The organism is Prevotella lacticifex, assembly GCF_019973375.1.
GTDB lineage: Bacteria > Bacteroidota > Bacteroidia > Bacteroidales > Bacteroidaceae > Prevotella > Prevotella lacticifex.
This window is the reverse complement of record NZ_BPTV01000001.1, coordinates 288358-346028: the sequence shown is the minus strand read 5'-3', so window position 1 is coordinate 346028 and position 57671 is coordinate 288358. Positions and strand designations below refer to the sequence as shown.

General features: G+C 50.0%; 40 protein-coding genes and 2 pseudogenes (2 of these 42 only partly in view). 20 read left to right on the top strand and 22 right to left on the bottom strand.

Annotation, left to right across the window (positions count from 1 at the left end; translation table 11 throughout):
* The 4 genes from LDN30_RS01330 to LDN30_RS01315 all read right to left on the bottom strand — a co-directional run.
* Positions 1–1198, bottom strand: the 5' portion of a protein-coding gene (locus LDN30_RS01330) for a DUF3943 domain-containing protein (RefSeq protein ID WP_223926804.1). 1424 nt of this gene lie to the left of the window's left edge; the window shows 1198 of its 2622 coding nt (coding positions 1–1198); its start codon is at positions 1196–1198; its stop codon lies beyond the left edge, outside the window.
* 441 nt (positions 1199–1639) lie between these two features.
* Positions 1640–2395, bottom strand: coding sequence for a succinate dehydrogenase/fumarate reductase iron-sulfur subunit (locus LDN30_RS01325; protein WP_223926803.1), 756 nt, complete (start codon positions 2393–2395; stop codon positions 1640–1642).
* Between the two features lie 47 nt (positions 2396–2442).
* Positions 2443–4392, bottom strand: a complete 1950-nt coding sequence (locus tag LDN30_RS01320; RefSeq protein ID WP_223928512.1) for a fumarate reductase/succinate dehydrogenase flavoprotein subunit — start codon at positions 4390–4392, stop codon at positions 2443–2445.
* A 95-nt stretch (positions 4393–4487) separates the two neighbouring features.
* Positions 4488–5174 carry a succinate dehydrogenase/fumarate reductase cytochrome b subunit gene (locus LDN30_RS01315; protein ID WP_223928511.1) on the bottom strand — a complete coding sequence of 229 codons (687 nt, stop codon included), beginning with the start codon at positions 5172–5174 and terminating at the stop codon, positions 4488–4490.
* Positions 5175–5418: 244 nt separating this feature from the next.
* Between LDN30_RS01315 and mnmG the strand changes: the two genes are divergently transcribed.
* The 6 genes from mnmG to deoC all read left to right on the top strand — a co-directional run bounded on the left by mnmG (position 5419) and on the right by deoC (position 13297).
* Positions 5419–7296, top strand: coding sequence for a tRNA uridine-5-carboxymethylaminomethyl(34) synthesis enzyme MnmG (mnmG, locus tag LDN30_RS01310; protein ID WP_223928510.1), 1878 nt, complete (start codon positions 5419–5421; stop codon positions 7294–7296).
* A gap of 323 nt (positions 7297–7619) precedes the next feature.
* Positions 7620–8153, top strand: coding sequence for an adenine phosphoribosyltransferase (locus LDN30_RS01305; protein WP_223928509.1), 534 nt, complete (start codon positions 7620–7622; stop codon positions 8151–8153).
* Positions 8154–8462: 309 nt separating this feature from the next.
* Positions 8463–10343, top strand: coding sequence for an excinuclease ABC subunit UvrC (gene uvrC, locus LDN30_RS01300; protein ID WP_223928508.1), 1881 nt, complete (start codon positions 8463–8465; stop codon positions 10341–10343).
* Positions 10344–11420: 1077 nt separating this feature from the next.
* The gene (gene dtd / locus LDN30_RS01295) at positions 11421–11873 is read left to right on the top strand and encodes a D-aminoacyl-tRNA deacylase (protein WP_223928507.1); all 453 of its coding nucleotides are present in this window, start codon (positions 11421–11423) and stop codon (positions 11871–11873) included.
* An 86-nt stretch (positions 11874–11959) separates the two neighbouring features.
* Complete coding sequence (locus LDN30_RS01290; protein ID WP_223926796.1) at positions 11960–12286, top strand: nucleotide pyrophosphohydrolase; 327 nt, start codon at positions 11960–11962, stop codon at positions 12284–12286.
* Positions 12287–12334: 48 nt separating this feature from the next.
* The gene (gene deoC, locus LDN30_RS01285; RefSeq protein ID WP_223928506.1) at positions 12335–13297 is read left to right on the top strand and encodes a deoxyribose-phosphate aldolase; all 963 of its coding nucleotides are present in this window, start codon (positions 12335–12337) and stop codon (positions 13295–13297) included.
* A gap of 218 nt (positions 13298–13515) precedes the next feature.
* On the opposite strand, the gene LDN30_RS01280 is transcribed toward deoC, so the two are convergent.
* On the bottom strand, positions 13516–14496 hold the full coding sequence (locus LDN30_RS01280) for a polyprenyl synthetase family protein (RefSeq protein ID WP_223928505.1): 981 nt from the start codon (positions 14494–14496) through the stop codon (positions 13516–13518).
* Between the two features lie 87 nt (positions 14497–14583).
* On the opposite strand from LDN30_RS01280, the gene polA reads away from it, so the two are divergent.
* The 3 genes from polA to lgt all read left to right on the top strand — a co-directional run bounded on the left by polA (position 14584) and on the right by lgt (position 19374).
* Entirely contained in the window at positions 14584–17349 is a 2766-nt protein-coding gene (polA, locus tag LDN30_RS01275; RefSeq protein WP_223928504.1) for a DNA polymerase I, read from the top strand.
* An 88-nt stretch (positions 17350–17437) separates the two neighbouring features.
* Positions 17438–18541 carry a redox-regulated ATPase YchF gene (ychF, locus tag LDN30_RS01270; RefSeq protein ID WP_223926792.1) on the top strand — a complete coding sequence of 368 codons (1104 nt, stop codon included), beginning with the start codon at positions 17438–17440 and terminating at the stop codon, positions 18539–18541.
* Positions 18541–19374, top strand: a complete 834-nt coding sequence (gene lgt, locus LDN30_RS01265; RefSeq protein WP_223926791.1) for a prolipoprotein diacylglyceryl transferase — start codon at positions 18541–18543, stop codon at positions 19372–19374. Before ychF ends, lgt begins: the two co-directional genes overlap by 1 nt.
* A 150-nt stretch (positions 19375–19524) precedes the next feature.
* Here lgt and mutS read toward each other — a convergent pair whose 3' ends face one another.
* Positions 19525–22200 carry a DNA mismatch repair protein MutS gene (gene mutS, locus LDN30_RS01260; RefSeq protein WP_223926790.1) on the bottom strand — a complete coding sequence of 892 codons (2676 nt, stop codon included), beginning with the start codon at positions 22198–22200 and terminating at the stop codon, positions 19525–19527.
* 889 nt (positions 22201–23089) lie between these two features.
* On the opposite strand from mutS, the gene LDN30_RS01255 reads away from it, so the two are divergent.
* Complete coding sequence (locus tag LDN30_RS01255; RefSeq protein WP_223926789.1) at positions 23090–25396, top strand: right-handed parallel beta-helix repeat-containing protein; 2307 nt, start codon at positions 23090–23092, stop codon at positions 25394–25396.
* Positions 25397–25540: 144 nt separating this feature from the next.
* Here LDN30_RS01255 and porZ read toward each other — a convergent pair whose 3' ends face one another.
* The 4 genes from porZ to leuS form a co-directional block, all read right to left on the bottom strand.
* Positions 25541–27574 (bottom strand): type IX secretion system anionic LPS delivery protein PorZ, encoded by a 2034-nt coding sequence (gene porZ, locus LDN30_RS01250; protein WP_223926788.1) that lies wholly within the window; start codon positions 27572–27574, stop codon positions 25541–25543.
* A 45-nt stretch (positions 27575–27619) separates the two neighbouring features.
* Positions 27620–28210: a non-canonical purine NTP diphosphatase gene (locus LDN30_RS01245; protein WP_223926787.1), complete on the bottom strand. Its 591-nt coding sequence runs from the start codon at positions 28208–28210 to the stop codon at positions 27620–27622.
* On the bottom strand, positions 28207–29142 hold the full coding sequence (locus tag LDN30_RS01240; RefSeq protein WP_223926786.1) for a YitT family protein: 936 nt from the start codon (positions 29140–29142) through the stop codon (positions 28207–28209). Before LDN30_RS01240 ends, LDN30_RS01245 begins: the two co-directional genes overlap by 4 nt.
* Positions 29143–29225: 83 nt before the next feature.
* Positions 29226–32081, bottom strand: a complete 2856-nt coding sequence (leuS, locus tag LDN30_RS01235) for a leucine--tRNA ligase (protein WP_223928503.1) — start codon at positions 32079–32081, stop codon at positions 29226–29228.
* Positions 32082–32195: 114 nt separating this feature from the next.
* Between leuS and LDN30_RS01230 the strand changes: the two genes are divergently transcribed.
* The 3 genes and pseudogenes from LDN30_RS01230 to LDN30_RS01220 all read left to right on the top strand — a co-directional run.
* Positions 32196–32576: a hypothetical protein gene (locus tag LDN30_RS01230; RefSeq protein ID WP_223928502.1), complete on the top strand. Its 381-nt coding sequence runs from the start codon at positions 32196–32198 to the stop codon at positions 32574–32576.
* 28 nt (positions 32577–32604) lie between these two features.
* A complete protein-coding gene (gene nadA / locus LDN30_RS01225) occupies positions 32605–33600 on the top strand; it encodes a quinolinate synthase NadA (protein WP_223928501.1) in 996 nt (331 codons plus the stop codon).
* A 205-nt stretch (positions 33601–33805) separates the two neighbouring features.
* Positions 33806–34660: pseudogene (locus LDN30_RS01220) on the top strand (IS1634 family transposase); the annotation flags it as partial.
* 35 nt (positions 34661–34695) lie between these two features.
* Here the strand turns inward: LDN30_RS01220 and LDN30_RS01215 are convergent.
* The gene (locus LDN30_RS01215; protein ID WP_223928499.1) at positions 34696–36471 is read right to left on the bottom strand and encodes an IS1634 family transposase; all 1776 of its coding nucleotides are present in this window, start codon (positions 36469–36471) and stop codon (positions 34696–34698) included.
* Between the two features lie 113 nt (positions 36472–36584).
* Here LDN30_RS01215 and LDN30_RS01210 point away from each other — a divergent pair.
* Positions 36585–37286 (top strand): annotated as a pseudogene (locus LDN30_RS01210) (IS1634 family transposase); the annotation flags it as partial.
* 768 nt (positions 37287–38054) lie between these two features.
* Here LDN30_RS01210 and LDN30_RS01205 read toward each other — a convergent pair.
* On the bottom strand, positions 38055–38417 hold the full coding sequence (locus LDN30_RS01205; protein WP_223926782.1) for a hypothetical protein: 363 nt from the start codon (positions 38415–38417) through the stop codon (positions 38055–38057).
* Positions 38418–38704: 287 nt separating this feature from the next.
* A complete protein-coding gene (locus tag LDN30_RS01200; RefSeq protein WP_223926781.1) occupies positions 38705–40030 on the bottom strand; it encodes an ATP-binding protein in 1326 nt (441 codons plus the stop codon).
* 348 nt (positions 40031–40378) lie between these two features.
* Between LDN30_RS01200 and LDN30_RS01195 the strand changes: the two genes are divergently transcribed.
* Positions 40379–41548, top strand: coding sequence for a tetratricopeptide repeat protein (locus LDN30_RS01195; protein ID WP_223928497.1), 1170 nt, complete (start codon positions 40379–40381; stop codon positions 41546–41548).
* A gap of 227 nt (positions 41549–41775) precedes the next feature.
* Here LDN30_RS01195 and LDN30_RS01190 read toward each other — a convergent pair whose 3' ends face one another.
* The 3 genes from LDN30_RS01190 to LDN30_RS01180 all read right to left on the bottom strand — a co-directional run bounded on the left by LDN30_RS01190 (position 41776) and on the right by LDN30_RS01180 (position 44456).
* Positions 41776–42207 (bottom strand): Hsp20/alpha crystallin family protein, encoded by a 432-nt coding sequence (locus tag LDN30_RS01190; RefSeq protein ID WP_223926779.1) that lies wholly within the window; start codon positions 42205–42207, stop codon positions 41776–41778.
* A 224-nt stretch (positions 42208–42431) separates the two neighbouring features.
* Positions 42432–43241 (bottom strand): rhamnulose-1-phosphate aldolase, encoded by an 810-nt coding sequence (gene rhaD, locus LDN30_RS01185; protein WP_223926778.1) that lies wholly within the window; start codon positions 43239–43241, stop codon positions 42432–42434.
* Between the two features lie 336 nt (positions 43242–43577).
* Positions 43578–44456: an AraC family transcriptional regulator gene (locus LDN30_RS01180; RefSeq protein ID WP_223928496.1), complete on the bottom strand. Its 879-nt coding sequence runs from the start codon at positions 44454–44456 to the stop codon at positions 43578–43580.
* 270 nt (positions 44457–44726) lie between these two features.
* Here LDN30_RS01180 and LDN30_RS01175 point away from each other — a divergent pair, with 270 nt between their 5' ends.
* The 3 genes from LDN30_RS01175 to LDN30_RS01165 all read left to right on the top strand — a co-directional run bounded on the left by LDN30_RS01175 (position 44727) and on the right by LDN30_RS01165 (position 48729).
* Positions 44727–46232, top strand: coding sequence for a rhamnulokinase (locus LDN30_RS01175; RefSeq protein ID WP_223928495.1), 1506 nt, complete (start codon positions 44727–44729; stop codon positions 46230–46232).
* A 146-nt stretch (positions 46233–46378) separates the two neighbouring features.
* Complete coding sequence (locus LDN30_RS01170; protein WP_223928494.1) at positions 46379–47632, top strand: L-rhamnose isomerase; 1254 nt, start codon at positions 46379–46381, stop codon at positions 47630–47632.
* 62 nt (positions 47633–47694) lie between these two features.
* Entirely contained in the window at positions 47695–48729 is a 1035-nt protein-coding gene (locus LDN30_RS01165) for an L-rhamnose/proton symporter RhaT (protein ID WP_223928493.1), read from the top strand.
* Between the two features lie 150 nt (positions 48730–48879).
* On the opposite strand, the gene LDN30_RS01160 is transcribed toward LDN30_RS01165, so the two are convergent.
* From LDN30_RS01160 to LDN30_RS01135, 6 genes are all read right to left on the bottom strand, one after another.
* Positions 48880–49686 (bottom strand): DUF3108 domain-containing protein, encoded by an 807-nt coding sequence (locus LDN30_RS01160; RefSeq protein WP_223928492.1) that lies wholly within the window; start codon positions 49684–49686, stop codon positions 48880–48882.
* A 29-nt stretch (positions 49687–49715) separates the two neighbouring features.
* Positions 49716–51704 (bottom strand): Ig-like domain-containing protein, encoded by a 1989-nt coding sequence (locus LDN30_RS01155; protein WP_223928491.1) that lies wholly within the window; start codon positions 51702–51704, stop codon positions 49716–49718.
* A gap of 54 nt (positions 51705–51758) precedes the next feature.
* A complete protein-coding gene (locus LDN30_RS01150; protein ID WP_223928490.1) occupies positions 51759–53294 on the bottom strand; it encodes a GH3 auxin-responsive promoter family protein in 1536 nt (511 codons plus the stop codon).
* 552 nt (positions 53295–53846) lie between these two features.
* Entirely contained in the window at positions 53847–54902 is a 1056-nt protein-coding gene (rnc, locus tag LDN30_RS01145; protein ID WP_223928489.1) for a ribonuclease III, read from the bottom strand.
* Complete coding sequence (gene fabF, locus LDN30_RS01140) at positions 54892–56154, bottom strand: beta-ketoacyl-ACP synthase II (protein WP_223926769.1); 1263 nt, start codon at positions 56152–56154, stop codon at positions 54892–54894. The genes rnc and fabF overlap by 11 nt, the downstream gene beginning before the upstream one ends.
* Positions 56155–56291: 137 nt before the next feature.
* A complete protein-coding gene (locus LDN30_RS01135; RefSeq protein ID WP_223926768.1) occupies positions 56292–56528 on the bottom strand; it encodes an acyl carrier protein in 237 nt (78 codons plus the stop codon).
* A gap of 323 nt (positions 56529–56851) precedes the next feature.
* Between LDN30_RS01135 and LDN30_RS01130 the strand changes: the two genes are divergently transcribed.
* Positions 56852–57454, top strand: a complete 603-nt coding sequence (locus LDN30_RS01130; RefSeq protein WP_223928488.1) for a DUF4254 domain-containing protein — start codon at positions 56852–56854, stop codon at positions 57452–57454.
* A 47-nt stretch (positions 57455–57501) separates the two neighbouring features.
* Positions 57502–57671, top strand: partial view of a glycosyltransferase family 9 protein gene (locus tag LDN30_RS01125; RefSeq protein ID WP_223929408.1) — the beginning only. It continues 835 nt past the right edge of the window; 170 of the gene's 1005 nt are visible here — the first part of the coding sequence; its start codon is at positions 57502–57504; its stop codon lies beyond the right edge, outside the window.

Here is a 57671-nt window from a genome sequence, read left to right as displayed (position 1 = left end):
TTGCTTCAAACTGCCGGTCGGTCATTCCCTTCCGCCTTGCCAGTGCCTCCAGACCGCTAACGTCGTTGCGCAACGGCCGGAGGTCGAAGGTCAGACCGGCTTCTACGATAGGCTTACTGTTGAAGCGGCGGTGGTGGTTGTACCATCGTGTCTGTCCGTAGCCTCCCGAGACGAACGCACCGAGATACTTGTTTATCTGCCAGTCGGCGTTGATGCGCCATTCGAGCGAGTACATACGCTCAGGGCGCGTAGCGGTCTCGTCCTGGAAAGTTTCTATATGTGAGTAGCCGATATCCCCACTGAGCGAGAACTTCGGCGAGAGATTAAAATACTGTCCTATACGATAGCCGATACCACCGGAATAGTTTTTCACACCGAAACCGGAGTAAAAGGAGTTCAAACCGACGATATAGTATGTACTGCGGTTGCGGAACCTCACACCCACAGACAGCTTGTTGTAGTTGCCGCTGTACGCCATGAGCTGTATGCGCGTACGTGGATTGATATTGATAAGACCGAGATGACGGCTGTCATTCTCATTAGTCATATTAAGGATGCCTATCTGATAGCCCTTAGGACTGCGGTCGGTGACATTGATGATGCCAAGCTGGAATCCGCAGAGGGTGTCGGCGTAGTTGTATGTACCGAACTGGAATCCACGCTGGTCGCCCGAATTGATGTTCAGCATTCCCACCTGCACGCCACCGCGCATACCCTTTGTGACATTCGTCAGAGCGGCAATCTGCACACCGTAGAGAGGATGAGCCGAGAGATTCGACAGCATTCCCACCTGCAGTCCGTGCTGATAGCCAGCGACATTGAAACTGCCAAGTTGCAGCCCTTTGAACATTCCCACCGTAAGATTAGTTCCTAAGGCCGCCTGCACACCACTCACACTGCCCAAATGGCCGTTGAAGATTCCACCGATACTAACCCCCGACATACGCTGCGAGGTTCCCGACTTGAACAATCCCAACTGGAGACCACGGAGCGTATCGACAGCCGTCCACAATCCTACGTTCACCGATGCCACACTCAGAGAGTCACTCTCACGCCGTTGACCGCCGAAAGCCAGATTCTTATAGAAATGCCGTGGGATAGCAGTCTTTACGAAAGCACTGTCGGACCCTGTTTCCTGACAATAACCAAAAGAGGTGGACAGAAATAGTATGATGATAAAAAGCAGTCGTCTCTTCATGGGAAAACAAAGATGAATCAGAATGGAATAATAACTGTAGCGAAACGGTTCGTTTTACCGCAATATTAAAAACTAACTGCAAATATACAAAACTTTTTGAGCGATTTCAAGTTTTTTGGCAATTATTCTTCTATCACGGCCAAAATTTTCGGAATTAATGACAATTTGCGACAAATGGAACAGCAACGGCAAAGAAAAGGATTTCCACTTTAGTGAACGACCAGATGCAATGCCATCAGATTATACTCAAAAACGATGGTATAGCTTTCAATCCTCAAGTAAGACAAAATCTCCAACCAAGATATATACACCAAGAAACAGCTCATCCAACCACCGGGCTGACATTCCCGCGTACCGCCATAAGTCGCTATAATCGTGAAAAAGTCCGCCGGAGGTTATTCCGACGGACTTTTAGAGAAGTATTAATCGTGTGATAGAATATTAGTCAGCAAGCTTTGCCTTGATGAACTCACGGTTCAGACGAGCGATATTGGCTATCGACTCATTCTTCGGGCACTCAGCCTCACAAGCGCGGGTGTTGGTGCAGTTACCGAATCCGAGCTCCTCCATCTTCATGACCATAGCCTTGGCACGCTTTGCAGCCTCCGGACGACCCTGTGGGAGGAGTGCCAGCTGGCTGACCTTCGACGATACGAAGAGCATTGCCGAGCCATTCTTACATGCAGCTACGCATGCTCCGCAGCCAATACATGTAGCGCAGTCCATAGCCTCGTCGGCAGCATCCTTAGGGATGAGGATAGCGTTGGCGTCCTGAGCCTGTCCTGTGCGCACCGATGTATAACCGCCGGCAGCGATAATCTTGTCGAAAGCTGAGCGGTCGACCATGCAGTCGCGGATGACAGGGAAGGCTGCCGAGCGCCACGGCTCGACGGTGATGACGTCGCCGTCGTGGAAACGGCGCATGTAGAGCTGGCAGGTAGTAGCACCCTGAGCCGGTCCGTGTGGATGACCGTTGATATAGAGTGAGCACATACCGCAGATTCCCTCACGGCAGTCATGGTCGAAGACGAAAGGCTCCTTGCCGTCCTCGATGAGCTGCTCGTTGAGGATGTCCAACATTTCGAGGAAAGAAGTATCACCGGGGATGTCCTTCATCTCGAAGGTGTCAAAATGGCCTTTCTCGTTAGGACCCTTCTGACGCCAGACTTTAAGTGTGAAACTTATATTTGTATCCATTGCTGTATTAGTTTATAATTTATAGTTTTAAAGTCCTGAGGTGCCAATTACTTCTTGTAGTTACGTACCTGAACCTTAATATACTGGTAGTCAAGAGGTTCCTTGAGCAGCGTTGGAGCTACTTCGTCAGAGCCCTGGTACTGCCAACAAGCAACGTACATGAAATTCTCGTCGTCACGCTTAGCCTCGCCTTCCTCGGTCTGGCTCTCCTCGCGGAAGTGTCCGCCGCAGCTCTCCTTACGCTCCAGGGCATCGTAGGCGATAAGCTCACCCATGGTGATGAAGTCGCGGAGGTGGATAGCCTTGTCGAGTTCGACGTTCAGACCCTCCTTGTCGCCAGGGATGCGGACGTGCTCGTTGAACTCCTTACGGATGTCCTTCAGCATGGCGAGGGCCTTCTTCAGACCGGCCTCGTTACGTGCCATACCTACATAGTCCCACATGATGTGGTAGAGCTTCTTGTGGATGTGGTCTACGCTCTCGTCGCCCTTGATATTGTATATGCGGTCGATCTCGGCCTGGACAGCCTTCTCAGCAGCGTCGAACTCAGGAGCCTTTGTGTCGATGTGCGGCACCTGAATCTGGTCGGAGAGGTAGTTCTGCATAGTATAAGGAATGACGAAGTAACCGTCGGAGAGTCCCTGCATCAGTGCCGATGCACCGAGGCGGTTAGCACCGTGGTCGGAGAAGTTACACTCGCCGAGGGCGAAGAGACCCTTGATGGATGTCTGAAGCTCATAGTCTACCCACAGACCACCCATGGTGTAGTGGATAGCCGGGAATATCATCATAGGATTCTCGTGCGGGTCGACATCGGTAATCTCCTGATACATATCGAAGAGGTTACCGTAACGCTCGTCGACACGCTTGCGGCCGAGGCGCTGGAAAGCCTCGGAGAAGTCGAGGAACACAGCCAGACCGGTGTTGTTCACACCATATCCGGCATCGGTGCGCTCCTTGGCGGCACGCGAAGCAACGTCACGCGGGACGAGGTTTCCGAATGCCGGATAGCGGCGCTCCAGATAGTAGTCACGGTCCTCCTCAGGAATGTCACGTCCTTTAATCTCTCCGCGCTGCAGTTTTTTAGCATCCTCGAGGTTCTTCGGTACCCAAATGCGGCCGTCGTTACGGAGCGACTCCGACATAAGAGTCAGCTTCGACTGCTTGTCGCCATGGACAGGAATACAGGTTGGGTGAATCTGGACGAAACATGGATTAGCAAAGTAAGCACCCTTGCGGTAAGCCTGGACGGCAGCTGTGCAGTTACAGCCCATAGCGTTTGTCGACAGGAAGTAGGTGTTGCCGTAACCGCCGGTAGCCAGACAGACAGCGTGTGCGCCGTAGCGCTCGAGCTTTCCGGTGACGAGGTTCTTGGCGATGACACCACGGCAGCGGCCGTCGATGACGACGATATCCTCTACCTCTGTGCGGGTGTGGAGCTCTACGGTGCCGTTGTTAACCTCTTTCATCAGTGAGGAGTAAGCACCGAGGAGCAGCTGCTGACCGGTCTGACCCTTAGCGTAGAACGTACGGCAGACCTGCACACCACCGAAGGAGCGGTTGGCGAGCATACCGCCATACTCACGGGCGAAAGGCACACCCTGTGCCACGCACTGGTCGATGATGTTTGCGCTGACCTCAGCCAGACGGTAGACGTTAGCCTCGCGGGCACGATAGTCACCACCCTTGATAGTATCGTAGAACAGACGGTAAACGGAGTCGCCGTCGTTCTGATAGTTCTTGGCGGCGTTGATACCACCCTGAGCTGCGATAGAGTGGGCACGGCGAGGCGAGTCCTGGATACAGAAGTTGATAACATGGAATCCCATCTCACCAAGAGAAGCTGCTGCCGATGCACCGGCCAGACCGGTACCTACGACGATGATGTCGAGCTTACGCTTGTTGGCCGGGTTGACAAGTTTCTGATGAGCCTTGTAGTTGGTCCATTTCTCGGCAAGAGGGCCTTCAGGAATTCTTGAATCTATTTGATTAGCCATAATCTTTCTTAATTAATAGTTTAAAGTTTTTTGAGCCTGCCATTCCTCTGGTAATGACATATTATAATGTATCGACCGGAACGGCACCTCGCTGTTTACAGTGCTGAGCTGTAGCTTGGCGCAAATCCAAGCCAGAAGGAAAGGATAAGGAACGCGAACACGCCCATAAGCACTGTCACGTAGACAATACCTATCATCTGCCAACGCTTGAGCCATATCTTACCGCTGAAGCCCAAAGTCTGCATAGCACTCCAGAAACCATGAGAGAGATGGAACCAGATAGCGCAAAGCCATACAAGGTAGAGGATAGAGAATACCGGATTGGCAAATGTGTCCTGAATCCAGGCAAAGCCGTCAGCAGGATCGTGAGCCACGCTGACACCGGCAAGCTCGGCGAACATCATGTGACCCCAGAAATTGTAAAGGTGCAGGAAAAGGCCTATAAGAATGATAAGACCAAGAACGAGCATGTTCTGCGATGCCCACGACACCTCAGGACGACGGTCGGTGACCGCATAACGCTCGTCACCGCGCGCACGCCGGTTCTGGGCAGTAAGAATAAAGGCATACACGATATGGCATACGGCGAGGAAAGCCAGGCCGAGGGTGCCAAGAACAGCATACCAATTAGAACCTAAGAACTCGCACACTGTGTTGTATGCACTGGCCGAGAAAAAGGCAGCGACATTCATACAACAGTGGAAGGTCAAAAATAGAATAAGGCAGATACCCGTTACGGACATCACAACCTTTCTACCAATAGGTGAATTGATTAACCACATAAATTGTTGAATTTTATTAAAAATAATTTGTTAGAATTTATTAATCTGCTTGAATGTCAGAGACTTTCACACTAATATCCTTTCGAACCAGTCACGGCCCACAATGAATAGTTGTCGATAAAATACTTACATGTAGGTATTCACAGCGCAAAATTAATACTTTAAAATGATAATTCAAAGTCTTTACGTTTAAATTTTCCAAAATATTTGCTACTTTTGCGACCGTTAAAACAGGAGACTACAAATGAATTTCAATTATGACGTATTAGTTATCGGAGGCGGCCACGCCGGTTGTGAGGCCGCCACGGCCTCCGCCAACATCGGTGCGAAGACGTGTCTGATAACGATGGACATGAACAAGATAGGGCAGATGAGCTGCAATCCGGCCGTCGGCGGAATAGCCAAGGGACAGATTGTACGCGAGATCGACGCCCTCGGCGGACAGATGGGCCTTGTTACCGATGCCACCGCCATCCAGTTCCGTATGCTCAACCGCTCGAAGGGACCGGCAGTATGGAGTCCGAGGGCACAGTGCGACCGCGGAAAGTTCATCTGGCAGTGGCGACATGTCCTCGACAACACCCCGAACCTCGACATCTTCCAGGACCAGGCCGACGAACTCCTCGTCGACAGCACCACGAAGATGGTCGTCGGAGTGAGAACAATATGGGGCGTGGAATTCCACGCCAAGGCCGTCGTCGTCACCGCCGGCACCTTCCTCAACGGCCTCATGCACATCGGCCGACGGAAAGTTGAGGGCGGACGCTGCGCCGAACCCGCCGTCCACAACTTCGCTGAGAGTATCGAGCGGTGGGGAGTGAGAAAGGGACGGATGAAAACCGGCACTCCGGTGCGCATCGACAAGCGCTCGGTTCACTTCGAGGATATGGAGGAACAGCCCGGCGAGAACGACTATCATCAGTTCTCGTTCTTCGGTCCTCACCGCCAGCTGCCACAGCTGCCGTGCTGGACGTGCAACACCAATGAGGAGGTGCACGCCATACTCCGCGCCGACATAGCCAACTCACCGCTCTTCAACGGGCAGATACAGAGTACCGGACCACGCTACTGTCCGTCGATAGAGACAAAACTCGTAACCTTCCCTGACAGGAAGAGTCATCCGCTCTTTCTCGAACCCGAGGGCACCGATACGAACGAGATGTACCTCAACGGATTCTCGTCGAGTATGCCGTGGGAGACGCAACTCGAGGCAATCCATCACATTCCGGCACTCCGAGACGCAAAAATCTACCGCCCGGGATATGCCATCGAATACGATTATTTCGACCCGACACAGCTCAAGCACTCGTTGGAATCGAAGATGATTGGCGGTCTTTTCCTCGCCGGACAAGTCAACGGCACCACGGGTTACGAGGAAGCCGGGGGCCAGGGAACGGCTGCCGGCATCAACGCCGCCCTGCTCTGCGGTGGCAGCGACCCGTTCATCATGCACCGCGACGAGAGCTATATCGGCGTACTCATCGACGACCTCACCACGAAGGGCGTCGACGAACCATACCGTATGTTCACCTCGAGGGCCGAATACCGCATACTGCTCCGCCAGGACGATGCCGACGACCGGCTGACGGAGAAATCGTACAAAATAGGTCTCGCAACCCGCGAGCGCTACGACTGGTGGAAGGAGAAGCGCGAGAACATCGATAGAATAGTCGACTTCTGTATGACAACACCGGTGAAGCCGAAAACCGTCAACGGATTTCTCGAGAGTATCGGCACTGCACCCATCAAGGGAACGGTGAAGATTGCCGACCTCATAGCACGGCCGCAGGTAAACTTCAAGAACCTTGCCGACCAGATTCCGGAACTGAAAGAAATTCTGAATTCACCGAAAAACCGCGTCGACGAGATCGACGAAGGTGCAGAGATAAAAATGAAATATAAAGGTTATATAGACCGCGAACGAGTCTTCGCCGACAAGATGCACCGTCTTGAGGATATAAAGATCAAGGGCCGTTTCAACTACTCCGAAATCCACGACCTCTCGACGGAGTGCCGTCAGAAGCTCGAACGCATTCAGCCCGAAACCATCGCTCAGGCGTCACGAATTCCTGGAGTCTCGCCGAGCGATATCAACGTGCTCCTCGTCCTCCTCGGACGATAGTCCTCTACCCCACTCCACGCCTCTCAGACAATCCCCGGCGGCGTGGAGAAGGGCTAAAGTTTCACGTGAAACAAAATCCGTCTAACCGTATGATAAAGAAAGATTTAGATTCCGACTAAAGTAATACTTGAACAACGAAAAAAACACGGTTCTATCGTGAAACTGAGACGAAAGAAACGACAAACGGGCTCCCGTTGGACTCATAAGGCAACGGACGAAAAACGGACTGGCAGAGAATAAATAAAGGAGTCTGTAGAAAGAAGAAAAAGAACGAACTTCGAGATAAAACAAAACATAAACAATTAATAAAAACAACAAAGCAAATGAACAAACAATTACTGTTGGACCACCTGCGGTGCATACCCGACTGGCCAATCAAAGGAGTTAATTTCAGGGACATCACTACCCTATTCAAGAACCCTGAATGCCTAAGAGAAATCGCCGATTCCATGGTAGATCTCTACAAGGATAAAGGTATCACGAAGATCGTTGGAATTGAAAGCCGCGGCTTCGTAATGTCGTCGGCAGTGGCAATGAAACTCGACGCTGGTGTCGTCCTTTGCCGCAAGCCCGGAAAACTGCCCTGTAAGACGGTACAGCAAAGTTACGTCAAGGAGTATGGCATGGACACAATAGAAATTCATGCCGATGCCATCGACGAAAACGATGTTATCCTCCTCCACGACGACCTGCTCGCTACTGGTGGCACGATGGATGCAGCGTGCAAACTCGTAAAGAAGTTCCATCCTAAGAAGATATACTGCAACTTCATCATCGAGCTCGAAACGGAATTTCCGAATGCACGAAAGGTTTTCGAGGACCAGGGCATAGAGGTAACTTCGCTGCTTAAATTCTAAATCCCAGAAAGAGGAAAGAACAAGCAGAAAGCTACAAGAATAATACTAAAACTGAATATTAACAAGCCTGCCCTACCGCTGCTCTACAATTCTCTTTCGGCACAAACAGAAAAAGAATAATAGCCGCAGACTGAACTGCGAGAGCAACAACGGCCAACCCACAGCCACGAGACACAACGACCACACGGATCGCTGAAGATGCAGAGACGGCAGAGGGAGGACAGGCTGACAACCAAGGCAGGAAACGGGCTAAAGTTTCACGTGAAACTTTTTGCCCGAAAACTGCTTTAAACAAAGGAGTTAGGAGAAATGACACGAGAAGAAAATGAAGAGCGTCTGGCCTACTTGAAGAACATTGTACTGAACCTTCCACACAAGCCGGGAACGTATCAGTACTACGACGAGCGACGGAAACCGGGAGCCGAGGCACCCGACCAGAGCCATATAATATATGTAGGAAAAGCCAAGGACCTGAAGAATCGTGTATCGTCATACTTCCACAAGGAGGTCGACAGATACAAGACGAAAGTGCTCGTGTCGAAGATTCAGGACATCTCCTACTCCGTCGTAAACACCGAGGAGGACGCTCTGCTCATCGAGAACCAGCTCATAAAACAGTATAAACCTAAGTACAACGTACTGCTTAAGGACGGAAAGACGTATCCGAGCATCTGCGTAACGAAGGAGTTCTATCCGCGCATATTCAAGACAAGGACGATAAACAAGCGCTTCGGAAACTTCTATGGCCCCTACAGCCATATAAGTTCGATGTACGCAATACTCGAAATAATAAAAAAAGTGTTCAAACCGCGCACCTGCCGGCTTCCGTTGTCGCCGGAGAGAATAGCCAAAGGCGAATTCAAACCGTGCCTCGAATACCATATACACAACTGTGGAGCGCCCTGCATCGACAAGCAATCGTACGACGAATACCAGGAAAATATACGTCAGGCACGCGAAATTCTAAAGGGAAATACGAGGGATGTGGAGCAATATCTGCGCTCAAAAATGATGGAATATGCCGGAAAACTGGAGTTTGAGAAGGCCGAAGAATACAAGCAGCGCATCCACGCACTGGATAATTTTGCGGCAAAGAGCGAAATCGTAAGCCACACCATCACAGATGTCGACGTGTTTACTATCGTCGACGACGATGCACGAAAGAACGCTTATATCAACTATATTCACGTCAAGAACGGTGCCATAAACCAGAGTTTCACCTACGAATACAAGCGGAAACTCGACGAAACCGACGAGGAACTGCTTAACGACGCCATCCCGGAGATTAGACAGCGCTTCGGGAGTACGGCAAAGGAGATAATTGTGCCCTTCGAACTCGACTTTAAAATCAAAGACGCGGAGTTTTTCATCCCACAGCGCGGCGATAAGCATCACCTCTTGGAACTGTCGGAGATGAACGCCAAACAGTATAAATTCGACCGTCTGAAGCAGGCTGAAAAGCTCAATCCGGAGCAGAAACAGACCCGTCTGATGAAGGAACTCCAGGACAAACTGCGACTGCCAAAACTGCCTTATCAGATAGAATGTTTCGATAACTCGAACATCTCCGGCACTGATGCAGTGGCAGGATGCATCGTCTACAAAGGTATGAAACCCTCGCGAAAAGACTACCGTAAATACAACATCAAGACCGTTACGGGCCCCGACGACTATGCATCGATGCAGGAGGTCGTCAGACGCCGCTACAGCCGCATGATTGAGGAGCACACTGCCCTACCCGACCTCATCATCACTGATGGCGGCAAAGGCCAAATGGACGTCGTCAGAGAGGTTGTAGAAGACGAACTGCACCTTAATATTCCTATCGCCGGACTGGCAAAGGACGACCGCCACAGGACGAATGAGCTACTCTACGGGTTTCCGCCGGTGGTCATAGGACTGAAGACCGACAGCGAGCTTTTCCACGTTCTGACGCAGATTCAGGACGAGGTGCACCGCTATGCCATCACCTTCCACCGCGACAAGCGGTCGAAACACCAGTTGCACAGTGAGCTCGACGATATCAAGGGTATCGGTCCCAAGACTAAGGACCTGCTAATATCGAAGTTTAAGAGTGTCAAGCGCATCAGCGAATCAGACATCGCACAGCTAACTGAAACCATCGGACAGGCCAAGGCAAAGATAGTTTTCGACCATTTTCATGGCAGCGAGAAGGAAGAAAAAAAGTAGAACTTCGGCAATTAATAGATTATTTTTGGTAGAGATATGAATTAAATTTGTCGTAGAAGGAGTGAAGAAATGAGAAGCCATTCAGTGGGATTTATGGGGGTGAATGAGTGAATAAGGTGAATGGTAGAAATGGGCGCACTGGATATTTTCCGTGGAATAAGAGTGAGAGAATATATAAATCTTTATACTGTCATTATCGCTTTGGCATTTTCAAAGGGAAAGGGAACAGAAAATCATGGCCAGGCTTATGCTCCCCAAAGAGCAATGGGTCTAAAGCTATGGGGTAGTCTTGCGAGCAAGCTCGCTGCCTACCCCATAGCTTTAGCCCCACACCTTTGGTGTCAAGCCTGCCCATGACGAAAATCGCTAACGCGTAAAATTGCCCCTTGGGCATAAAATCCTGCGGCCGAAAAGATAGTCCATAGCGTCTTGAAAGTCAGCAATGCTACTTAGGCTCTGTTGAGCGGCACAGTATTTTATGCGCCTTGGCGCTATTTTATGCCAAGGCAATTTTCGTCATAGGCTGGCTTTAACCCTGTTAGGGGTGGTGTGGAAGTAATGGGGCAGACTGCGAGCTTGCTCGCAAAGGCTGCCACATCACTTCCACACCATAGCTCCATCGGGAGCTTAAGCCAGCCTATGACTATTTTCTTTGAGTTATGGACCTCTCTAACCAATTAAGAACATATCGGCCACGGGAAATATCAAGTGTGCATAAGAATGTAAATAATTTATCAAACAAATAAAGTTAGAATCTCAAAGTTAACCGACGCTATAACCATCTAATAATCAACACATTACAAAGAGGCCGATTTGACTTTCTAAAACGGGCCGTTTGGGAGGCTAAAACGGACCGTTTGACAATGCGAAATGGACCGTTTCAGAATGCAAAACGGGCCGTTTTAGAAATAGGGATGGTCGACTGTAAAGATAAATGACAATTATTCTGTGCTGATTGTAAAGTAAAATTACAGGATAAAGAGAACAAGGAGGTTACTACGCAAGGACTAATCTGAAAGAAAACTAAAAACAATCTATAAATTTGGAATAGTCGAAAAGAATCGCTAAATTTGCATTATGAGAATAGTAATACAACGCGTTTCCAGAGCATCGGTGACCATCGCCGACCATGTTAAGAGCAAGATAGGTAAGGGATACCTCATCCTCCTCGGCATCGAAGCCGCCGACACCACCGACGACATCGACTGGCTCGTGAAGAAAATCATCGGTCTGAGGGTCTTCGACGACGAGAATGGGGTCATGAACCTAAGCATTATGGAAACCGGCGGCGACATTATCGTTGTCAGCCAGTTCACACTAATGGCAAGCTACAAGAAAGGCAACCGACCGAGTTGGATACGTGCCGCCAAGCACGACATCTCTATCCCACTCTACAACGAGTTTGTAAGCCGACTCTCTACCGCCCTCGGTAAGCCCGTAGGAACGGGAGAATTCGGTGCCGACATGAAGGTGGAACTCATCAACGACGGACCCGTGACGATATGTATGGACACTAAAAACAAAGAATAAGAACCCTTAGGCCGCGCGGAATAGCGCGAAATATAAGTTACGAAGAATAGTTTTTTAGACTAAAAACAACGGAAAGAATTTGGATTATGACTATTGACGAAGCACAGAAAGCCGTCGACGAATGGATAAAGAAGTACGGTGTGCGCTACTTCTCCGAACTGACGAACATGGCTTGTCTCACTGAGGAGGTCGGCGAACTGGCCCGCGTGATGGCCCGCAAGTACGGCGACCAGAGCTTTAAAGCCGGTGAAAAGGACAATATCGGCGAGGAGATGGCAGATGTTCTATGGGTGCTCATCTGTCTTGCCAACCAGACCGGTGTTAACCTCACTGACGAACTAAAGAAGAGTTTCGAGAAGAAGACACGACGGGACTCTCAACGACATATCAACAACGAAAAATTAAAGGCCTGAAGGCCGTGCTGCGCCAGCCGCAGGTCGGAAGGAAAAAACAACAACATTATGGGAATAATAAAGAAAACTGTCGACAACGACATCAAACAGCAGGCAGAGAAGACAAAGAAAGATGCCGCTGAGTATGGACCGAGCAAGTATGAGCAGGCGTTCAAAAAGTACGATCTCAACGTCGATGAAAAGGCCGTCGACGAGGCAGTGAAGAAAATAATTGCCGAGAAAGTGCCCGAGAACGACAATGTAGAGGTAAAAAAGTTCCTCCTCGGCAGTGTAGAGCTGACATCGCTGCACACCACCGACACCGACGAGAGCATCCTCGCCATGACGGAGAAGGTGAATAAATTTGACAATGAATACCCTGCCCTGCCCCATGTGGCGGCTATCTGCGTATACCCACGCTTCACAGAACTGGTGGCTCAGAGCCTCGAGGTCGACGGTGTGGAGATAACGAACGTCACGGGCAATTTCCCATCGTCGCAGAGCCGTATGGAGGTGAAGGTTGCCGAGACGCAGCTCGCCATCGCCGACGGTGCCACAAACATCGACATCGTCATGCCAGTTGGAAAATTCCTCAGCGAGGATTATGAAGGTGTGGCCGACGATATTAACGAACTCAAGGAGGTCTGCGGCGACGTGCCGATGAAGGTTATCCTCGAGACTTGTGACCTTGGCAGTCTGTCGAACGTTAAAAAAGCCGCGATTTTATCGATGTATGCCGGTGCCGACTACATCAAGACGAGCACGGGAAAGGAGAAGGCCGGTGCCACTCCTGAGGGCGTATACGTAATGTGTCAGGCCATCAAGGAGTACTACGACGAGACGGGCATACAGATAGGTATCAAGCCCGCCGGCGGCATCAACACCGTCATGGACGCTGTTGTCCTCTACACAATCGTCAAGGAGGTTCTCGGCGAGAAGTGGCTGACAAACTATTGGTTCCGTCTTGGCACCAGCCGTCTGACGAATCTTCTGCTCAGCGAGATCACCGGTAAGGAGACAAAGTGGTTCTAAACCCACGATACAATGGTCGGCAACGACCAAAAGATGCTTTCGGAATCCAGGAAAAACAATAGGATTAAGAAAGAAAAATAAATTAAAAATAGCCAGAATGGGAATTTTCTTCTCACTCTGGCTATTTTTATTTTCTTTAGGATGAAAGGGTGCGAGGGTAATGATAAGGAGTCTGTAAGCTGATGACTGCGGGTCAAGAGAACCACCTCACTACCCTATTATTTGTCGCGCTTGATAACGAAGTCGAGGTAAGCGTGGAGCGATTTCCTTATGGCTTCATCGCTGACATCATTATTCAGGAACTCCTCGGCCTTTGCGTGGAACTCCCACATGCGCTTGTCGGCATATTCGATACCACCGTTGCTGATGGTGAAATCGACCAAAGTCTTGATTTCGTCCGATGAAATCGTATGATTTTTCACCTTGTGGGCCAGTTCGAGCATGGCCTTGTCGCCGGTGTGACGGAGCGCATAGATGACCGGAAGGGTGAGCTTTCCCTCGGTCATATCGTTGCCAGTGGGCTTTCCTATCTCCTTTTCATCATTGTAATAATCGAAGATATCGTCACGAATTTGGAAGATAATACCCAACTGACGGCCAAAGAGCTTAGCACGCTCCACCTCCTCATCGGAGGCCCCTGCCGACAGAGCTCCGATGGCAGAGCATGCCTCGAAGAGCGCTGCGGTCTTGTTCTTTATTATGTTATAATAGGTTTCCTCCGATATTTCCTCATTGTCGATACTCGAGAGTTGGAGAATCTCGCCATCCGACAAGGTGCGGCCGAGTTCGGCAAGATATCTTACAATCTTCTCGGAGTGGGTATACGACACGTTCAGCAGAGCCGTCGAGAGGATATAATCACCCACGAGGACGGCTACTTTGTTGTCGTACAACGCGTTAACACTCTCCTGGCCACGACGTTCCCTGCTCTCATCGACAACGTCGTCGTGGACGAGCGAGGCTGTATGCAAGAGCTCCAAGCCTACCGCCGCATGCTGGGTGACATCGGTGACAGAACCATAATTGCGAGCCATAAGAAGGATAAGAATAGGACGCATACGCTTCCCGGCACGCTGACGAATATGATCAAGAGCCTGCTGCAACAGTCCGTTCTCATGCTCAAGACTATGGTTGAACATTCGGATAAAATCGGACAATTCGGCAGTTATCGGCTCCCGTATAATAGACAGATAATCCATGTGATTCTTTAATTCGATACAAAATTAATGAAAATCATCGGATAATCCGCAGGAATTTAGTAATTTTACAGACAAATTACATTTGATATGGCAAAACTATTTCTGCTTGATGCTTACGCACTCATTTATCGCTCATATTACGCCTTCATCAAAAGTCCAAGAATAAACTCAAAAGGACTGAATACATCGGCAATTATGGGATTCTGCAACACGCTCCACGAGGTGCTCACAAAGGAACATCCCGAATATATTGCCGTGGCCTTCGACCATGGCAAGACCTTCCGTCACGAGGCCTTCCCGGCTTACAAAGCCCAGCGCGAAGCTACACCGGAGGACATCAAACTGTCGGTGCCGATAATAAAGAATATTCTTGAAGCCTACCACATACCTATCCTTCAGGTCGATGGATACGAGGCCGACGACATCATCGGAACGGTAGCCACGAAGGCTGGTGCCGAAGGTATAGAGACGTATATGCTGACGCCCGACAAGGACTATGGTCAGCTCGTGAAGCCGAACGTCTACATGTACCGGCCGCGACACGGCGGTGGCTACGACAAAATCGGTGAAAGTGAGATTGAGGAAAAATACAGTATCACTTCCCCATCGCAGGTCATCGACCTCTTGGCGCTTATGGGCGACTCGGCCGACAACTTCCCGGGGTGCCCGGGTGTGGGCGAGAAGACAGCCGCAAAACTCATCAACGAGTTTGGCAGTGTCGACAATCTGCTTGCCAACACCGACAAACTGAAAGGAAAGATGAAGGAGAAGGTGGAGGCAGCCGTCGACGATATAAAGATGAGCTACTTCCTCGCGACCATCAAGACGGATGTGCCGATGGGCGACCTCACCCTCGACGAACTGAAGGTTGAGCAACCCGATACCGAAAAACTCGACAAAATCTTCACCGAACTCGAGTTTAAGACGCTGAAGAACAAGTTTCTTAATAAGACTTCAGAAAAGAAAAAGAACGTTAATTCAGAGCCCGATTTATTTTCAGCATTTGCAAACAAGGGCACAGAAGAGCCAGAAAACGCGAATTTTGAGAGCCTTAAAACGATAGCTCACAACTACCAACTCGTTGAAAATGAGGAGGAAGCGAAGAAACTTTGTGACTATTTATTGACAAATAAAATAGTCAGTTTAGACACGGAAACGACATCCACCCACCCCATCGATGCCGAATTGGTGGGTTTAAGCTTCTCAGTGAAAGAAAACGAAGCCTTTTATGTGGCTGTTCCGGCAGACTTTAAAAAAGCTCTAACAATAGTAAACATATTTAAAAAGGTCTACGAGAACACTGAAATCCTAAAGGTAGGACAGAACATAAAGTACGATATGGAGGTTCTGCACAATTATGGCATTAATGTGCAAGGGCCCATGTTCGACACTATGATAGCCCACTACCTCATCGATCCGGAGCTTCAGCACAACATGGACTATATGGCTGAGACGATCCTCCACTACCGGACCATACACATCGAGGAACTCATCGGTCCTAAGGGTAGGAACCAAAAGAACATGCGCGACCTCGATCCAAAGGACGTATATGAATATGCTGCTGAGGATGCCGACATCACACTGAAGTTGAAGAACGCCCTCGAACCGCGTCTGAAGGATGTCAACGCTGAGAAACTCTTCTGGGATATGGAGATGCCACTGGTTCCCGTGCTCGCCGATATGGAGACTACAGGAGTGTGCCTCGATACTGACTCACTAAAGGAAACGTCAACATTATTCACAAAGAGAATGAAAGCGTTAGAGAAGGAGATATTCGAGGAGGCCGGCGAAGAATTCAATATCTCAAGTCCTAAGCAGGTGGGTGAAATTCTCTTCGGGAAGATGAAACTCGTAGACAAGCCCAAAAAGACGCGCACGGGGCAGTACGTCACATCGGAGGAAGTGCTGCAGCAGTTGCGCAGTAAGGCCAAAATAGTTGCTAACATCTTGGACTATAGAGGATTGAAAAAACTCCTCGGCACTTATGTCGATGCCCTCCCGAAACTTATCAACCCCCGTACCGGCCATATCCACACATCGTTCAACCAGACGATAACGGCCACGGGACGACTCTCGAGCTCCGACCCGAACCTCCAGAATATTCCCGTCCGCGACGACGACGGCAAGGAGATAAGGAAGTGTTTCATTCCCGAGCCTGGATGTTTATTTTTTTCAGCCGATTACTCACAGATAGAACTGCGCATCATGGCCCATCTCTCGGGCGACGAGAATATGATTGAAGCCTTCCGCGAAGGGTTCGACATCCACCGCGCCACGGCAGCGAAGATATGGCACGAGGATATGGACGAGGTTACCGATGCCCAGCGAAAGAAGGCCAAGCAGGCCAACTTCGGAATAATATACGGTATCACCACCTACGGACTGGCCCAGCGAATGGACATCCCCAACGGTGAGGCGCGACAGCTCATCGACGACTATTTCACTACATTCCCTAAGGTGCACGCCTACATGGAGAAAGCCAAGGAAGAGGCACGCGAGAAAGGCTATGCCGAGACACTGTTCGGTCGCCGCCGCTATCTGCCCGACATCAACAGCAAGAACGGCACCGTCCGCGGGTTCGCCGAGCGCAACGCCATCAACGCTCCTATCCAAGGCAGTGAGGCCGACATTATAAAGGTGGCGATGATAAGAATCTGGCGCCGGTTCAAGGAGGAAGGCATAAGGTCGAAGATGATTCTGCAAGTGCACGACGAACTGAACTTCTCCGTATTCCCGGAGGAGAAAGAGAAGGTCGAAAAGATTGTCATCGAGGAGATGCAGGGAGCCTACCACCTCGACGTTCCGCTTATCGCCGACGCCGGATGGGGCAAGAACTGGCTGGAGGCACACTGATTCCGTCCGAGAACTAATAGGACTTAATTTGCTCAATTCAGAATTATTGAGTAATTTTGCAGTCAAAATAAACGTTTATAACTGAAATATGGCATTAAAATGTGGTATTGTAGGTCTGCCAAACGTTGGCAAGTCTACACTATTCAACTGTCTGTCGAGTGCTAAGGCACAGGCAGCCAACTTCCCATTCTGCACGATAGAACCGAACTTGGGAGTCATCACTGTCCCCGACGAGCGCCTTAACAAGCTCGCCGAGATCGTTCATCCGGGAAGGATAGTACCGGCAACATGCGAGATTGTCGATATTGCCGGCCTCGTCAAGGGAGCCTCGAAAGGTGAGGGTTTAGGAAACAAATTCCTCGGAAACATTCGCGAGTGTGACGCTATCATCCATGTCATACGCTGTTTCGACGACGATAATGTGGTGAGAGAGGGCGGTGCCCCCGTCGATCCCGTTGAGGACAAGAGCGTCATCGATACCGAGCTGCAACTCAAGGACTTAGAGACCATCGACTCGCAGCTCGACAAGCAGAAGAAGGTTGCGGCCTCGGGAAACAAGGATGCTAAGACAGCCGTGACGGTACTCGAGGCTTACAAGGAGGTGCTGGAGCAGGGCCGTAACGCCCGCGAGGTGACTTTCGACACCAAAGAGGAGCAGAAGGCTGCCCACGACCTCTTCCTTCTGACCACAAAACCGGTGCTCTACGTCTGCAATGTCGACGAGGACAGCGCAAAGAACGGTAACGAATACTCGAAAAAAATCGAGGAGATAGCTGCCAAAGAGGGTGCCGAGGCAATGGTCATAGCAGCAAAGACCGAAGAGGACATAGCCTCACTCGACACCTATGAGGACAAGAAGATGTTCCTCGACGAGCTCGATCTCGAGGAAAGCGGCGTCAACCGGCTCATCGAGAAAGCTTATCATCTGCTTAACTTACAGACATTTATCACCGCCGGCGAGATGGAGGTGAAAGCCTGGACATTCCATAAGGGATGGAAAGCCCCACAGTGTGCCGGAGTCATTCACACCGACTTCGAGAAAGGTTTTATCAGAGCTGAGGTGATAAAATACGACGACTACATCAAGTATAAGTCGGAAGCAGCCGTGAGAGAGGCCGGACAGCTGCATATCGAGGGCAAGGACTATGTGGTGCAGGATGGCGATATCATGCACTTCAGATTTAATGTTTGATGAAGATGCTCGATTTCATCTATTGGCAACCCAACGAAATAGCGTTCCACGTAGGCAGCTATGGGGTGAGATGGTATGGACTGTGCTGGCTCACAGGACTCACTCTCGGATTCTTCCTCATGCAGTGGCTCTACAAGAAGCATAAGTATCCGGATGAGAAATTTGAGCCGCTGTTCCTCTATGTTTTCATTGGCGTACTCGTAGGAGCACGCCTCGGCCATTGCATCTTCTACCAGCCCGACTACTTCCTGACCTCGGGAAAGCACTTCGTAGAGATGTTTCTGCCCATAAAATTCCTCGATGGAGGTGGTTGGAAATTCATTGGCTACGAGGGACTTGCAAGTCACGGAGGAGTCGTGGGAATGCTCGTAGGACTCTATATGTACATCCGGAAGTACAAGATGCCTACATGGGTGGTGCTCGACTTTATGGGTATATGCTCGGGAATAACGGCAACGTTCATCCGTTTGGGCAATCTCATGAACTCCGAGATTATCGGCAAGCAGACTGATGTGCCATGGGCTTTCATCTTCGCCAATGTCGACCAGGCCCCACGCCATCCCGGACAGCTCTACGAGTCGCTGTTCTATCTCTTCACCTTCATCGTGATTCTGCTCATCTACCGCAAGCATCCCGAGAAAGTGGGAACGGGATTCTACTTCGGACTCTGCCTGACGATGATCTTCACCTTCCGTTTCCTCATCGAGTATACGAAGGAAATTCAGGAAGCTTTCGAGGCCGGACTACCCATCGACATGGGACAAATCCTCAGTATTCCGCTCATTGCCTTGGGCGTTTGGGCTATGATTACAAGCAAAAAGAGGATAAAATAAACACGATAAAACATTGTTATACAGGGTTTTATTGAGCCTTTATAACGATGAGAAATATAGTAGCAGAGTCTACAGAACATCGAAAGATGTTTTAATAAGACAGCTGTTAAAATGAATAATGGTGGCAAGAGTTTGCCACCATTATTCGTTTCAGCTCTTTCCGGTGACTATCTTTTTAATCTCGTTGAGCTTGTTCAGAGCCTCGACAGGCGTAAGATTGTTGATGTCGAGGTTTAGAATCTCGTCGCGAACCTGCGACAGTACGGGGTCGTCGAGCTGGAAGAAGCTCAGCTGCACGCCCTCGCGGTTCTGCGCCACCTTCTCCATGTCGGGTTTCTTGACGGCAGAACCTACATTGGCATTGTCGGCCTCGAGTTCCTTCAACACCGTATTGGCCCGCTTGACAATGGACCGCGGCATACCTGCAATCTCAGCAACATGGATACCAAAGCTATGTTCTGACCCCCCGGGCTCAAGCTTCCGGAGGAAGATAACCTTTCCGTCGACCTCCTTTACCGAGACGTTGAAGTTGTGGATGCGCGGGAACGACTTCTCCATCTCGTTCAACTCATGGTAGTGGGTGGCAAAGAGCGTGCGGGCCCGTGCCCTCGGATTCTCATGGAGATACTCCACGATGGCCCATGCTATGGATATTCCGTCGTAGGTGGAGGTGCCGCGTCCGAGCTCATCGAAGAGTACGAGCGACTTCGGGGTGACATTGTTCAGGATGTTGGCAGCCTCGGTCATCTCGACCATAAATGTCGATTCGCCGAGCGAGATATTGTCGGAAGCACCCACACGGGTGAATATTTTATCGACAAGACCCACTCTCGCGCTCTCTGCCGGCACGAAACAGCCCATCTGGGCCAAGAGTACTATCAATGCAGTTTGGCGCAGCAGAGCCGATTTACCGGCCATATTCGGACCAGTAATCATCATTATCTGGTCCTTCTCGGTGTCGAGTTCCACATCATTGGGCACGTATTTCTCACCTATCGGCAACTGAGTCTCGATGACAGGATGGCGGCCCTGCTTGATGTCGATGACGTCGGAGTCGTCGATAACAGGCCGGACGTAGCGGTTGGATTCCGATACCTTGGCGAAACTCAGCAGGCAATCGAGATGGGCAATGATGTTGGCATCAATCTGAATCTGAGGAATGAACTTCTGCATATCCTGCACAAGTTCGTTGAAAAGCTGCGTCTCGAGGATGATAATCTTCTCGTCGGCGCCCAGGATTTTCTCCTCGTATTCCTTCAGTTCGGGCGTTATGTATCGCTCAGCCTGAGCCAATGTCTGCTTACGAATCCAGTCGGAAGGAACCTTATCCTTGAAAGTGTTGCGCACTTCAAGGTAATAGCCGAAGACGTTGTTGTAGCCCACCTTCAGCGAACTGATGCCCGTCTCCTGCGACTCACGCTCCTGAATCTGCAGTAGGTACTGCTTTCCGTTGTCACGGATGGATCGGAGGTCGTCGAGTTCGGGTGAGTAGCCTGGTGCAATGACGTCGCCCTTGTTGACAAGCAATGGCGGGTCGGGCTGTATCTCCTTTGCTATGCGGTCGCGGAGAGCCTCACAGAGGTTCAGCTGCTCACCGACCTTGCGCAGCGCCTCGTTGTCGGTGTGGACGCAGGCCTCACGGACCGGGCGCAGAGCGGCAAGGGCATGATAGAGCTGGACGACCTCACGCGGCGACACACGGCCCACGGCGGCCTTGGAGATGATGCGCTCCAGATCGCCGATACGGTGGAACTCGTCGTCGACGGTGGCACGGAAAGTGGTGTCCTTAAAGAAATATTCCACTATGTCGAGGCGCTCCTGGATGGGGTGGACATCCTTCAGGGGGAATACTATCCACCTGCGGAGCAGACGACCGCCCATCGGTGTCACCGTCCTGTCGATGACACCAAGCAGCGAGGAGCCGTCTTCCTGCAACGGACTGAGCAGTTCGAGGCTGCGGATGGTGAACTGGTCGAGGCGCACAAACTTATCCTCCTCGATGCGGGCCAGCGACGTTATGTGCGAGATGTGGGTGTGCTGGGTGAGCTCAAGGTACTGCATGATGGCTCCAGAGGCCACAATGCCGTTGTGCAGATGGTCGACACCGAAGCCCTTCAGCGACTTTGTACCGAAATGCTTCAGAAGTTTCTGGCGCGCCGTCTGCTCCGTGAAAACCCAGTCGTCGAGCTCAAAAGTACAGAGCTTTGTACCGAAGAACCGCTCGAAATCGGCTTTGCGGGCCCTGTCGTAGAGCACCTCCTTAGGCTGGAAGTTGCCGATGAGCTTCTCGACGTAGTCGTATGTGCCCTCACCGGTAAGGAATTCTCCGGTGGAAATGTCGAGGAAGCTGATGCCGCACGACCCCTTTCCGAAGTGGACAGCAGCCAGGAAGTTGTTCTCCTTGTAGTTAAGGACGTTGTCGCTCATGGCAACACCGGGGGTTACAAGCTCCGTGATGCCGCGGCGCACCATCTTGTCCTCGGCCGACAACCCCTTCTTTCCACGCAGTTCGGCGCGCTTCTTCTTAGGGTCCTCGAGCTGGTCGCAAATGGCAACACGCTTTCCGGCACGGATGAGCTTGGGCAGATAGGTGTCGAGAGCGTGATGGGGGAAACCGGCCATCTCAGCTCCTGCCGATGCTCCGTTGTTCCGACGGGTCAGCGTAATGCCGAGAATGCGCGATGCCTCCACGGCATCATCGCAGTAGGTCTCATAGAAATCGCCACAGCGGAAAAGCAATAGAGCATCGGGATGCTGGTTCTTCATGTTGAAGAACTGGCGCATCATAGGAGTCATCGTATTATCGTTCTGCTTCTTTGTTGCCATTATCGTTCTCTTATATTTTCGGTATGCCGTGCAGTAACCATGCGTGGCATAGACGGGTATCTGATTTTTGTGACTTGCAAAGATACTGAATAAAATCAAGAACGCAAAATAATGGTTCAAAATTATACTTTCTACGAATGGTTATTCCATAAGCCAACAATATTTTGTAGAGGCATCGAAAGACAAGAGAATGCCTACAACAAGATGTAAAAATAATTCACATTATCTTACGCATTATTCCGTCTTTGTATATCATTGATTTTCAACGGGTTACTAATACATGCCATTTAGCGTTGCAAAACGGGCCGTTTTAGGATGCGAAACAGGCCGTTTTAGCTTGCGAAACGGTCCGTTTTAGAAGCCCAAACGATAGGTTTTGGAATGGTGTAAAGATATTTCAGTATTGGACTGTTGTTGAGTTGGCATTTCCGGGCTGTAAAGACGACTGAGAAAGAGCCATGATATTGATTAATCGCTGCACCCACAGAAAACTTCTGAATGAAAGAGCAGTAATCGCTCCGAAAACGTTTACGTTAAGTAAATAAAGGTTTTTGTTGCTTTTGGTTAAATTATCTTCTATCTTTGCACAATAGAATAACTGACATCTATCTATTTGAAATAATCAGAACTATCTTTGAGAATATCAGTATCCTTAGCTGATCTGAGAATGGGACAAGCACGAACCGGAATCATCAGCAGGAGCCGACAATTGAATTTCACGATACGCACCAAAGAATAGAATCGTCCGTAAAGCATAAGACTATAGCTTGGAAGGTGAATATATATCATCTGAAAAGCGTCAGCATACCGTTTGAAAAGAGCTTAACTATTGTTTGAAAAGAGAATAACTATTATCTGAAAAGAAATTAACAAACGTCTGAAGAAGAAAATGAAAAAAGCCATTACCATCATCGCAGCCATAGCGGTCAGCATCGCTATGAGTGCGCAGGAGCCTGCGGCAAACAAGTCGTGGACCTTCACTACCCTACCCTCACCCGACGTCGAAAACCTCAATGCCGACACAGCGTGGACCACAGACTCGAAAAACCGCTACTGCTTTGTCAAGGCCATCGACGATGCGGTGCTGACAGCCAATGGCACTGAGCTCACCGTCACCGGCGGACTGCGCTTCACGGCCACGGCAAACAGCAACGGAAATATACGCCTCGGAGGAACGACAGCATCGCTGTGGCTCGGCGATGCCGACAAGCTGACGATCCCGGCACGCAAGAAAGGTGATGTTGTTACACTGACTTATATGACATCAAACAAGTCGGCAACAAGAAATCTCGGTCTCGAAAATATCACAGGAACGTTCCCCGCAACAACAGGTAAGGAGCAGCAGACGGGCACGGGAACCGTCGTTGCCGACGGCGACGTGACGTTCACCATCGAAGGAGGCATGTACTTCTATACCCTTTCCGTCCAGGACAGTGCATCGGCGGAGGACAATCCCAACGGCGGAGGCAGCGGTAAGGGCAACGAAAACAACCCCAACGACCAGGCCCGCGGGATGAGCTACACCGGCGAATCAATCAATACGCCGACGGCTACCGACTCCGTAATCATCTGGTGCGCACCCGACGGCGACGATACTACTGCCGACGGAACGGCGACAAAGCCTTACTTCGACCTCCAGAAAGCCATCGACAGAGCACTGCCGGGAACAACCATCAAGATGAAAGCGGGAAAATACGTCTACAACAAGCGCCTGAACATCAACGACCGTAACGGTACACACGATAAGTATATTACCGTTATGTGTCCCGACGGACGCGCCGTTCTCGACTTCTCGGCAATGCCCTACCATGCCCACAGCGACAATCCGTACCAGGGTTTGCGCCTGACATCATCGTACTGGCACTTCTACAAGATTGACTTCACCAATGCTTCCGACAACGGAATGCTCATAGAGCGCAACAAACCGACAAACGGTACATCGGCAGACGTCATTGCACGCACTCAAGACGCACACGATAATATCATTGAATTCTGCAATTTCTACCGCAACGGCGATACCGGTCTGCAAATGAAGAACTTAGCATCATTCAACTATGTCATCAACTGCGACTCCTACGAGAATAAGGATGAGGGTGACGGCGATGCCGACGGATTCGCCCCGAAAATCTCTGTTGGCGACGGAAACTACTTCTTTGGTTGCAGAGCATACAACAACTCTGACGACGGCTACGATGTCTTCTTCAAGAAGGACGGAGGATTCCAGGACAATAAGACCATCGTCTTCGAGAGTTGTCTGGCCTACGAGAACGGCTGGATCAACGGTACCGCCACGAAAGGCAATATGAACGGATTCAAATGCGGGTCGAAACAAGGACGCATGAACGTTGTACTCAACCGCTGTTTAGCTGTCAACAACGGATCGAAAGGCTTCGACCAGAACCATAATCTCGGCGATATAATCATCAACAACTGCACCGGCTACTCGCTTCAGGCATTCGGTTCGAAAGCCTATGCCTACAGAATTTACGAGCCACTGGCCGAGGGAAGCGTCTGTGAGGTGAGCAATTCCGTAGCCATCGACGATTACACCGTGAAGACAGCATCGGACAAAGGAGAATACGGTTACAAGGATAAGAAATACGGAAGGGTACAGGTTACCGTAGCATCGAAGGAACAAACCAACGACTGGCTATGCTCCGAGGCTAACTTCCAGTCGATGAACGACTATGCCGACCTTATAGGACCACGTCAGGACGACGGCAATCTGAACTGGGACAACATTACCTGGGGACATCCGACAGTGGACAACGCAACTATCGTTGACCGTGGAACAGCCATCGCAGCCAACACAAGATACGATGCTTCAGGAGTAGCAGTACCGGCCATCGCCTACGCCGGCACAGCCCCAGACCTTGGAGCTTTCGAGCAGGGACTGGTATCGAAGAAGGCCAACTACGGCACTATCGATGCCATAAAGACCCTCTCAGCCAAAGCAGGACAGAAGAGAGCAAGTCTCGTTCAGGCCTTCAACGGAATGGTAATCGTCAATATTGAAGGTGGAGTAGCCCATGAGAAGTATACCGTAAGCGCATACTCAGCCAACGGCGCACTGCTCGGAGAGCACCATTTCAACGGCACCAACACTTCTGTTTACCTCCCATCGACTCACGGAACCATCATCCTGAGAATTTCAGGCAATGGACTTAACGAGGCTTTCAAGGCTGTAATGAAGTAGCAGAGGGCCCATTGAGGCTGTAAAATTCATATCATTAAAGAAGCCACCGCTTACAATCAGCTTGATTGCAGGCGGTGGCTATTTTTTTTGCTTTCCATCCTATGGGAATGCCGTAGGAGGAAGAAAAACAATAAAAAGGCGGAATCAGTTCACTACAACAATCTTACAGACAGTGCCTTTATCCCCACTTTCAGTAGTCGTCATAACCATATAGACACCACTGGCCACCCGTTTCCCGTCGAGATCAGTGCCATACCACACGAAAGAACCGCCGTTGCTTCGGCCCTGAGCCACAAGAGTGCCATTGGATGTGACTATCTTCACATCGGCGTTGTACGACAGGCCTGTGATGGTTATAGGCCCGTTGTAGCCCGGTTTCACGGGGTTGGGATAAGCATAGGTGTTATTCTTGTCCATTTTGTCGACCGTAGCCGTAGCATCACTCATATAAGAGCAGAGGCCATTATCGGTTCCGAAGAATACTTCTCCGGTTTTCGGATTGATGGCTATCGACTGAACGTTGTCCGACAGCAGTCCGCTGTTGGTCGAGAGGAAGTGGTGAATCTGGGTGTTATTGTCGGCACTGATGAGATAAACGCCATTGCCGTTAGTGCCAAACCACTTTCTGTTGCCTCCGTCGACGGCCATACACATGACGTCGACGCCCGAAAGCAGATAATCGGCAAGGTTAGTTCCGTCGTTGCGGGGCACCTTATACTGCTGGAAAACCATTTTGTCTGGCGACAGGGTCTTATCCTCCGCATTGATAAAGAGGGGTCCGGCATTGGTCCCTACCCATATATTTCCATTCAGATCCTCAGCCACACAGCGTGCGCCACCGCCTACGGTAACCGCTGTACCATCCTCGTTGACATAGTTTTTGTACACGTTGGTGGCATCGGTAGAAGGCTGATAGCAAACGAGATAGGGCGTTGCCCAGTAGTCGCTGACAAACCACAGCAGATTGTCCTTGTCGAACATCATGCTGTGAACGTGGGCGAAGCTGAACTTATGATCCGTGTCCATATACTGATCCTTATGGTGGCTAACCATCTTTCCGCCGGCAGTATATTCCCACAGCGACTGCGACGTACTCTGACTGTTGGCAAACCAGAAGTTGCCACTGCCGTCGAAAGCACCCGAGGTAACCAACGTATAATTGACACTACCCCCTACAGCCTGCTGGAGGTCGCTGTTCTGGCAGTACCAGTCGCGTACATATCTCCCGTTTCTGAACTCATAGAGTCCTGTTCTGGCACCCACCATGACATGCGAGTGGTCAGTAGGATCAACGTCGATGCATAACGCGTCGATGTAGGAATGGCCCGACTTGTCCTGTATACTGTCCTCATAGACAGTCCATTCGCCGTCCTCCGGATTGAGCACCTGCACCGTTCCGGGCATCTGTGAGTCGCCGGTCTGATTGTAGCGGCCGCCGACAGTGTACAGATTTCCGTACTTGAACTTCATCGAGTAGAAGTTGTTTGCCTTCGGACCATCGGGGCGATGGGACCGCGCCGTGGCCAAAAGGTCGGCATCTACGGTGTAGGACCGCGGTGTGTAAGCCCCCACCCTACTCCATTTTCCGGGGTCGAGGAGATTGTCGGAGAGTGCCGCACGATACAAGCCATTGGTCGACGATGCGGCATAAATATAGTTTCCGTCGATATAGCAGTAGTCGACGCGGAATTTAAGGTTGTAGGTATCGCTTATCTCATTGTCGCGCATGTTGACCTTAACGATTCCGAATCCCGTGCTGAGATAGGCAAAGCGCCCGCTCATATAAATATTATTGACCGTCTTGTCGCCCGATATCGTGGCCGAATAGAAGTCGGACAGATTGGTGATATTGCCCTTGGCGTCGAGCATGTCGATATTATAGTCGCTGTAGACGATAATAAGCTTGCCGACACTGCGGTTCCATTCGATTTTCGCTATGCCACAGTCGCTGAGACCGTTGACCTTATCGTAGGTCTGGATGCTGCCGTCGCCCTCGTTATAGGAATAGAGATTGTCGGAAGCGAGCACATAAAGCACACTCCCACCCTTCTTAACGTCCTGTACATCGTAGTAGGCCATATAGTCCTTCCACGTTCCTACCTGCGCCTGAGCCGTACTGCCACACGCCATTGTCAGGACCGTCAAACCGACAAAAAATATCCGTCCCGTTCTGTTCATAGCTGAAAATCAATCATTCGTTCGTTATCTTTTGTTTCTTCTGCCCTACCCTTTCAGGTATGCGGCAAGCTTTGCCACGGCGCGCGCACGGTGCGAAATCTGGTTCTTAACGTCCTCGCCGAGCTCGGCAAAGCTCTTGTCATAGCCTTCAGGAACGAACAAAGGGTCGTAGCCGAAGCCCTCCGTTCCATGCTTTTCGCGTGCTATACGCCCTCTCACCTCACCTTCGAACTGCACCTCATGGTACTGTCCGTCCGGGCCTTTCTGCATCAGCGAGATGCAGGTGCGGAAGCGGGCATCGCGGTTATCGCTGTCGCCGAGGCGCCGGAGCAACTTAGCCATATTGGCTTCAGAGTCGTGGTCGGTACCTTCAGCATAGCGTGCAGAGTGCACTCCGGGCTCGCCGTTGAGCGAAAAGACCTCCAGCCCAGTGTCGTCGGCAAAGCAGTCGTGGTCGTAATGGTCGGCAATATATGATGCTTTCTGCCGTGCGTTAGCCTCAATGGTGTCGCCGGTCTCAGGAATTTCCTCATGACAACCGATGTCGGAGAGCGACAATATCTCGAAATCGGGACCTAAAATCTCCCTTATCTCCTTGAGTTTATTCTTGTTGTTTGTAGCAAATACTATTTTCATTTTTCCTTCTTTTTAGGTACACTCACTTTTATCGGGTCGAAACCTTCACCATAGACTCCGATGACGGCACTCTGACTGACAAACGCCTGAGGGTCAATCATCTTAATAAGTCGGAAGATATACTGGCTCTCGTTCTTCTTGGCGAGGATACACAGCACCTTTATAGGCTGTCCGGTGTACCATCCATGGCCGTCGAGAATGGTCACTCCGTGCTCAAGCTCAGTGCCGATGGCGTTGGCAATCTCCTGATATTTACGTGAGAAAATCATAAACTGCACCGACTCTCTACGGGCGTTGAAGACATAGTCGAGCATATAATTCTCGATGACCATCGTACAAAGACCGAACACCGTCATGTGAACCCTCGAGAGCATATCGCCGAAACGCGGTATGAACAGACAGGACCCGATGATTACAAAGTCGACAGCAATAAGCACCCGACCCAAAGAGATGTTCTTGTACTTATTGACACAGGCTGCGATAATATCCGTTCCACCCGTAGAACCATTATGCAGAAAGACTATGGCAAGACTCGTTCCGGTAATCATACAGCCTATGACGAGCGACATAAACTGCTGTCCCTCACCGAGAACGAGGTGCATCTTGCCGTCGGGACCGGTCATCAGCCACTGCGCGAAAGCCAACAGCAGCGACAAAACGGAGATGGCATAGATGGTCTTAATCATAAACTTCAGACCAAGAATCTTCAAGGCTACGAGGAGCAGAATCAAGTTTATGGTGAAGTAACTGTAGGAGATAGGAATTCGTGTGGCATAGAAGATGATTGCCGACAGACCCGTCACTCCTCCAGTAACGATATGATAAGGCAGCAGGAAAACCGTCCAGCCGAAGGTGTAGAGCAGCAGACCGATGGTTATCCAGATATAATCCTTTGCCTCATTCCAAATATTCTTTCCCATATCAAAGTACATAATGCAAAGAATTAAGGAGCTCCGGGGAGCCACGGCCGAGAGATATCTCACTGTCGGTCAGGGCTCCCGGAGAACCATAATCTTTATTTTACAACTATATTTACTATGCGGTTGGGCACGACGATAACCTTCACGATGTTCTTTCCGCCAAGGTATTTAGCCGTACGCTCGTCGGCGAGAACGGCCTTCTCGACCTCTTCCTTAGGAGTATTTGCGGCGAAATTCATCGGGAAGCGCACCTTTCCGTTGAAGCTTACCATCATTTTCACCTCGTCCTCCTTGAGATATTTCTCGTCGTAAACGGGCCACGAAGCGTCGCAGACACTCCCCTGCCCTCCCATGGCATGCCACAGCTCCTCGGCAATGTGAGGCGCAAAAGGAGCTATGAGCACCACAAGGTCGGTAAGCAGAGCATGATTGGTGCACTTCTGCTGGCCGAGTTCGTTGACACATATCATAAATGCCGAGATGCTGGTGTTATAAGAGAACTTCTCAATATCGTCGCTGACCTTCTTTATGAGCTTATGAACGCTCTTGAGCGACTCAGCCTTTGCCGGCGCGTCGTCGACGATACTGTTGGAATCCTTCTTCCAGTAGAGATTCCAGAACTTCTTGAGGAATCGGAAGCAACCGTCGATGCCATTGGTATCCCAAGGCTTGCTGGCCTCCACAGGACCAAGGAACATCTCGTAGAGACGCAGTGTGTCGGCACCATATTCCTCCACTATATCGTCTGGATTTACTACATTATACATCGATTTCGACATCTTTTCGGTAGCGAATCCACATACATACTTGCCATCCTCGAGGATGAACTCAGCGTCGCGGTACTCCGGACTCCACTGCTTGAAACCTTCGATATCGAGGACATCGTTCTTCACAAGGTTTATCCAAACGTGGATTGGCGTGACATCCTTGTAGTTCTTCCGCAGATTATAGCTTACGAAAACGGGCTTCTTATCGGTCGACAGCTCGTTGACACGATATACGAAGTTGCTTCGGCCCTGGATCATTCCCTGGTTGACGAGCTTCTGGAACGGCTCCTCCTCACAGCTGTAGCCGTAGTCGTGGAGGAACTTATTCCAGAACCGGCTGTATATAAGGTGACCCGTAGCATGCTCTGTTCCACCAACATACAGGTCGACGTGGCGCCAGTATTCGTCGGCTTTCTTACCCACAATTTCCTTGTCGTTGTGCGGGTCCATATACCGCAGATAGTATGCCGACGACCCTGCGAATCCCGGCATCGTGTTAAACTCTATCGGGAATACGGTCTTATTGTCGATGAGACTCTTGTCGACGACCTCCTTCTTAGCTGTGTCCCAGGCCCATTTCTTTGCCCTGCCGAGAGGTGGCTCACCGGTCTCCGTAGGCTCATACTTGTCGATTTCGGGCAGTTCGAGGGGCAGACACTCCTCCGGAATCATCTGGGGCATACCGTCCTTATAGTACACCGGGAACGGCTCACCCCAGTAGCGCTGGCGCGAGAAGATAGCGTCGCGCAGACGGTAGTTGACCTTCACGCGACCGATATGGTGCTCGGTGACAAATTTTTTCGTTGCTGCAATAGCCTCTTTCACGGTCAGTCCGTTGAGCGAGAAGCCGTCGAGACTCTCCTTCCCTTCCGCCGGCGAGTTGGTGACAATACCCTCCTTGGCGTCGAAACTGGCCTCGCTGACGTCAGCACCCTCGATAAGCGGGATGATGGGCAGGTTGAAATGGCGCGCAAAAGCATAGTCGCGGCTGTCGTGAGCCGGTACGGCCATGATGGCTCCGGTGCCATATCCGGCCAGGACATACTCCGAAATCCATATTGGAATGCTGTCGCCGGTGAACGGATTGACGGCATACGAGCCCGAGAATACACCCGTGACGTGGTGGTCGGACATGCGCTCAAGCTCGGTGCGGCTCTTCACATAAGCTAAATATTTGTCGACCTCGGCCTTCTGATCAGCTGTCGTCAGCTCGGCAACGAGCTCACTCTCAGGGGCTAAGACCATGAACGACACACCGAACATGGTATCGGCGCGAGTGGTGAAGATAGTGAAGTGCTTGTCGCTGTCCTTAACGTTGAATTCCACCTCAGTACCCTCCGAGCGGCCAATCCAGTTGCGCTGAGTCTCCTTTATGGAGTCGCTCCAGTCGATGGTGTCGAGACCATCGAGGAGGCGCTGGGCATAAGCCGACACGCGCAGGCACCACTGCTGCATGCGGCGCTGAACGACAGGGAATCCGCCGCGGACGCTGACACCGTCGACGACCTCGTCGTTGGCCAGCACCGTGCCGAGACCGGCACACCAGTTGACCATCGTCTCGCCGAGATAAGCTATGCGATAATTCATCAGCGTGCGCTGCTTCGTAGCGTCGTCCATGGATTTCCACTCGTCGGCGGTGAACGAAAGCTCCTCACTCTGAGCCACATCGAGGCCATCGGTGCCCGACTCCTCAAAGTGGCTGACAAGTTCGGCGATAGGGCGGGCCTGCTGACACTTGTTGCAATAGAACGAGTTGAACATCTTCTCGAAGGCCCACTGGGTCCAATGATAATAACCTGGATCACAGGTACGTACCTCACGGTCCCAGTCGAAGGAGAACCCAATCTTGTCGAGCTGCTCACGGTAGTGGGCTATATTCTCGTTGGTGGTCTTCTCCGGGTGCTGACCGGTCTTTATGGCATACTGCTCGGCAGGCAGTCCGTAGGCATCGTAGCCCATAGGGTTGAGAACGTTGAACCCCTTCAGCCGCTTGTAGCGCGCATAGATATCGGAGGCAATATAGCCAAGGGGATGACCCACGTGGAGCCCGGCACCGGAAGGGTAGGGGAACATGTTCAAAACATAGTACTTCTGCTTAGTCGTGTCCTCGACAACCTTGTATGTTCTGTTGTCGACCCACGCCTTCTGCCACTTCTTCTCAATTTCTCTGAAGTTGTAATCCATTGTTATTATCTTGATTTTATTCTCTCTTTTATATTAATTAAGGTACAATTACCCAATTTACTTTGCAAAGATACACCAATCGCGAGATATAACAAAATAAAAACAAAAGTTATTGTGGATAAACCTGTGGATAACGTGTGGAAAAGTCGTGGAAAACGCGTGGATAAAGCTTTTGGTTATCCACACAACGCACTATGCCACTTCCACGGACGGGATATCCACAGGGTTATTAGCGGCTTTTGCAAAAGTTTTCCACCGTTTTCCACACATAAAAGATATAAACTTATTAACTTTGCACCGAAAAAGGAAATTGTGGATAAAACACTTTATTCGTTGAAAATCAGAAAGAAAGAATTAACAATAGGTGTTGATAACTTGATGACAGACGTTAATAACGGAAAAAGCAAGAAAAAAGACAAAAAGTTTTGCACTTTTCCACGGCATATCATACCACTACATACTTTTTCTTTAAAATTAAAAAAAGAAAGAATATAAATATAATAAGACTCGAAAGAATACTGCGATGACACCAACGAAAGAATGGAAAGACGCCGGCTACGTGACAGAAGCCGTCGACAAAAATTTGAATCTGAAAGAAGAAATCCGCCGGTTGTGCAAGGAGAAGGACGCCATAATCCTTGCTCACTACTATACTGTGGGCGCTATACAGGACATTGCCGACTTCGTTGGCGACTCGTTAGCACTGGCCCGCAAGGCTGCCGACACCGACGCGAAGGTGATGGTAATGTGCGGAGTGCACTTCATGGCTGAGACCTGCAAGCTGCTGTCGCCCGACAAGACCGTGCTCTGTCCCGACCTCACCGCCGGATGCTCGCTTGCCGACAGCTGCGATGCCGCCGACCTGCGCAAGTACAAGGCTGAGCATCCGGGCTATCAGGTGGTGTCGTATGTCAATACCACTGCCGCCGTGAAGGCTCTCACCGATGTCGTCGTCACATCTGGCAACGCCGTGAAGGTCATGGAGAGCTTCCCCAAGGACGCAAAGATTATCTTCGGCCCCGACTATAACCTCGGCAACTATATCAACTCGGTGACGGGACGGAACATGCTGTTGTGGAACGGCGGCTGCCACGTCCACGAGAAGTTCTCCGTCGAGGGCATAGTAAACCTCAAGAAAGCCCATCCTGGAGCCGTTGTCATGGCTCATCTGGAGTGTAAGGCTCCAGTCCTTGCCGTTGCCGACGTCAAAGGCTCTACGGCCACGATGCTGAAGTATGCTCAGGCCCATCCCGAGCAGAAGGAGTTCATCGTCGCCACCGAGGCCGGCATCCTCCACGAGATGCAGCGCACGTGTCCCTCCCAGACGTTCTATCCTGTGCCGCCGGAGGTCAGCGAGGGCTCATTGGGGTGCAGCTGCAACGAGTGTGAGTTCATGAAAAAGAATACTCTCGAGAAGATATACAACACCCTGAAGTACGGCTGGCCTCAGATTGAAATCGATCCCGCCATCGCCAAGGATGCCGTCAAGCCCATCGAGCGGATGCTCGAGCTCAGCTGATAGCGATGCAGAGCGGATGCTGTGGGGGCGGATAGCTCCTATAGGCTCTATAGTTACTATAGCTTCTATAGTCTCTATAGCTTCTATAGTTTCCTGACTTTAGCGCAAAAAATATTTACATTTTTAACTACTTGATAATGAAGTAGTTATAAAATTACCCTTGAATTTAGGGTGACGCAAACTCGATTTTGATTACCTTTGCGTCATGTTTATACGCAAAAAGAAGAATAGGTCAGGCACCATTAGTGTGATTGTAGTGGACAAGAGCCGCGGCAAGTTCCGTGAAGTAAAGAAGTTTGGTGTGGCATCTACTGATGAGGAAGCTGATGCGCTGGTTAAGGACGCACAGTTGTGGCTCCGCCGTTATGGAGGTATGCAGTACTTGGACTTTGACGGGACGGACAAGACAGAGGCCGATATTGACTATGCCTTGTCGCACATAAGCAAATTCCTATTGAACGCTCCTCAAACTATACTTGGACGTGTCTATGACAGCATAGGCTTTGACAAGGTGGGAGATGACATTCTCAGGCATCTTGTTATAGCCAGATGTTGCGAGCCGCAAAGCAAGCTTGCTACTTCTGCCTACCTGAAGTCTTACTTCGACGAAGACATAAGCCATTTCCAAATATACAGGTATATGGACAAGCTCTACAACACCCGACAGGAACTTGTACAACAGATAAGCGTCGAACATACGAAGAAGATTCTCGGTGGAAAGATAGAGATAATGTTCTACGACGTAACCACCCTTTACTTCGAGGCATCGCCAGGCCCAGAGGCAGACATGCGGCAGGCAGGATTCTCCAAGGACGGTAAGAGTAAGGAGGCACAAATTGTACTGGGTCTGCTTGTTAGTGAAGATGGCTACCCCTTGTCATATTCCATATTCAACGGAAGCCAGTATGAAGGATTCACCATGATACCTGTAATAGACGATTTTGTCAGGAAGTTCTCCCTGAAGGATTTTGTTGTCGTTGCAGACGCTGGTCTGATGAGCTCAAAAAACATTGAACTGCTTAAATCAGCCCAATACAAATATGTCATCGGTGCGAGAATAATCTGAATTTTCAATTAATTTGTAGCGATAACCTTCTAAGACTCGTTTTTCTTTGGCCTTCCTCTTTTTCTACCTACCTTTTTCGACTTGTATCCCGGTTCACACCCGGCTGGGATGTCAAGCCCAAAAGCCTTCGCAATCTCTACCTGCTTCCCGACAAAAGGTGTTATCTTGGTGGTATGCCCCTGTCGCTCGATACATCTTATGTTCCTCATCTCGTCAAGCATGTCCAGTGAAGAGGCGAACATGCTGTGAAGGCCTGTCGTCTTCCAGATGTGTCTAATATATGATCCTATGACTAATCCGACGAACAAGATGAACAGCCTGCCGGTCTTACCGTCCTCGCTCCAATTTCTTTGTCTGTCAGAGCACATCTCCGTCTTCATCTGCTGGAAGTACTTTTCCTGCTCGTCTCTCAATTTGTAGTGAGCCAGAGCTTGCGGCGCCGTCAGATCCAGCCCGAGCGTTACAATGGCGACAAACCCTAAAAGTCTGAGTGAGTCGTTGTACTTCTTCTCGTTCTTCTCAAACGACACGACATGTCTTTTCTTGTCCAGTTTTACGTCAAACATGCAGAAGTCCCTTTTGAGTGTCTCATCGTCAGGGGCTTCCTCTTTGCCATCAATCATCTGCTGAAGACTGCTTTTCTGCCCTTCGACTTTCATGTCTATGTTGATTTGCCCCTCGCTTCTCCACGAGGGATTGAAGAACAGATTCAGGCGCATCTTGCTTGCTGTCTTTTCGGACTTGCCCTTTCCATGTACCTTGTAGTCAATGTCGTACTGTTTGTAATACAGCTTGCTGTCAAGGTCTATCTCCATTCCGTCCGGACGGACATTGAAGTCTCCAAGGCTGTCTATTTTGTCGCTGATAAACTTGTGGCCGGTCTTCATACACATTATAGCGGGCTGGTCATGAAGAATGTTGTCCTCAAGGATTTGCACTGTCCCATAGCCCCTGTCCGTTATCATTACGTAATTCGTAAAACCGGCACAGCGCAGGTCAGACTGGATGACACCCATAGTGCGTGAGTCAGGGATGTTACCGGGAAACGACCTGTAATAGATGGGCATGTGGTTGCTGAGAGTATAGACTACAACTTCATTCGTCTGCGCCAAGGCAATGTTCTCCTTGTTGTGCCCCCAGCGTATGTCGGCCAGACTGCTCCCGTAAGCCGACCTGCTTGTGGAGTCAACAGCACAGAGCTCCATCTTTCCAATTCTTTCTGAACGAAGGCGCAACAAGGCCTGGCGGTCTTTCTCAGTGATTGACTGCGTAAGACGGGTGATGTCTCCCGGAGACATTTCGCGCGCGGACGGAGTCTTGGTGTATCTCTGCCAGCGAGCGAGCCTGCTGTAAGAATAGCTGGAAATATAGGGGAACATGGCAAGCGTCATGATGTCATCCACTTTCTCCTTGTTTCCCTCGAACACTTTCTCCAGATCCTCGCGTATCTTAGTCTTCTCCGCAACTCTTTCCATAAGCCACACGTCGCCATACAGACGGTTCTGCGCATCTCCATTGTAGGTGGGTCTCCCTGCTTTCCTCGTACTTGGCAAAGAGTCCAGTTCACTCAAATCCCATTCCTGTGGGAATAACAATTTCTTTCGCTCAGCAGGCGACATGTAGAGGTACACCTTGCCCGGAATGAACTTCAGGCTTTCGGTCACTGTGCCTAAATGAATGCTTTTGTTCATGCGCTTACCGGTTGCCTCGTTCGTCACACGTGGACGTAGTGTAGCATATCTATATCCGTTATTGATGTGAAGCGTCACCTTGTGAGCAGTCTCATCGCTTATAGGTCTTGCCATTATACTATATCATTGATTACCGCTACAAATGTAACAATAATAAGTGAAATGGCAAAACATAACAAACTAAATATTTACTGATTTATAGATAATTAGCTTTAGAGTGGGTATTATCGCTACAAATTAATCGAAAATTCAGAAGAATAAAGAATGAGAATGTGAAAATACGCGATTGGGTTTTGGCCTTGGAAAAGGAGGACAAGAAGGTATACGAGACATCTCACGGCGATGGCGAGAGACTGGTTGTCAGTTATTCCGAAAAGCGCGCCAAGAAAGATGCTTACAACCGCAACAAAGGAGTTGAAAGACTGCGCAAGTCATTCAAAAGTGGAAAAATCACAAAAGACAAGATTAACAAGCGTGGCTACAATAAATTCCTTGAAATAAGCAAGGGCGTGGAAGTCACTATTAATCAAGAGAAAATTGACGAGGATGCAAAGTGGGATGGCCTGAAAGGATACATAACCAACACAGACTTAAGCGGTGAGGATGTCATAAAACAGTATACCGGGTTGTGGGTGGTTGAACGTGCCTTTAGAATCAGCAAGGGCAATTTGGAGATGAGACCTATGTTCCATTTTACCGAAAGACGTATCGAAGCGCATGTCTGCATTTGCTTTATTGCTTACAAGGTATATAAGGAATTACAGAGGCTGCTGCCATCATATGGCATACACATGAGTGTAGACAAGGTTCTAAAGATTGCCAAGACGATTCCAACTGTCTATGTAAAGCTGCCCAATGGTAAAATCATCAATAAAACCTTATTTCTGACCGACGAGCAGGGGCAGATCAAGCCTTTATTTGACATGTAGGAGATTTTGGGTGACGCAACGCTAAAGTCAGGAGCCCATTGAGCGGATGTTAGAGCTCAGCTGATAGCGATGCAGAGCGGATGCTGTGGGGGCGGATAGCTCCTATAGGCTCTATAGTTACTATAGCTTCTATAGTTTCTATAGTTACTATAGTTTACTATAGCTTCTAAAGTTTCTATAGTCAACTATAAATGTAATAATATTTCAAAATATTAAAATCATTTTATCTTACAATTTGTTCATTGTAACAAATTGAATATCAATGAATTACAAAACGGCCTGTTTTGCATTGCGAAACAGGCCGTTTTAGCGTCTAAAACGGGCCGTTTTGGAATGCGAAACGGCCCGTTTCAGAACGCCAAACGATAGGTATTGGAATGCGTGTAAATATATTTCAGAATTTCCTATCTATTGGAAACAACTGCGAGGAGTAGGGTAGGGGCAAAATAAAAGGACTGTCTCACGACAGTCCAAATACTTTATACAAAAACATTATGAATTTATTTAGCGAACAAGATTCATTTCGTCATTTGTCCGCGGGGATGACTTTATCTCCGTTTCGGTTGCAAAGGTACGGAGTAAATGGCTTTTGTGCAATACCTAAAAATAGTCATTTTCAGTCTGTGACAGTGGCATTTAGCTGCCTGAGACACAAAAAGCGGGCAACCAGTATGTACTGATTACCCGCTTGTTATCTTTACTTGTCCTTGTCCCTCAGTCAGGACAATGTTCCGTTAGCGTTGTCCGGAACGTGGACAGATGCTTTTCTTACTTCTTGAAACCACGGTTGTTGAGTGTGGTGTTCAGCAGCATGACGTATGTACGATACTGCTCTGGCTCGAGAACTGCACGCATGTAAGCGAGGTCGCGGTTGACAGCCTTCTTGCGAAGTGCTGCGCGCTCATTGCCGCTTGCAGCAGCAGCGTTGGTCATGTCGGAAGCGAACATGTTCATGATGTCGCCGACAGCCTTCTGCTGGTCGTAGTTGAGATCGAGCGACTTGCTCAGTGAGTTCATGTTGAAACGGATTTCATACTTTGCTGCCTCTGCAGCCTCGTTGTCAACTTCACCTTCTGCGAATGCTGCTGTCATGCTCAGCAGTGCTACCATTGTCAATACAATCTTTTTCATTTCGTTATCCTTTCTTTCTAAGTTAAACATCCGGGACTCTTGCGAATCCCTCTTTGTACCAAAGTATCTTTCTTTTTACGCTTGCAAAGGTACGGCCTTTTTTGCTCCTAACAAAACAATTTGAAGATTGTGTGCGCAAACAGACTATATTTTTGATACATATCAACGTGTTTGATGTAAATCATTAAGATATTGCTACATTCCCGTTGCCGTAGCCTTAATTGTTGTTTCATTCCGTGAAAGGATATGTAATGAGCCCCTTTCCCCGCTGTTCGCGTTGCCGCCGACTATAGAAACATTACATTATATATAGGTAGATAGGTGATGCCTTTGTCCTCGAAGATGCGCCGCTCGTTCGACAGCACTATGGCTTGATGGATGTTGTACTCGCCGACGGCAAGGAAGCGGTTGATGGCACTGTGCACCATATAATCCTTTCCCGACTTCACCTCAATAGGAATCACCGAAAGGTTCTGCTGATCATCGATGAGATAATCGACTTCGCCGGTTTTCTTGTTGTCATAGTAGAACAGCTCGTGACCATGGGCGCGCAGCTCCTGGGCCACAACCGTCTCGTAGACAGCACCGAGGTTGATGCTGCTCACGTCCTTGAGTATAGGAGTGATGTTGGTGCCGTAGAGTACTCCGGTGAGCAGCCCGACATCGTTAAGATAGAGTTTGAGCAGGTTCTTGCCGCTGTTCTGCACGAGCGGGTAGCTTGGTTTGCTAATGGCTTTCACCTCCAAGGCTACCCCCGATGAGATGAGATAATCGAATTCGTCGGTGTAGTCGGCCATGCGCTTGCCTTTCTTGTCCTCAATATTCTTGGCTACGATACGTTTTTTCTTGTTCTCCATGTTGGAAGGAATCATACTGTAGATTCGGATAATCTTCAGTTTACGTGTCGACTCTTGTTCGTATTTTGCCGCATCGTCGCCGTAAAGGTCGTGAATATCGTTCTGTATCTGGCGCGTATCCACTATGTTCTGCGTTGACAGAAAGGTGTTTACGGCATCTGGCATTCCGCCGGTAAGCAGGTATCTGCGGAAGAGCGACATCATCTTCTCATGGATATTCTCCGGAATAGTTATCCTGTTTGAGAAACTTTCTCTTAGGGTATCGATGAAAGTATTGCCAATTCCGTTGGCCCATAAGAACTCTTCGAAGTCGAGCGGATACATGTGCTTACGGATAATGCTTCCTATTGGTATCGACTGCGTCTTCTTGAGCGTTACGCCAAGGAGGGAACCGCTGGCTATATAGGTGAACCGATGGTCTTCCATAAGAAACTTAACCAGTGTGAGCAGATGGTCGTAAGCCTGTATCTCGTCAATGAAGACAAGCGTATTCTCGCGGTCCTTGAGCTTGTCACCGGCGACAATACTTAGTGCGAGATAGAAGTCTTTTACGGTCCTTGCCTCGGCAAAGATGCGGTCGCCGAGTTTGTCGGCTTCCATGTTGATTTCTATGTAGTTGGGAAACATCTGCTTTCCAACCTCCCGAATGATATATGATTTGCCCACTTGTCGTGCTCCGTCAATAATCATCATTTTGTTGGAATGACTTGACAGATAGGACTTTATGTCGTTTTCTATTTTTCTTCTTAATGCCATAACCACACTTTTCCTATGATTTTATATCTGCAAAACTACACTTTTCCTATCAAATGAGCAAGCAAAAACTACACTTTTCCGATAATTTAACCCTCTACTACTACACTTTTCTTATGATTTCAGCCCCTCAAAACTACACTTTTCCTATGATTTCCTCTCTCATCACTACATTTTTCTTATGATTTCAGCCCCTCACTACTACACTTTTCCTATGAGATAGTAAGCTAAGACTGTGTTTTATGGAGAAAAAAAGTATTGTGATGAATGCTTTTTATAGTCTGTTGCTTGCTTTATTCCATTATTAGTTGTATTTTTGCGGTGGAATAACTTAAAACTGACAATACCTGTATGAAAAGACTATTATTGGCTCTCATAGCTGTTGTAATGGCACTCACGGCTTTTGCCCAGACCGACAGCGCATCGTATATGGCGAGGTTTAATGATCTTAGTTCGGCATACGAGGCCGGCAATTACCAGCATGTCATCGATGAGGGAGAAGGCCTCGCCGTTATCTGCGACAGCCTGAATCTCGCTTGCTCCGACTCAAGTTATGTCAGCATACAAACCTTTCTTGGTAAGAGCTATTTCCGTATGAAACGGCCATTGGACGCTGCCAAGGCTGCCGACAAAGCCTGGGGACGGCTGGAGAAGATGGGATGGAACGACTGCTTGCTCTATGCGGTGATGCTCGACAATGCCGGACTGTACTATCTCAGTGCCAAACAGAATGATATCGGACTCGAAAGGTCGAAGAAAGCATTGGGAGTTATAAGTACCATTCCCGACGCGGCGGTGTCGAATGATATGTCGGTCATTCTCCTGCACATTGCCGAGGGCAGTTTCTACACGGGCAAGTATGACGATGCCATAATCTACGAGATTAGGGCCCTGAATATCATTGAGAAGATATATGGAAAGCATTCGAAGGAGTATATCGACGAACTGTCCTATCTGTCAGAGTATTACAGGGCTGCTAAGGAGGACGCAAAGGCCGACGACAACGATGCTGAGATAAAGTCGCTGCAAGCCGAATATGATAACGGGATGCGCGACCTGCCCGATGCCGACAACCGTGACTTCAGCTCGGCGGAGGAGTGCCATAAGTATAAGTATGAGGTTTACCGCTGCGCCGACTACGTTCTGACGCATAGTGTGAGAAGCAAGTACATCAACCAGTGCCTTAAATACATGATGCTCTGGACGATAGCGACGGATGAGGTGTCGGTGACATTCGATAAGAATGAGGCTAAACTGGTTGAGAAAGACAATACAAAACCATACTTCGTGGCTTATTTGGCAGCTTGCATCAAGTATGCCCTCGATAAAAATGACTCCACTTTCAGTCAGGATATGTATATCGAGGCAATAACCAGCATGCTCAACTACTACATTAACAACCGCGATCTGACGGGAAAGGTGGCTTATATGGAGAAGTATATAGCCCTTTATGACAAGGGTGAGGAGAAACTCTTCGATGTCCTCCGTAAGAATTATGCAAGGCTGATGAAGCAAAAATGAGAATCAATCTCAGCCATACCTGAGGCCCGAATGACGGTATCGTGGGCCGGGGTAGGGTAGAATACAGACAAAAAAAGACCGCTGCATACCTCCATCTTTTGAAGAACTAAACCTTACCAAAAGTAGGATATGGACAAAAAAAGACCGCTGCATACCTCATTGGTGTGCAGCGGTCGTTATATTTTGGTTATCCTGAGGTTATAAGCCGTAACCTCAGGATGTGGTCTTTATGCCACGGCAATGTGCTTGATTTCCTTCTCAGCGTCCTTGTCGGTGATGACCTTCGGGAGAGTAATCTCCAGAATGCCGTTGTCAACCTTTGCTGTTATGCCGTCGCGGTTGACATCATCGGGCAGAACATAGGTCTGCTGGTAGTTTGAGTAAGAGAACTCGCGGCGCAGATAGTGTTCCTTCTTGTCGTCCTTGCCTTTCTCTTCCTTGTGCTCCATCTTGTTCTCTATGGCAACACCGAGTTCACCGTCCTTGTTGACCTCTACGCGAACGTACTCTTTCTTCAGCCCCGGAACGGCAATCTCCATTGTGTAGTCCTTGTCGCTTTCCTTGACGTTCACAGCCGGAGCTGTGGTGCTCACCTGGAATGAAGGAATGAGACTATCGTTGAAGAAGTCGTCATCAAAGAAATTGTTCAACCAGTTCATTGCATTGTTTCTACGAGCTAACAACATAATTAAAATCCTCCTGTATTCTTTTATTGTCCTCCAATCTTAATTATTAAGCTTGTCGGACATTGTTTTTAATTTATTTTTCTTGAATACCGGTGTTCTGCTTTCGCTCTCACCGGCGTTCACTGAGGATTCTGCAAGTTATGTACCAGCTCGTAAAACGTGACATTATGACTCATTCGACCGACAATATGTCAGTATTATTTAGGCAATTTGAAGATGCGGGTGAGGTCGGCCATCTGCTGGTCGCTCATGCCTTCGGGTTCGAATCCCATTGCTTTGGAGTCGATATATATCTTTGCGCTCTTCGACAGCACGTCGACTTGGTCGAAAGCATCCATGATGTCGAGACCCTTGGCGAAGACTCCGTGTTTCTCCCATAGCACCACATCGTAGTCGCTGAGCTCATTGAGGGTAGACTGGGCGAGCTGGTTGCTGCCGGGAACCTCGTAGGGAACGACACCGAGACCGAGCGGACAGAATGCCTTTGTCTCAGGAATCATGCTCCACAGCAGTTTCGTCAGTACGTCCTTCTTGAGGAAAGCGCGGTTGTGGCTCATGGCTACGAGCTCTATAGGGTGTGTGTGGAGTGTGGCGCGATAGGGGCTTCCGCTGGCCACGAGGCTGTCGTGGACGAGCAGATGGCTTGGCAGTTCCGATGTAGGCATGACGCAGTTGTCGGCGATGATGACGTAGCTGGCGCAGTCGTCGAGGATGCGGATGACGCTGCCGTTGTCCATAGGCCAGCGCGCAAGGTCGCGCATGCGCTTCTGGGTTCCTTTGCAGAAGAAGTAGCAGCCTTTGAGGTGGGGAAGGGTCTCACCTATCTTGATGACGTCGCTGATAGGTTTCATGGCGCGGATACCGTCGTCGACGAGGTCGGTGATGTTCACCGTGATATTGCCGCCGTTACGCTCGGCCCAACCATTCTGCCAGAGGTAGCCTGCCACCTCAGCTATTTTGTCCACTTCTTTCTTCAGGGCTGGACGACCCTCCAAGATACTTTTCATAGTGTTTTCTGTATTTGCTTTAGTTCTGACGGCAAAATTAGGACAAAAAAGAATCACTGCACTTCAATTTTTGTCCTATTGTCTGTGATTTCGGACAAGTGCAGTGATATTTTCGTTTTCAGTTGGCTGTATTGGCGCTAAAAGCACTTTGTACTGCCGATGAGAGCTTTTTTCTCAGTTGCCGTGGCTGTTCTTTCTGTCAACAGTGTTTCCATTCCGTCATAAGCCGGTTTATTTCTTTTATTGGTTGTATACTTTTTTTCGTTACCAAACGATTGGTTTCTTTTACAATTTGTATACTTTTTTCGTTGCCGTAAGGTTTATTCCGGTTTGAATTTACTTGTTCGACTCATCGCGGAACTCACTTGGTTTCAGTCCTGTTTTGAGCTTGAACTTTGTCGAAAAGTAGTCGGGCGACGTGAAGTTGAGCTGGTAGGCAATGTCCTTAATGCTCAAGTCGGTGGTTGAGAGTAAGTCCTTGGCTCTCTGCAACTTCAAGTCCATCTGATAATATGCCGGCGACAAATCGGTAAAGTCTTTAAAAATGCGTCGAAACTTGCTGTAGCTCACCCCGAGGTTGTTGGCTATCTCCTGTATGGTCAGCGACGTTTCGAGGTTCTCGCGAATCATCAGTCGGCCACGGTTTACAAGGTTGTAGTCGTCAGAATTTTTGCTCAGCGACTCCGATTTCTCCAGCGAGTACATCATTCCGATAAGGTAGTTGACGATGCCGGCGAGGGTCTGCTGGTAGTGGACGGGCTCCTTCTCGCTGATGTCGAGGGCATTATTGAGAATGCGGACCACCTCACTGTTGTATCCTATATAATATATTGGCTTCTCGACCGACAGATATTTGGCTTTCACCCTGTCGTCCATATTCTTTCCCTTGAATCCTATCCAATAGCATTTCCAGCCGTTGCCCGTCGGATGGTAGGTGTGCCATTCGCCGGGATAGAGAAGGAAGATGTCGCCGCTGTGAAGCTCCAGCGTGCCGGCACTGGCCGTTTGGAACACGCCTGTGCCCTCGGCGACATACTGAAGTTGGTATTCGTCGAGGACGCGCCCTTTGTCCGTCTGAAAGAAATAGCCGTCAGCATGGCCGCGGGTGGGGTATTCGTCGTCCTTGTCTATTTCCTCATAGCCTACGGTGGATACCGTCAGACCCCATTCGAGATCGTGGTCGGTGGCAACAAGATACTTAAACTTCTTTTTCATGATGGTTGAACTTCTTGCTTATGTGTGCAAAGATACTGAATTATTTTGAATTATGAGGATATTATTACTGTTCTTTTCTTCGAGAAAAGAGATTTAAAAATTCAAATATTATAGTAATTAAATCATTTTGTAAGGGTGAGACGTTCAAATAGTAGAGTATTAAAATCATTTTGTCAAGCTATGAAATCATTAATAAATATAATTTTGCAGCGTAAAACTAATCACTTTCCTAAATAAGGATACTAATAACAAGAAATTACGAAAGGATATATGAAAGAGGAACAAGTATATTTCGCCGTCGACCTCGGCGCTACCAGCGGACGCACAATCGTTGGTCGTCTTGCCGACGGAAAGATTGCTCTTGACGAGATTACGCGGTTCGACAATAAACTTATCACAACCGGAGGACATGTCTACTGGGACATTTTCGCTCTCTATGACGAGATTATCCGTGGTCTGCGCACGGCCCATGAGCGTGGTATCAACATAACAAGTATTGGCATCGACACATGGGGCTGCGACTTCGTTTTCGTGGCTTCGGACGGTGCTCTGCTCCGTAATCCGCTGTCGTACCGCGATCCGCACACCTTCGGCGTTATGGACGACTACTTCGCTGGGAAGCTCCCGAAGGAGAAAGTCTATGAGCTCACGGGCATACAGTTTATGAATTTCAACTCGCTTTTCCAGCTTTATGCCATGCAGAAGGCTGGAAACAGTGCCCTGAAGAATGCCGACAAGGTGCTCTTCATCCCCGATGCCCTCAGCTATATGCTCACTGGCAAGGCTGTATGCGAGTACACGGTGTGCTCGACGAGTCAGATGCTCAACCCCACGACTGGCGATATAGCCCCCGAACTGCTCGACAGTCTCGGCATGAAGCGCAGCCAGTTCGGTCCGATGACGGCCCCGGGGACTGTCGTCGGCAGCTTAACGCCTGAGGTTCAGCGGCTGACAGGCCTCGGCGAGGTGCCGGTGGTGGCTGTCGCAGGCCACGATACGGCATCGGCAGTGGCTGCTGTGCCGGCAAGCAACGAGAAGTTTGCCTATCTCAGCTCGGGCACATGGAGCCTTATGGGAATAGAGAGTGCCAAGCCAATCATTAACAGTCACTCCTACGACCTTAACTTCACGAACGAGGGCGGAATAGAGGGAACAACACGTTTTCTGAAGAATATCTGCGGCATGTGGATATATGAGTGCTGCCGTAGAGAGTGGAAAGCGTCGTGGAAAGAATCAATGGGTTCAGCCGAAGAGCTGCTCTCCCACAAGACCTTACAGCAGGAGGCGATGGCCGAAGAGCCTTTCCGCTTCCTCATCAACCCCGACGATGCCGTCTTTGCTAATCCACAGTCGATGATTAAGGCCATCGGCGACTACTGCCGGAGCCATGGTGAGGCTGTTCCGACGACACGGGCAGAAATCTGCCGGTGTATTTTCGACTCTCTGGCGCTCCGCTACCGTCAGGTGTTCGGGTGGCTGAAGGACTTTGCCGACTTCGATATCGACACTCTGCACATCATCGGCGGTGGATCGCTCAATGCCTATCTCAACCAGTTCACGGCCAATTCGTGCGGTGTAACGGTGCTTGCCGGACCACAGGAGGCCACGGCCATCGGCAACATCATGATGCAAGCTAAGGCCGCCGGAGTCGTTGAGAGTGTATGGCAGATGCGGAAAATCATTGCCGAGAGCATCGACCTGCGCCGTTTCGAACCCCAGAACAGTGCCGACTGGGATAAGGCTTACGACAAATTCCTGTCGATAACAAACAAATAAATGAAGGAGAAAGCCATGGCAAAGGGCTTGGATTTATGATGTATTTCTATCTATAAACAACTGATAACGAAAGAGATAATGTCATAATCAGAACAGAGCAATGGCAAATTTCTATTTAAATCCAAACGATAAAAAGATATAAACTTATGAATGAAGAGACAATCAAGAAAAATTATGAAGTAGCAAAGGAGCGTTACGCTGCCTTTGGTGTTGACACCGACAAAGCCATTGCGACTCTGGAGCAGACCCCTATCTCGCTCCACTGCTGGCAGGCCGACGACGTTGTCGGCTTCGAGCGCAACGATGCTCTCAGCGGCGGTATCATGACAACGGGAAACTTCCCCGGCCGTGCCCGCAACATCGATGAGCTCCGACAGGACATCGAGAAGGTGCAGTCGATGCTTGCCGGTACCTTCCGCCTTAACCTTCACGAGACTTACGGCGACTTCGGCGGCAAATTTGTCGACCGCGACCAGGTGGAGCCAAAGCACTTCGAGAGCTGGATGCAGTGGGCAAAGGAGAAGAATCTGAAGCTCGACTTCAACTCAACCAGTTTCTCCCACCCTAAGAGCGGAAGCCTCTCGCTGGCCAATCCCGACGATGGCATACGCAATTTCTGGATTGAGCACACCAAGAGATGCCGCCGCATTGCCGACGCCATGGGTAAATACCAGGACGATCCGTGCATTATGAACATCTGGGTGCACGACGGTTCGAAGGACTACACGACCGAAAAGTACCGTTACAGAAAGATTTTCAAGGAGAGTCTCGACGAGATTATGAGCGAGAACCTCCCGAATATGAAGACCTGTCTTGAGGCAAAGCTGTTCGGTATTGGCCTTGAGGCCTTCACCGTTGGCAGCCACGACTTCGTTGCCGGCTACTGTGCCAAGAACAATATGATGTACACCCTCGACACAGGCCACTACGAGCCCACCGAGGACGTATCCAACGCCGTTTCGTCGCTGCTCCTCTTCGTTCCTGAGCTCATGCTTCACGTCAGCCGTCCTATGCACTGGGATTCCGACCACGTGACCCTCTTCGACGACAATACGCGCAACCTCTTCTTCGAGCTCGTCCGCGCCGGACAGCTCCACCGTGCTCATATCGGTCTCGACTACTTCGATGCGTCCATCGACCGCATAGGAGCTTATATCATCGGTACCCGTGCCACACAGAAGTCGCTGCTCGCCGCCTTCCTTGAGCCGCTCGACCTGCTGCGCAAGTATGAGGACAACGGACAGCTCTTCCAGCGCCTTGCGCTCATGGAGGAGGAGAAAACTCTGCCGCTCGGAGCCGTCTACGACTATTTCAACCTCAAGAACAATGTTCCTGTTGGTGAGGAATACATCCCCGAGATTGAGAAATACGAGAGTGAAGTGACATTCAAGAGAAAGTAATCATCGCGTCCTCCTCCGGCCCGACACTCCATTGTGGAGGGCTTGGAGGAGGTTTTTTCATTATGGAAATACTATTAGGACTTTTGATTATTGCCGTGGGAGCCTTCTGCCAGAGCAGCTCCTACGTCCCGATAAACAAGATTAAGGACTGGTCGTGGGAGAGTTACTGGCTCGTCCAGGGTGTCTTTGCGTGGCTTGTCCTCCCGTTTTTAGGTATGCTGTTGGCTGTTCCCGAAGGCCATTCGCTGACTGAGATGTTCGCCGCCGCGCCGTCGTTCAACATCGTTATGACCGTTTTCTTCGGCCTTCTGTGGGGCATCGGCGGTCTGACCTTCGGACTTTCGATGCGCTATCTCGGCGTAGCTCTCGGACAGTCGATAGCCCTCGGCACATGTGCCGGATTAGGAACAATCATGGGACCGGTCCTGCTTAACATCTTCTTCCCCGAAATGAACGCCCTCTCGTCGCTCACAGCCGCCGTTCTCATCGGTGTTGCGGTGACACTCGTGGGTATAGCCATCATCGGTGTGGCGGGCAAGATGAAGGCCGACTCGCTCAGCGACGAGCAGAAGAAGGAGGCTGTCCGCGACTTCAACTTCCCCAAGGGCATCGTCATTGCGTTGCTGTCGGGATTCATGAGCGGATGTTTCAACGTCGGTCTGGAGTTCGGCAAGGACATCAATTTCGGCGATATGACCCCCGATATGTTCAAGACCCTCCCTGCCACGTTCCTCGTTACCCTCGGCGGTTTCTTCACCAATGCCGTCTATTGTTTCTGGCAGAACCACAAGAATAATACCTGGTCCGACTACCGCAAGGGCAATGTCTGGTCCAACAACCTCCTCTTCTGCATTCTTGCAGGAGCGTTGTGGTACAGCCAGTTCTTCGGTTTGTCGCTCGGCAAGGGATTCCTTACGTCGTCGCCAACGCTCATGACCCTCTCGTTCTGCATTCTTATGGCCCTCAACGTGACGTTCTCGAATGTGTGGGGGATTATTCTCCACGAGTGGAACGGATGCTCACGTAAGACCGTAACGGTGCTCATAGCCGGTATAGTGGTGCTCATCGTGTCGTGTTTCCTTCCGCAGCTGATATAATTACCGCTTTTTAAATCACGAAAAAAGGTCTTTTCCACATCATAACCCTTGCAGGTTAAGACAGTGGAAAAGACCTTTTTTATTGTCTTGCGGTTTATTTTTACCGGTTCTCAGTGCTTGTTTATACCTCAGAAGCGGTAAAAACCATGCTTATGCTTCTACAGGATAGCGATTTCCTCTGATGCTTACAATCTTGGCCTTTGCCGAACCGAACTTGAGGTTGAGGTCGATGAGCACCGGTATATGGTTCTTATCATCGGTGACGTAGAATGTGGCTATGCGCTTGTAACCCTTTCCTTCGTTCTCGAAGTACGACAGTTTCAGGCAGCGGTATTTATGTCCGTTGTCGCCCGAAATATTCGTTTTGCCGCCATATTGGATGTAAGCCGGGTTGCAGCTGTTGCCGTCGACGATATTGAATCCCACCTTATAGCCCGTTCTCCAGTGTGCGGCATCCCACGAGCGCGCTCTGAGGAAGACGCTTAGCATGTCGAAGGCGTTGCTCTTGACAGTAGTCTTGTAGTGGTTGGAGCCATCAGTCTTGCGGCGGCGCTGCTTTATAGTGCATCGCGAACCGTTGAAAGTGTAGTTCACCTCGTCGAGATTCCGCCTGTCGCCCTCGTGTGTCGTCTTCGAGTAGAAGAGCGGTACGAGATTGCCTGTGCAGTAGGCTGTCAGGTTGTCGCGGATGATATAGAACTTGTCGGCTCTCGAGTTTGTGCTTGCGTTAAGGCTCGCTTTGTAGGCGTTCTGACCCTTGAATCGTGTGAGAGTCGTCGACAGCGATGCATTTCCGGCCTTTATCCAAACGAATTTCCAGTTGAAATAGAGATTGTAGGAGAGGAATTCCCCAGCCTTGAATGCAGTGTTTGCCATTCCCTGAGCGTGGACTCCTACCGACAGTGTCATGAGGAGCGCGATGAGGAGCAGTCGCAATTTCTTTGCTTGAGTATTCATGATGCGTTCTGTTTACTTTCTACTTTTTGTTATTTCTTTTCCGTTACTCCCGTCTGTCCGGGTATATATGGGATGCCGAGGCTCTTGGCTCTCTCGGCATTGCGGTTTTTGATCTTCTTCTGAGCCGTACTTTTCGTCTTCACTAATCGGCTCGGTTTCTGCTGATTAAGCGGTTTTGCCGTCGGATTCCACGTGACGACGTCGTCCCATTTGGCCTTGCGCTCTATCTTGTCGTCGTAGTAGTAGAGCGCCTCCGGCTGCCGGTTGGCCTTGTAGTCGCCCGTGTCCCACCGTCCGTTGCGGTTGTCGTCGACGAACATACTCATGTAGTACGTTCCCGGTTTTATCCATTGGAATACCACCTGCGAGTTGTCCGAGGCCTGCTCCTTTATCGTTTTTCCCGACTGGTCGAGGAGTCTGACGACGATGTGCTTACCGTCGAATCCGGTGATATTCACTGGCAGCGTATTGTATTCGTCCTCTTCGGGCACTCGGAATCCCTGCTTGTCGGCCGCTGAGACGTGGCCGTAGATGTCGGTGAAGGCCATCGAGTCGGTTTCGAGGCTGTACTGCCGTCCCGGTCGCCACTCGCCGATGAGCCGGTAGGTGCGCGGTCGCGACGGGTCCTCACCTATCTGGAACGGTATCGGGGTCCATGTGGTGTCGATTTTCTCGTAGAGATGGATTTTCGCCGTGTCCATCCTTGCCAGCGGCTTGGGCATGTATATCGTCGGTGTCTGGTCGGGATTGATAGTCGAACCGATATTATAGTCGGGCTTGAGCACTTCGGCCGGCATCACCGTCTGATACGATTCGCCCTTCTTCTTTCTCTTTTCCTGAGCTTTTTTCCATTTGTCGAACTGCTCCTGCTGCTTCTTCAGCCGCTTTTCGTAGGGCTGTTTCGAGAGTATTTGCAGGGTATCGGTCTGCGGTACGAGTGTCCCCGTGCTGTCGGTCATGCGGTATTGCAGCTGAATGTTCAGCGTGTCCTGGTCGACGAGAGCGGAGTCGCGGAGCCAGTAGGTTATAGTGTCGGTATTGACCGATGGCTCGACGATGAACGCGTTGTCGGCGTTGAAGTTCAGCCCTTTAATCCTCGGCATCTCGCTGTCGCCGTAAGTGAAGATTAGCGAGAAGTGGTCGGCCTCCGCGCGGTCGGCCTTCTGGAAATATCGGTCGGTAAGTTCCTCGTTGAACGCCCGCAGGACTATGTTGTCGGGCAGGAAGTGAGTGTATGGAATGCGCTTAATGTCCTGAATATGAAGCGAGTCGCGCCAGATGGTGTCCTGCCTGATGTCGGGTCGGCAGGTGGTGGCATAGACGGTCTTGTCGAAGGCTATCATCTCGCTCTTGGCATTGAAAATATAGTTGTTGTCGGCATCCTGCAGGGCGAAGACGTGATATTTTCCGTTGCGCACACCCTTGATGTCGAAGTGTCCTGTGTCGTCTGTGCGTGCCACGCGCAGCATGGGCAGTGTGGTGAAGGCACTGTCGGCGAAATTGTCGTAGAGTCCTACGAGAATTCCCTTCACCGGTTCGAGATTATCGGCCTCTACGACGCATCCTGCCACCTCCATGGTGTCGATATGGTCGCCGGTGGAGAAGGTGTAGGTGTAGTTGCCCAACGGATTTCCCTCGTTGTTGTCCGATATGGCGTTGGAGAAGTCGATGGTGTATGTAGTGTTCGGCTTGAGGTCGTCGATGAGTTTGACCGATATTTTCTTTCCCTCGTTTTTTATTTCCGGAGCCTCCTTTTGTGGTGGCGAGACGACGACATTCTCCGTTGGATTGTCAATTTTTATGTACTCGCTGAAGTATAGTGTGGCCTTTTTGCTGTTGACCCCTGTGGCCCCGTCTGACGGCGATTCGGCGATGACCTGTGGTGGTGTCTCGTCGTACCATCCCCCATCGGGTTGTCCCATCTTGGCGCAGGCTGAGAGTAGGAGTGCAAGAGCGCAAAAGGGTAAGAAGTGCAGTGCCTTCCTGCTTGACGGTTTATCGAATTTGCTTTGTTTCATTATCCTTATGTGTGTGTATTACAATCCTTGCCTCAAAGCCATCTTCCGGGTTCATCATATCCGCTCACTGCCCTTGCTTTTGGCAGTGTTCATCTCGAGTAGTTCGTCAATATTTTTCCGGTTGTTCGACAGTCGCGGCACCTTGTGCTGTCCGCCGAGCTTGCCCTTGGCCTTCAGCCAGTCGTTGAAGAGGTTCGGGCGTGCCTTGACGATTTCGAGGCGCTGGAGCGTGATGTCGTGGTAGCGCTTGGCCTCGTAGTCGGAGTTGATGGCCTGAAGGTGCTTGTCGAGGATGTCGGCGAAGGCGTCGATGTCGGCAGGTTCCTTGCTGAACTCTATGAGCCACTGGTGGCGGCATCTGGCCTTATCGTCCATATAAACCGGTGCGGCGGTATATTCGGATACTATGGCACCGGTCTTCTCGCAGGCGTAGGCGAGTCCTTTCTCGGCGTTGTCCATGATGAGTTCCTCGCCGAAAGCGTTGATGAAGTATTTTGTCCGGCCCGTGATGACGAACTTATACGGATTGCGGCTCGTGAAGCTTACCGTGTCGCCGATTTCGTATCTCCACAGTCCGCACGACGAGCTGATGAGCATGGCATAGTTCTTTCCGAGCTCGACGCCGCTGAGGGGCACGATGTTCGGGTGGCTCGATCCTATCTCGTCGACGGGCAGGAACTCGTAGAATACGCCGTAGTCGAGCATCAGGAGCATGCTCTTGTCGGTCGGGTCGTCCTGTATGCCGAAGAAACCCTCGCTGGCGTTGTAGGTTTCCATGTAGTGCATCTTATCGCTTGTGATGATCTGCTCGTACTGCTTGCGGTAGGGCGTGAAGGCTATTCCCCCGTGGAAGAATACCTCGAGGTTAGGCCATACGTCCTCGATGTGCTTCTTTCCCGAAATTTCGAGAATGCGCACGAGTACGGAGAGCATCCACGACGGTACGCCGGAGATGTTTGTGACGTTCTTGTTCATCGTCTCGCGGGCAATCCTGTCCCGTTTCACCTCGAAGTCGCTGATGAGGGCTGTAGCCTTCTTCGGCACCCTGACGAGTTCGGCTAACGGCGTGATATTCTCGATGAGGATGGCACTGAGATCGCCGACGAGCGAGTTGGGGAGGTTGTAGTTCGACTGGTGGCTGCCTCCGAGAATGAGGCTTCGGCCGTCGAAGATGCGGCTCTTGGGATTGTTGCGCAGATAGAACGTGACGCAATCCTTCGGACCTTGATAGTGGATGTGCTGCAGGCCCTCCTGCGTGACGGGTATGAACTTGCTCTTGTCGTTGGTTGTTCCGGAGCTCTTGGCATACCACTTCACCAGTCCGGGCCACAGAATGTCCTTCTCGCCATGGCGCATGCGGTCAATGTCGCCCTTGAGCGTCTCGTAGTCGTTGACGGGTACGTTCCTCACGTAGTCGTCGTAATTGTTGATATGGTTGAAAAGGTGCTTCATACCAAACTCCGTATCCTTTGCCCTCGAGACGAGAAAGCGCAGCACGTCGCGCTGCATCTGCTCGCCGTTGGCAGGATAGGTGTCAAGCTCGCGCATGCGGCTCTGGAAGAACATCCTTGCTATACTGGTCAGACTCATTTGTTTGATAGATAATTTTTTGAACTGACAAAATTACATAAATCTCCGGCAAAAGCATCGTTTTTTACTTTATTTAATATATATAATCTGGTTATTATGCCTTTTTCTGCTGCGTGGCGGTGACTCCGCGATGTTGTCATTCCTTACATTACCGCACTCGAAAGAATTGAAATTGCGTAGGCAAGGCACGTTTGTCACTTCATTTTCATCAGCAGGAGAGGGTGGGGGAGAGGCTTATAAGATGTAAAAATAATTCAAACAATACTCCTTTCTGAACCATCTTTGTAATTAATTGATTTATAATCACTTATCAATACATGCCATTTGGCGTTCTAAAACGGGCCGTTTCGCACGCTGAAACGGACCGTTTTAGAAGCCGAAACGGGCCGTTTCGCAAGCCGAAATGGCCCATATTGAATTGCAGTAAAGATTTTTCAGAATTTCGATTCGTTCCATCCACTCCATTCACTCCACCTAAGGCAACAAAAAAAGTTGCAGAAACTGAATGGTCAACAGCTTCTGCAACTTTCCTAAAATCTATTTGCGCTACAGTTATTCCTTGCCCTCGAAGGCTGCGGCCTCTGCCGCCGCGATGATGCTTTCGCGCTTGCCGTCATCGCTGTTGTTATTGCCGTCGAAGTCGTCTTTCTCTTCTTTTGTCTCTGCTTTCAGCTCCGGGTCCACGCTATTGTCCTTGACTATGGGCTTATCGTCGAACACTTCCTCGTGGAAAGGAGTCTCGTGCTTCTCCTTGGGCTTGGCAGCCTTACCGATGAGGAAGTCGCTCTGCTGCTCCGTCTCGGGAACGTTCTCAACGGGTTCTTCCTCCATCTTTGTGCGGTTGCCTTTGGCCTGGAAGACGGCGTCGATGAACTGTGGCATGCGGCGCAGCTTCTGAAGGGTGAGCTTGGCGGCCATCTGCTGGCTCTCTTTCTTCGAGAATCCCTTGCCGTCGCAGCCCTCAAGGTCCTCGATGAACACCTTATAGTCGAACATCGGACTGCCGTTCTCGTCCTTGCCCTGGCTGATGAGCCTGAACTCTACGTTCACGCGGTTCTTCTGACTCCACTCTATGAGCTTCGACTTGAAGTTTACCTCCTTGTAAGCAACCTTGTCGATGTTGATGAGCTCGCCGAGAATCTGTCGCTTCATGAACCGCATGCAGGCATCGTAGCCATGGTCGAGATACAGCGCTCCGACGACAGCCTCGAATGCATTGCCGCCCATATAGCTGTTGTGGGCTGACGAATGGCCCGAGGAGAGTATCAGGTCGTTGATGCCCATGGTCTTGGCAAGACGGTTGAGGGTGTCGCGCTGCACGATTTTCGACCGGGTGTTGGTAAGGAAACCCTCCTTTTTGCCCGGAAAATGGCGGAAGACGATGTCGCCGACGATAGCGTCGAGGATGGCATCGCCGAGAAACTCCAACCGCTCGTTGTTGACTTTCTTGCCTTTGGCGTTGCGGTGGGCAACGCTCTTGTGCATCAGCGCAATCTTATAGAAACTGATGTCGTGGGGAAGGACGCCGAGAATTCTGTTCAGAGACAAATAAAGCTCCTTATCCTTGCGGAAAGGGAGCTTTATTCTATCAATGATATTATTCAGCATACTTCTTGAAGATAACGCATGCATTGTGGCCACCGAAACCGAAGGTGTTGCTCAGTGCGGCACGTACCTCGCGCTTCTGGGCCTTGTTGAATGTGAAGTTCATCTTGTAGTCGATTTCCGGATCGTCGTCGCCGTCAGCGTGGTTGATGGTCGGCGGAACGATGTCGTCGGTGATTGACTTCACGCAAGCTAATGCTTCAACAGCTCCGGCAGCACCGAGAAGGTGTCCGGTCATACTCTTTGTCGACGAGATGTTCAGGCGGTAAGCGTCGTCGCCGAAGACATCCTTGATGGCCTTGGCCTCTGAGATGTCGCCGACGTGGGTCGATGTGCCGTGGACATTGATGTAGTCGATGTCGGCAGGAGTGAGATGAGCGTCGTCGAGAGCGGCCTCCATGACAAGCTTTGCACCGAGACCCTCGGGGTGAGAGGCTGTGATGTGGTAGGCATCGGCACTCTCGCCCTCACCAACCATCTCAGCATAAATCTTTGCGCCGCGTGCCTTGGCATGCTCGAGAGTCTCGAGGATAAGGCATCCGGCACCCTCACCCATGATGAATCCGTCGCGACTTGCCGAGAATGGGCGTGAAGCGTGCTCAGGATCGTCGTTGCGTGTCGACAGGGCTTTCATCGAGTTGAATCCACCGACACCGCACATGCAGATGGCGCTCTCGGCACCACCGGCAACGATGATGTCGGCCTTACCTAAGCGAAGGAGGTTGAAAGCGTCGGCAAGGGCGTTCGTCGAAGAGGCGCATGCACTCGTCGTTGCGTAGTTGGGGCCGTGGAATCCATACTTGATGGAAATCTGTCCAGCGGCAATATCCGAGATCATCATTGGGATGAAGAACGGCGAGAAGAACGGGCCGCGCTCGATGTTCTGACCGTAGTCGACAACTTCCTTCTGGAAAGTGTTTATACCTCCGATACCAACACCGTAGATAACGCCTACACGATTCTTGTCGATACCCTCTGCATCGATGCCGGAATCCTCTACGCCCTGAATGGCACTGGCCATAGCCAGCTGGGTGTAACGGTCCATCTTGCGGATCTCTTTGCGGTCGAGATACTGCTTGGGATCGAAACCCTTAACCTCGCAGGCGAAGTGTGTCTTGCATTGTGAGGCATCAAACTGGGTAATCGGGCCACAGCCGCTCTTGCCCTCAACCATCGACTTCCATGTCTCTTCGACATTAAGGCCAAGTGGTGTGACAGCGCCGAGGCCTGTTACTACTACTCTATTTAATTCCATTTATTGTGCTTTTGGGACTGCTGGACAACCATCGGCGGCCGTCACAGCATATTATAAAACTCAAAAATGTTGGGCGCTGAACGCTCTATCGGCTTCCAACACCCAACATTTCTTAAATCAACTATTGAGGAAATTGATTACTTTGCGTTCTCCTCGATATACTTGATGGCGTCACCGACAGTGGCAATCTTCTCAGCCTTGTCGTCAGGGATTGAAATGCCGAACTGCTTCTCGAACTCCATGATGAGCTCTACGGTGTCCAGAGAATCGGCTCCCAGGTCGTTGGTGAAACTTGCCTCAGGCTTTACCTCTGCCTCGTCAACACCAAGTTTGTCGACGATAATGTCTTTTACTTTTGCTTCAATTTCTGACATAATTGTTTTCTTTTTAAGATGTTATAATTGTTTTCTATTTCCAAAATCGGGTGCAAAGGAACAAATTTTTATCCGAGTGTGCAAATAATTTTAAAGAAAACTTATTTTTCAATGCACAAATGATATACCATTGTGCAATTTTTTCACCGAAAAACAGTGTAAGATGCGTATTATCACACTGTTGATGGAAGAATTTTGTGGTATTCGAAACGAAAAAAACAGTCTTTTATTTGGAATCACGTTTAAAATTTCGTATTTTTGCATGATGTATCGAAATGAATCGGAAATCAGCATACAATAATAAAGAATTAAACAATAATAAGATGTCATTCACTGAACATTGCAATGAGATTTTCAATCAGGCCATCCGTGACTACCACGTGAAGGACGATGTCGACACACCTATCAGCAATCCGTACGACCGCGATTCCATCGAGAACCGCCTCTATCTGAAGTGCTGGATTGACACGGTGCAGTGGCACTATGAGGATCTCATCCGTGACCCGCACATCAATCCGGTCGATGGTATGAACCTCAAGCACCGCATAGACCGCAGCAATCAGGACCGCACCGACCTCGTGGAGCAGATCGACTCGTACTTCCGTCAGCTCTTCTCTGACGTTACGCCGCTGCCCGACGCTACCATCAACACGGAGAGTCCTGCGTGGGCTATCGACCGACTGAGCATCCTTGCACTGAAAATCTATCACATGCGGGAGCAGACAGAGCGTACCGACGCTACGCCGGAGCACATAGCACGGTGCAAGGACAAGCTCGCCGTGCTCATAGAACAGCAGAAGGACCTCTCGACGGCCATCGACCAGCTGCTTGATGACATCAAGGCCGGAAGGAAATACATGAAAGTCTACAGACAGATGAAGATGTACAACGACCCGGCTACTAACCCTGTATTGTACAAAAAGTGACCCAGCACGTTCTCATAATACGACTGTCGGCAATAGGCGATGTGGCTATGACCGTGCCAGTAGTGGTGTCGGCGGCAAAGCAGTACCCTGATGTGAGATTTACGGTCCTCAGCCGTCCCTTTGCGAGGCCGCTCTTTGAGAACCTCGCGCCGAACCTCTTCTTCATGGAGGCCGACATCGATGGCGAGTACAAGGGGGTGCACGGACTCAACAAGCT

What these genes read in the sequence shown, in the direction of transcription:
- LDN30_RS01325 (WP_223926803.1), bottom strand. Translation starts at nt 2,395, where the DNA reads ATGGATACAAATATAAGTTTCACACTTAAAGTCTGGCGTCAGAAGGGT.
- LDN30_RS01320 (WP_223928512.1), bottom strand. Translation starts at nt 4,392, where the DNA reads ATGGCTAATCAAATAGATTCAAGAATTCCTGAAGGCCCTCTTGCCGAG.
- LDN30_RS01315 (WP_223928511.1), bottom strand. Translation starts at nt 5,174, where the DNA reads ATGTGGTTAATCAATTCACCTATTGGTAGAAAGGTTGTGATGTCCGTA.
- mnmG (WP_223928510.1), top strand. Translation starts at nt 5,419, where the DNA reads ATGAATTTCAATTATGACGTATTAGTTATCGGAGGCGGCCACGCCGGT.
- LDN30_RS01305 (WP_223928509.1), top strand. Translation starts at nt 7,620, where the DNA reads ATGAACAAACAATTACTGTTGGACCACCTGCGGTGCATACCCGACTGG.
- uvrC (WP_223928508.1), top strand. Translation starts at nt 8,463, where the DNA reads ATGACACGAGAAGAAAATGAAGAGCGTCTGGCCTACTTGAAGAACATT.
- dtd (WP_223928507.1), top strand. Translation starts at nt 11,421, where the DNA reads ATGAGAATAGTAATACAACGCGTTTCCAGAGCATCGGTGACCATCGCC.
- LDN30_RS01290 (WP_223926796.1), top strand. Translation starts at nt 11,960, where the DNA reads ATGACTATTGACGAAGCACAGAAAGCCGTCGACGAATGGATAAAGAAG.
- deoC (WP_223928506.1), top strand. Translation starts at nt 12,335, where the DNA reads ATGGGAATAATAAAGAAAACTGTCGACAACGACATCAAACAGCAGGCA.
- LDN30_RS01280 (WP_223928505.1), bottom strand. Translation starts at nt 14,496, where the DNA reads ATGGATTATCTGTCTATTATACGGGAGCCGATAACTGCCGAATTGTCC.
- polA (WP_223928504.1), top strand. Translation starts at nt 14,584, where the DNA reads ATGGCAAAACTATTTCTGCTTGATGCTTACGCACTCATTTATCGCTCA.
- ychF (WP_223926792.1), top strand. Translation starts at nt 17,438, where the DNA reads ATGGCATTAAAATGTGGTATTGTAGGTCTGCCAAACGTTGGCAAGTCT.
- lgt (WP_223926791.1), top strand. Translation starts at nt 18,541, where the DNA reads ATGAAGATGCTCGATTTCATCTATTGGCAACCCAACGAAATAGCGTTC.
- mutS (WP_223926790.1), bottom strand. Translation starts at nt 22,200, where the DNA reads ATGGCAACAAAGAAGCAGAACGATAATACGATGACTCCTATGATGCGC.
- LDN30_RS01255 (WP_223926789.1), top strand. Translation starts at nt 23,090, where the DNA reads ATGAAAAAAGCCATTACCATCATCGCAGCCATAGCGGTCAGCATCGCT.
- porZ (WP_223926788.1), bottom strand. Translation starts at nt 27,574, where the DNA reads ATGAACAGAACGGGACGGATATTTTTTGTCGGTTTGACGGTCCTGACA.
- LDN30_RS01245 (WP_223926787.1), bottom strand. Translation starts at nt 28,210, where the DNA reads ATGAAAATAGTATTTGCTACAAACAACAAGAATAAACTCAAGGAGATA.
- LDN30_RS01240 (WP_223926786.1), bottom strand. Translation starts at nt 29,142, where the DNA reads ATGTACTTTGATATGGGAAAGAATATTTGGAATGAGGCAAAGGATTAT.
- leuS (WP_223928503.1), bottom strand. Translation starts at nt 32,081, where the DNA reads ATGGATTACAACTTCAGAGAAATTGAGAAGAAGTGGCAGAAGGCGTGG.
- nadA (WP_223928501.1), top strand. Translation starts at nt 32,605, where the DNA reads ATGACACCAACGAAAGAATGGAAAGACGCCGGCTACGTGACAGAAGCC.
- LDN30_RS01215 (WP_223928499.1), bottom strand. Translation starts at nt 36,471, where the DNA reads ATGGCAAGACCTATAAGCGATGAGACTGCTCACAAGGTGACGCTTCAC.
- LDN30_RS01205 (WP_223926782.1), bottom strand. Translation starts at nt 38,417, where the DNA reads ATGAAAAAGATTGTATTGACAATGGTAGCACTGCTGAGCATGACAGCA.
- LDN30_RS01200 (WP_223926781.1), bottom strand. Translation starts at nt 40,030, where the DNA reads ATGGCATTAAGAAGAAAAATAGAAAACGACATAAAGTCCTATCTGTCA.
- LDN30_RS01195 (WP_223928497.1), top strand. Translation starts at nt 40,379, where the DNA reads ATGAAAAGACTATTATTGGCTCTCATAGCTGTTGTAATGGCACTCACG.
- LDN30_RS01190 (WP_223926779.1), bottom strand. Translation starts at nt 42,207, where the DNA reads ATGAACTGGTTGAACAATTTCTTTGATGACGACTTCTTCAACGATAGT.
- rhaD (WP_223926778.1), bottom strand. Translation starts at nt 43,241, where the DNA reads ATGAAAAGTATCTTGGAGGGTCGTCCAGCCCTGAAGAAAGAAGTGGAC.
- LDN30_RS01180 (WP_223928496.1), bottom strand. Translation starts at nt 44,456, where the DNA reads ATGAAAAAGAAGTTTAAGTATCTTGTTGCCACCGACCACGATCTCGAA.
- LDN30_RS01175 (WP_223928495.1), top strand. Translation starts at nt 44,727, where the DNA reads ATGAAAGAGGAACAAGTATATTTCGCCGTCGACCTCGGCGCTACCAGC.
- LDN30_RS01170 (WP_223928494.1), top strand. Translation starts at nt 46,379, where the DNA reads ATGAATGAAGAGACAATCAAGAAAAATTATGAAGTAGCAAAGGAGCGT.
- LDN30_RS01165 (WP_223928493.1), top strand. Translation starts at nt 47,695, where the DNA reads ATGGAAATACTATTAGGACTTTTGATTATTGCCGTGGGAGCCTTCTGC.
- LDN30_RS01160 (WP_223928492.1), bottom strand. Translation starts at nt 49,686, where the DNA reads ATGAATACTCAAGCAAAGAAATTGCGACTGCTCCTCATCGCGCTCCTC.
- LDN30_RS01155 (WP_223928491.1), bottom strand. Translation starts at nt 51,704, where the DNA reads ATGAAACAAAGCAAATTCGATAAACCGTCAAGCAGGAAGGCACTGCAC.
- LDN30_RS01150 (WP_223928490.1), bottom strand. Translation starts at nt 53,294, where the DNA reads ATGAGTCTGACCAGTATAGCAAGGATGTTCTTCCAGAGCCGCATGCGC.
- rnc (WP_223928489.1), bottom strand. Translation starts at nt 54,902, where the DNA reads ATGCTGAATAATATCATTGATAGAATAAAGCTCCCTTTCCGCAAGGAT.
- fabF (WP_223926769.1), bottom strand. Translation starts at nt 56,154, where the DNA reads ATGGAATTAAATAGAGTAGTAGTAACAGGCCTCGGCGCTGTCACACCA.
- LDN30_RS01135 (WP_223926768.1), bottom strand. Translation starts at nt 56,528, where the DNA reads ATGTCAGAAATTGAAGCAAAAGTAAAAGACATTATCGTCGACAAACTT.
- LDN30_RS01130 (WP_223928488.1), top strand. Translation starts at nt 56,852, where the DNA reads ATGTCATTCACTGAACATTGCAATGAGATTTTCAATCAGGCCATCCGT.